Below are 57,671 nucleotides of genomic sequence, written 5' to 3'. Positions count from 1 at the left end.
GCACCGCCGGGCAACTCGGGTTCGGCACGCTCGTCGGATTCGTCCGCGCGACCGTTGCGGTAGCCGCGGTGGACGCCATCGGCATCGGCGCCGGACTGGCCATTCTCGGGGTGCCTTTGGCGCTCCCGCTGGCCTCGCTGGTGTTCATCGGCGCGTTCATCCCGATCATCGGCGCTTTTCTGGCCGGGTTCATCGCGGTGTTCATCGCGTTGGTGACCAAAGGGCTGGTCACCGCTTTGATCGTGCTCGGCATCATCATCGCGGTCATGCAGCTCGAGGGCCACGTGCTGCAACCGCTGCTGCTCGGGCGGGCGGTGAGCATCCATCCGCTGGCGGTGGTGCTGGCGATCACGGCGGGCGTGGTGATCGGCGGGATCGCGGGCGGTCTGCTCGCCGTGCCGTTCGTCGCGGTGATGAACACCGCCATTCGGTCGTTGCTCGACGGACCGGAGGAGTTGTACGAGGAACTACAGACCGGTGAGGACCATCGCGGGCTGTATCAGGCCGAGGCCGATCACCCCGATCCCGGCCGGTTCGACGTGGCCGCGACGCTGATGGAGGCGATCCGGAAGCGGGCGGAGGAGATGAAGGCGGCGCAGCAGAAGGCGGAATCCGATGACGGCGCGCAAGCCGGCGATGGCACGTCGAGGGCCTGAACTGCGCTCGGCCGACGTGGCGACCACACCGCTGTGGCGGGCCGCGCAGGCGCTGCGGTTGGTGACCCTGCTGTACGCGGTCGGCCAGCAGATCGCCTCGGTGCCGTACTACACGAATCAGCGGTTGAGCTGGGTGCTCGTCGCGCTGATGGCGGTGTGGTCGGGCGCTTCGGCGATCATGCTGTCGCAGTGGCACTTTCCCGAGGTGGCCCGGCTGCGTGTCTGGGTGGTGATCGGCGACCACGTGGTCGTGATCGGGTTGATGGCCGCCACCCGCCTGGTCGCCGATTACGGCTGGTACCACGGACATCAGACGCTGCCGACCACACTGTGGGCGACGAACGCCGTGATCGGCGCGGCGATCCTGCGGGGACCGTTCGCCGGTGTGCTGTCCGGAGCCTCGATCGCCGCGGTGTCGCTGACGGTCCGTGACCAGTGGGGTGAGGACGTGTGGACGGACGCGACGGTGCCGGTGCTCGTCTCGGTGGGCCTCGCGCTCGGCTTGGCCGCCAACACCGCCCGCCGGGCCCAGGACCAGCTGGAGCAAGCGGTGCGCCTGACCGCGGCCGCCGAGGAGCGCGAACGGCTCTCCCGCGAGGTGCACGACGGAGTGTTGCAAGTGCTCAGCTACATCAAGCGCCGCGGCAGCGAGATCGGCGGCCCCACCGAGGAATTGGCCCTGCGCGCCGGTGAGCAGGAGGTGGCGCTGCGCGTGCTGATCACCGAGCAGGCCGATCACCGGGACGCGGGGGGCGCGGAGGTAGACCTGCGGCCCCTGCTGACCGCGCAATCCACCCCGACGGTGTCGGTGTCCACGCCCGGCGATCCGGTGCGGGTCGGGCGCTGGATGGCGAACGAGATCGCGTCGGCCGTGGCCACGGCGCTGTCCAACGTGGAACTGCACGCCGGGCCGGATGCTCGGGCATATGTCCTGCTGGAGGACACCGGCGACGAACTGGTGATCAGTGTGCGCGACGATGGCGTCGGCATCCCGCCGGGCCGGCTGGCCGAGGCGGAAGCCGAAGGGCGCATGGGTGTTTCCCGATCGATCGTCGGGCGGATCGGGGCACTCGGCGGCAGCGCGGACCTGCTCACCGAGATCGACGGCGGGGCCGGGTTCGGTACCGAATGGGAATTCCGGGTGCCCAGATGAGCGAGCGAACGATGGGCGCAGGCATGAGCGAATACGGGAGGGACGGATGACGGACCAGGCGGCCGAGTTCATCTCGGTGATGGTGGTGGACGATCACCCGATGTGGCGCGACGGCGTCTCCCGCGATCTCACCGAGGCCGGGTTCCGGGTGACGGCCACGGCCGACGGTGTCGCCGCGGCGGGCAGGCGCGCGGCGGCGGTGCGCCCGGACGTGGTGCTGATGGACATGCAGCTGCCCGACGGCAACGGGGCGCAGGCCACCGCCGAGGTGCTGCGGGTCTCGCCGCAGAGCCGGGTGCTGGTGCTCTCGGCCTCGGCCGAGCGCGACGACGTCCTCGACGCGATCAAGGCGGGCGCCTCGGGCTACCTGGTCAAAAGCGCGTCGGTGGCCGAGCTCGTCGACGCCGTGCGCGCCACCGCGGCTGGTCAGGCGGTGTTCACTCCCGGGCTGGCCGGGCTGGTGCTCGGTGAATACCGGCGGATGGCGACCGCGCCCGCGCGACCCGACGAGCCACACCGGCCCGCGCTCACCGAGCGGGAGACCGAGGTGCTGCGAATGGTGGCGAAAGGGTTGTCCGCCAAGCAGATAGCGACGCGGCTGGGACTGAGCCATCGCACCGTCGAGAACCATGTGCAGGCGACGCTGCGCAAATTGCAGCTGGCGAACCGGGTCGAGCTGACCCGCTACGCCATCGAGCAGGGGCTCGAGTAGGTCCGGCGGCTTCCGATTCAGGGTTCGCCCTGATGCGGCGGTGGCCGCGCGCTCGGTAACCTCGATCGCATGGGTGGGCCCGAATCGGTATCGAGTGCGGTCGGCTCCGGCGGCGCGGTGGGCGACCGGGAACTGCGCGTGTCGGACGCCGAGCGGGAACATGTCGGTCAACTGTTGCAGCGCGCGGTGGGCCTCGGCATGCTTTCGCTCGGCGAGTTCACCGAGCGGATGGACACCGCGCTGGCCGCCAGGACGAGGGGAGAGCTGAACGCCGTCCTCATCGATCTGCCCGGTGTGCGCCTGGTCGGGCAGCCCGCCGCACCGCCGTCGACGTTCGTGAACACCGCACCCGCGTTCGCCAGGCAGGCCCCCGGCCCGAACCCCGCGGGGAACGTGATCCGTTCGCGGTTGTCCGGCGTGAGCCGCCGTGGCCCGTGGCAGGTGCCACCCACGTTGCATCTGAACAACTGGCTGTCCGGGGTCACCTTGGACTTCACCGCGGCGATCATGTCGACCCAAGTGGTCGAGCTGCGTGTCGACGACTTCTTCGGCTCGATCACCCTGATCGTGCCCGCGGAGGCCACCGTCGACCTCAACGGGCTGGAGCTGATCGGTTCCAGCGTGAACAACAAGGTCCGCACCGGCCCGCCGATCGGCCCGCTGCATCTGGTGGTGCACGGCAAAGTGCGATTCGGATCGGTCACCGCGAAGCATCCGTTCATCGCGCAGTGGCGGAAGTTGATCGGTCGCTGAGCGGCCGGTCAGCGGGTCGCGGGCGCCATGGCCAGTGTCGGGTAGTCGGTGTAGCCCTCCGCGCCGCCCACGTACATGAGGTGCGCGTCGCGTACCGCGTTCAGTGGTGCTCTTGTGCGGAACCGCTCGACCAGATCGGGGTTTGCCAGGAAGGAACGGCCCAGTGCGATCAGGTCGGCGCCGCCGGCGAGCAGGCGCTGCGCTGCTTGCCTGCCGCCGTCCTCGGGCAGCGCAACGCCCCAGCCCAGATTCGGGTTGGCGATCAAGATGCCCGCCCACAGCGACCGAATGCGCTGGAACAGCGGCTGATCGGGGTCGGCGAAGACGTAATGCAGGTAGGCGAGGTCCTTGTCCGCCAGCGCCGAAACGAGTGCGGGATAGATGTCCTCGGTGTCACCCTCATCGATGCCGTTGACCGAGACTCCGGGGGAGAGTCGCACACCGACGCGCTCGGCGCCGATCGCGTCGGCGACCGCTTCGACCACTTCGACGGTGAAACGGATGCGGTTGGCCACGGATCCACCGTAGGAGTCGGTGCGCTGATTGGTGTTCTGCGCCAGGAATTGGTGCAACAGATAGCCGTTCGCGCTGTGGATTTCCACCCCTGCGAATCCGGCCGCGACGGCGTTTCGGGCAGCGGACACGAAATCGGCGATGGTGGACCGGATATCGGCGGTGGTCATCTCCAGCGGGACGACGGCATCTTGCGCGCCGCTTGGCGTGTGAATGGGTTCGGGCAACGGAACCGGCGAGGGTGCGATCGGGGTCAGCCCGCTGTTGTCCGGATGGCCGATTCGGCCGCCGTGCTGGAGTTGCAGGAACATGCGCCCGCCCGCGGCCGCGACAGCGCCGGTCACCGCGCGCCAGCCCGCGACGTGTTCCTCGGTGTAGATGCCAGGGATGTCGGCGTAGGTCTGCCCGACCCGGTTCGGCGTGGTCGCCTCGGCGATGATCAGGCCCGCGCTCGCGCGCTGTGCGTAGTAGGTCGCCATGAGCGGTGACGGGGTGCCGTCGGCCGCGGCGCGGTTGCGGGTCATCGGTGCCATCACGAGGCGGTGCGGCAGTGCGAGGGAGCCGATGGCCGCCGGCTGGAAGAGGGCGGAAACCGCTGTGTTCGTCATGGTAGTACGGTAAAACTTGACATCAGTGTGAGATTCAAGCCGGAACGGGAAAGGCCAGGTGGCGGATGCGAATCGGGGAACTCGCCGAGCGCACCGGCGTGAGTGAGCGGTCGCTGCGCTACTACGAGGAGCAAGGCATGCTGGCCTCCGAGCGCACGCCCGGCGGTCACCGCGACTATCCGGAGCGGGCGGTGGACCGGGTCATTCACATCCAGGAGCTGCTTGCGGCGGGACTCACCAGCAAGAAGATCTCGCGGATCCTGCCCTGCATGCGCGACGCGGACGGCGGTCCCAACGAGTACGCCACCCCCGCGCTGGTCGACGAGTTGCGGACCGAGCGGGAACGGATCACCCGCACCATCAATGATCTCGTGCGCTCGCGCGACGTGCTGGACGAAGTGATCGAACGAGCCGGCGAACGACTGGCGACCTAGGTGTTGACCCCGATCCGGCGGGCGAAGGCGCGCAGCGGCACCTTCCGGTCGTGGTCGAGTAGTTCGGACACGATATGGCGCGGCAAAGTCTGGTATTTGAGCCAGTCCGCGCCGCCCACCCGTTCCGCGGTGAGCAAAGCGTTCAGCGCGCGCTGGTGCTGCCCGGTACGGGTCAGCGCGACCGCCGTGTCGGCGAGGTGCCGGGCCCGCGAGGCTTGCGGGAGACTGCCGTTGGCAGGCATGTCCTCGGCCGCGGCCAGCGCCTCCGGGTAGCGCTCGGAGGAGACGTTGACATCGACCGTCTGCATGACGACCTGCGAAGGGCCGAAATAGGTCTCGTAGTCCTGCCGATCCGCGCCGATCCGCAACGCGACCTCGCTCGCCGCCTGGACCAGGGACAACGCGTCGTGCACGTCCTGCGCCCGGCCCGCGGCGGTCGCACCTTGCAAGACCAGCGAGCCGTAGGCGGACAGGTGCGTCGGCGTGACATCGCCGGAGGGCTCCAGGGCCGCGGCCGCGTTCAGCGCGACGCCGCGCGATTCGTCGTAGCGGCCCTGGATCAGCAACTGCCAGGCCACCGAACCGCGGATGGTGGCCAGCAGCAGGGGATCGTTGCCCAGGTCGGCGGCGGCCAGCGCCTGCCGGATCGCCAGGAACGCCGGATCGGTCTGGCCGAGATGCACCAGCGTGCAGCCGGTTACCCAGTACATCCTGGCCAGCAACTCGTTGGCGGGTGCGACCGAACCGTTGCGCGCGGCGTGCACGGTGGCGCGGAGCTGGGTCAATCCGGGCGGGAGGATCGAGGTCAGCAGTTCGTAGCGGCCCGACCAGTAGGCGCCCCAAGCGTAGTCGACCGCACGGCGGCCGTCGTCGAGGCTGACCGCCGTCTCCTCCTTGGTTCCGCCGAGCAGGTCGTCGACCGGTGTGAGGGCGCGGCGGATCGCCACGATGCCCGCGTCCGGATTGGCGGACGGCACACCTTGGCGCTTGCCGATCAAATCGGCGATGTCCACGTCCAGGGCCCGCGCGATCTTCTGCAAGCTGGCGATGGAGGCGGTCTGTCGGCCGCCCTGCTCGAGCTTGCGCACCAGATCCACGCTGACCCCCGCCTGGTCGGCGAGCTGACGCTGGGTGAGTGCCTTGCCGCGGAACTGGCGGATCCGAACTCCGATCGACGATTCGTCCATACCCAAGTCCTTTGTTAAATCTGGGTTTCAGAGTACGACGCTATGTTATCTGGAACCCACGAAGTGGGACATTGCGTACGACTCGTTCGCTGTTGGTTGGAATACCGTTGCCTTTCTGCAACTTTGACTGCAAAGGGCGGCGGCGATGAAAACCATGCCGAATACCACCGTGCAGGCCGGGCGCGCTGATCGCGCGCAGCGGCCTGGTGCACAGACCACCCGACCGGCGCGCCACATCACTTCCCGACCGGTACGCCACGTCAGCGCTCTTCCCGCGAATCCCGGAACAGGGACGCGCGACCAGCGCGGGTTGCTATGCCCGAACTCCGCCGTTATGACCGAATTCGGCTTCTGTGATGCGGAGTAGGGCGATGTTCGAGAGCTGTCACAATCCACATGAAGTCGCGCGTCTGCTGCGGCATACCTACGGGCTGCCGGTCCAGCTTCTGGCCGGACGCCCGATCATCACCACCGGTTCCATCATGGGGGCGATCGTCATGCCGCCGGAACTGGGCCGGAAAGTGCTGGCCCAGTTGGACCGCAGCCACACCGCACCCGTGATCGCCGACCCGGGCGAACGCACCTGGACCTTCCTCGTCACGCCCCCGAGCCCTGCTCGGCCGGTTGAAGTCCCGGTGCGCCGCTGCCTCGCCGGTCATGGTGTCACCGTGGTCCCCGGCGGTCGCATGATCCTGCTGCCCAGCTCCGATACTGCCCTCGGCTGGCATTGGGCGGGGGAACCCGCGCCGGGCGTCCTGCGCATGCCCCCGCGGGGCGCGGTGATCGATGCCGTGCATGAGGTCGTCGGTTCGCGCGCCCACTGACCACTCGGCGTGACCGGTCCGCACCCGACAGCCAGGGCGCTGGCCGGTCGGGTAGAACTCGGCTGTCTACCAGGGGTAACTACTCATGCCCGCGCGCCTCGCGGAAACCAGCATGAAGTCATGACTACCTCCATCGATCCGGCGCTGCTCGCGCGGCTCTCCGGCGAGTTCACCACGTTGGGGATGCAGCTGGGCGTGCTCGGACGGGACCTGCAGCTACTGCGCGAGCAGGTCGCCGGGGATGCGGTCGGCCTTCACCGGGATTCCGGCCGATCCGACACCTCGGGTGGGCCCGTTTCCGGCGAGGCTCGCGGGTCTACGGCCGACACGTCGAGTGCGTCCGTGACCGGCGACGCACGCGGGCGGACAGCCGGTATGCCGAGTGGGCCCGCGGCCGGGGGAACGCACGGGTGGACAGCTGCCTCGCCGGGTGGGCCTGTCGCCGGAGGTGCTCGCGGGGGGACGGCCGATGCGCCCGGTGGGTCCGCGGCGGAGGGAACGCACGGGTGGACGGCTGCCTCGCCGGGTGGGCCTGTGGCCGGAGGTGCTCGCGGGGGGACGGCCGATGCGCCCGGTGGGTCCGCGGCCGGGGGGACGGCCGAACAGGGGGGTGCTCCGGTTCGAGAAAGTTCCGTACCGGGCGGGTCGTCCGACCCGATCTCCGGCGTGCCTGGTCGGACGGCATCCGGTGCGGGCCCCGTATTCGATGCGGCCCATACGTCCGCCGGTGGCGGATTCGCGGGATGGGAGGGCGCTCCGTCCGGGGCCGTGCCACCCGGGGTGCCGCCTTGGCCGGCCCATTCGCCGACGGCTGGTATGCCGGTTCCCCCGCCGCAGCCCCAGTATGTTCCGCGTTTCGCCCCGCCGCCCGGCGGCGGGTGGGGTGGTGCTCCGTGGCCGCCGATCGCGCAGGGGCCGATGCCGGGGGCGGTGCCACCTCGTCCGCCGGTCCCGCCGCGCGCGGAGCGATCGGTGCCGCACACCCCTTGGTGGCAGCGGGACGGGGTGATCAGCCGGATCCTGGCGCTGGCCGGTGTCGCGGTGACACTGATCGGCGTCGCGATGCTGCTGGTATTGGCCGCGCAGGCGGGGTTCTTCGGACCGGTGCCGAGAGTGGTTGCCGGAGCGGTGTTCTCGGCCGCACTCGTGGGCACCGGCGTGCGGGTTTTCCAGCGGGCCGGCGGGCGGGTCGGTGGTATCGCGCTAGCGGCCACCGGTGTCGCGGGTGCTTACCTCGATGTCGTCGCGGTGACCGCCATCTACCACTGGCTGCATCCGGTGCTCGGGCTCGCCGTCGCCTTCGGTGTCGCCGCCGCGGGAGTGGGGCTGGCGATGCAATGGCGCTCACAGCCGTTCGCGGTGTTGGTGGTGCTCGCCGCGGCGGCGTTGTCTCCGGTGTTGACCACGCGGCTGGTCCTGCTCGCGTTCTTGATCGTGTTGCAGCTGGCCTGCGTGCCGGTGCAAGTCACACGTAACTGGCCGTATCTGCACGTGGCACGGACTATGCCGGCCGTACTGGCGACGTTCGTGTTCGTCACGGGGGCGATCCTCGGCACGCCCACGACCGCGGAACGCATCTGGGTGCTCGCTGCCGCGGGGGCGATCGCGCTGGTCGGGGTCGCCGGAACGATCGTCGTCGTCCGGCACCGGCCCGCCGATCTCACCGCCTCGCTGACGATGGCGGCGGCGCTCGTGCCGATCCTGGTGGCTCCGGGAATGTTCGAAGAACGGCTCGTCACGGTGTCGGTGGCATCGATCGCCGCCGCGGTGCTTCTGCTCGTCGCGGCGGTGACCATGGTGCCGAAACTGAACGAACAATTGCGAATTCCCGCACATACCGCGCTCGTGGCCGCCGTCGCGGGCTCGATCGCCTTGCTGGAGGTGTGCGTCGGTACGACCGAGACGCGGACGCTGCCCACGGCTCTGCTCTTGGTGGCGTCGGCGTTCCTCGGTGTGGCGGGTCAGCGGAGGTCGCGTCCGGCGGCGTGGCTCGGCACGGCGTTCGCGGTACTCGGCGGCTTCGCGTTGCTGAATATCGCGAGCCCGGAAATTCTTGCCTCGCAACATCGCTCGGAGGCCGATCTCGGGGTGGCGACCGTGCTCGGCGCGGTTCTCGCCCTGAGCGTGGTCGCGGTGGCGCTGTGGTGCGCGCGGCGGGTGCACGGCCCGGCCGCGGGCAACGAGTGGCAATGGATCGCCGCGAGCGTCGCCGGCCTCTACGCGGTCACCGCGACGACGGTCTCCATCGGCGTCGCGACCGGCACCCCGAACGGGTTCCTCGTCGGCCACAGCGCCGCGACCATTCTCTGGATGGCCGCCGCGACCGCCGCCCTCCTGTTCGGATTGCGCAAGCTCGCCGCCGCGCCCGCCGTAGCCAAACTCGCCTTGGGCTCCGGACTGCTGGTCACCGCGGCCGCACTGGCCAAGCTGTTCCTCTTCGACCTGGCCACCCTGGACGGTTTGGTCCGCGTCGCCGCTTTCCTCATCGTCGGCATCCTGCTGCTCTTGGCCGGAACCCGCTACGCCCGCGCCTTCGCCGACGCGGGAGCGGGCAGCGACCCTGAGGACACGACCGTCCGCTGAGCCAACCGCCGGTGTGCGGCTCCCGGCCGACGAGATCGCGGAAGTCGCGGAACCGACGTAGGACGTGCAGGCCCCGGGGGGCGCGGCGGTGGAAGCCGGCGTCGGCGGGGCCGTACGGCGCTCGGGTCAGCGCTGCCAGTTGGTCGGGGGTGTGTTGGGGGCGGATTGCTGGGTCCACTGCGCATGGGGGCTACCCGCGACAGGCTGCGGGTACTGAGCCGGGCCCATGGTCTCGGCGTTCGCGCGGGCGAGCAGCTCGGGGATTTGCGGTTTGGCGACCGGAAACGATGCGCCGCACCAGGTGCATTCCAGGTAGTGCTTGGTGCTGATCGGGAAGAGTGGAATGAAGAAGAACTCGAACTTGGTCACCACTTTGCGCAGCGCGTGTGCGGCGGGATTGCCGCAGTGGCCGCAGATCAAGGTGATGATGGCGAGCGTGTGGACGCGCGTTTGCCAGCCGAAGATCAGCATGTGAAGCCCCTAGAGAAGAAGAATTTGATGTCGGTCACAGCAATAGATCGCGCTGGCGACAGCTCTAGTTAACCGTTGGCCACTTCTTCATTCGGCGCAGATGAGCTCAGTACTGCGGTTTTATCCAGGAAGTGATGCTCGACGACATTGCTTTCGGATTGCTGGACGCATCGTAGGTCTCGCTGAGGTCGTGTCTACTGATGCCTCGAGTCATTCGATGAGGGGGCTGGAACGATGCCCTGTCTGCCACGGTCCGGACACCTCGGACAGGTCCCGCGACCGCAGCCCGGTCCCGCGTCACGCAACCGGGCGATTGTCGGCGAGCCGAGCCATCCGGGAGGCCCACTCGGACGCGGCGGTCGCTGACTCGGCGACCCCTACCCGCTCACTCGCGGTCGCGGCGGCGCAGTAGTTCGTTCACGCTCACCGTGCGGCCGTCGCCGCCGTGATGCCTGCCTTCCTCGGGTCTGCCGATAGGGCGGCGGGAAGAGCGCAGTTGCGCCATCCAGCTCTCGATACTGCTGCGGTTGGTGGTGTCCGGTCCGTTGTACGGCTCCGCGGGCGCTTCGGGCTCGGGCTCGGGTGCGCGGTGAGCGGGGCCTTCCGGAGCGCCCGGAGCGTCGGGCGGCAGGTGCCGCGCCGCACGGGGAGCGCCGGACTGCTGTGCGAGGTCGACGGTCGGGTCTTGCGAAATGCCGGACAGCGGAAAGGGTTCCGGTGCGGGGGTCGGGCGCGCAGCGGGTGGCGTGACCGAGGACACGACGGGGCGCGGGCTGTGCTCGGGGAAGACCACCGACGGCACACCGGCGTGCGGCACGTTCTGGTCCTGCGGCAGACCCGTGGGCGGAATCGGTCGCGGCGCTGCGAAGCCTTGCGGGTTCGCGGGCGGCGACGGGGGCCGCTGCTCCGCTTGGTCCGGTATCGAGCGCGCGGCGTTCGGCGGCTGTGCGATGCGCCGCGGGCGAATCGGCTCACCCTGCGGAGGTGTGGCATTTCGTGGCGGTTCCGGCCGTTGCCGGGCGGGATCGAGCGGTGGCGGGGCAGGCGTCGCCTGCGGCGCGGGCGACGGCGGAACCCGGTCCAGCCGCCTGGTGGGCGCTTCGGCCTCGATCTCGGCGACCGTGCGCGGCTTACGCCTGCGCGGCATCTTGTTGGCGTCGGTGACGGCGGGAATCTGCATGGTCACCGGGTCGGTGATCGGCGTGGTCTTGACCAGGTCGACGACATCGCCGCCGCCCACTCGCTCGTCGTCGAGGATCGGCTCGCCGAGCCCGACCTTCTCCTGCACCTTCTTCATCCAGGCCGGTGCCCACCAGCAGTCGTCGCCGAGGAGCTTCATGGTCGCCGGGACGAGCAGCATGCGCAGCACGGTGGCGTCGATGAACAGCGCGGCGATCATGCCGTAGGCGATGTACTGCATCATCACCAGGTCGGAGAACGCGAACGCGCCGGTGACGACGAGCAGGATCAGCGCGGCGGCGGTGATGATCCGGCCGGTCTGCGCGGTGCCGATCCGGACGGCCTCGGTGGTGCTCGCGCCCTGGGCACGCGCCTCTACCATGCGCGACATCAGGAAGACTTCGTAGTCGGTGGACAGACCGTAGATGATCGCGATGATCAGCACCAGCACCGGCGACATGATCGGCTGCGGAGTGAAGTTCAACAGGCCCGCGCCGTGGCCATCGATGAAGATCCAGGTGAGGATGCCGAGCGTGGACCCGAGACCGAGGGCGCTCATCAGCGCGGCCTTGATCGGCAGCACCAGGGAGCCGAAGGTCAGGAACATCAGCAGTGTGGTCACGAACAGGACCAGCGCGATCATCAGGGGCATCCGGCCGAGCAGCGCGTCGATGCTGTCCTTCTGGATCGTCGGCTGACCACCGACGAGCATGGTGACACCCTCGGGTAACTCCATCGAGCGTAGGTACTCGATGGTCGGATCGGCGTCCTCCGAATTGGTCAGCGGGACGGAAGTCGTGAAAATGGTCTTGTCTTTGGGCGCCGTGCTGGGCGGATAAGCGAATGCGCCCGCCAGCCCGGGCGCTTCGCTCGCCTCTTTCACCACCTTGCCCACCGAGGGAGCGAGGCTCGGATCGTCGACCATGAAAACCAGTTCGATCGGATCCGATTTGCGCAACGGGAAAACCGTGTCGAACTCTTTCTGCGCCAAGCGGGTCGGATTGTCCGGCGGCAGATACCGCTCGTTGATGCCGCCGAAAGTCAGGTTCTTGACCGGAATGATCAGCAGCAGCAAAACGATGCACAGTGGAATCGCGATCTTGAGCGGGTGCTTCATCACCCAGCGGGTGGACTGCCCCCAGAAGCCGCCCTCCACTTCGTCGGCGGTCTTCGTCTTGCGGAACCGCTTGAGGCCCAGCATGTCGACGCGCTTACCGAGCACCGCCAGCATGGCGGGCAATACGGTGATCGAGGTCAGCGCCGCCAGGGTGACCGTCGCGATGGCGCCGTAGGCGACCGATTTCAGGAAGCCCTGCGGGAACAGCAGCATGCCGCCGAGGCTGGCGACGATCATCGTCGCGGAGAACACCACGGTGCGGCCCGCAGTCATCACCGATCTGCGGACGGCCGCCTTGGTGCCGTAACCCTCGGCGAGTTCCTCGCGGAATCGGCTCACGATGAACAAGCCGTAGTCGATGGCCAGACCGAGGCCGATCATCGAGACGACCGGCGAGACGAACGAATTCACCTCGGTGAACTCGGTGATGAAGCGGACGATCCCCCAGGCGCCGACCACGGTGAGGCCACCGACGACCAGCGGCAGTGCGGCGGCGACGATTCCGCCGAAGATGAAGAAGAGCAGGAGCGCCACGGCCGGAATGGCAAGGATTTCCATGCGCTTCTGGTCATCGGCCATGGTGTCGTTCAGGGTTCCCGCGACGGCCTGCAACCCTGTCACCTGGACGTCGACGTCAGGGATGAAGAAGACGTTCTTCACCTTGCGGTAGTTGCGCACCATCTCGGTGTCGTTGTCGCCCCTGATGGCGATGGAGGCGAAGGCGTACTTCTTGTCCTTCGACCCGAAAACGCTGGTCTGAACCGGGATGTTCGCGTCGTTGCGCCAGTAGATCCCGTTGATCTTGGTGATCTCGTCCGGGTGCTCGCGGGGCAAGGCGGCGAGATTCGCGACGATCGCGCCGCTGAATTCCGGGTCATCGATGGTCTTGCCCTCCGGCGCCGTGTACAACACGATGACGTCGGAGTTGTGATCGCGTTCGAACGCCCCGTCTTTGATCCGCGCCGCGCGCGCCGACTCCGAGGTCGGGTCATCCCACCCGCTGGAGCTGAGGTGGTCCTCCAACCCGAGGCCGTAGCCACCGAGAGCCAGAAGACCGGCCACTATTACGCCGATGACGGCGAAACGCAGCCGGTATACCAGATCGCCCCAGCGTGTGAACACTAAGCGACTCCTTGGGCGGGGCGAGAGGTGAGCAGTGCCGACAGCGGCCGGAACGGCTGCAGCCAGGCACCCTCGTCGGGCAGCGAGTCGAGACTCACCCGGGGCAGCGGTTCACGGAACACGCCCGGAATGTCCTCGAGGTCGATGAATTCGAGAGTATCGGATGTGACGGCCCAACTCGCGTGCTCGCGGAAGCCGAGCACCTGGACCGGCACTCCGTTGGCGGCGAGTTCCTCCAGCGGTTCGCGGAACGCCTGGCCGTCGGCCGAGGCGACCATGATGCCTGCCAGACCGGCGCCGCGACTGCGTAGGGCGATGTGCGCCAGCATGTCGGCGTCGACATCGGAGTCCTCATCGATCTTGGGCTTGGCGAAAACCGCGTAGCCGACGTTGCGCAGTGCCTCCACCCAGGGCCGTACGACGTCGGCGGTGCCCGGCGCGATGTTGGTGAAGACGGTGGCCTCGGGTTCCACGCGATGCACCGCGCCCACCGACAATTCGGCGGTCCTGGCCAGCAGCCAGCGGCCGAGCGCGTCGAACCGCGGACGGTAGGCGGCGGTGGGACGACCGCCCAGAATGGCGCCGAGACCCATGTCGAGATTCGGGGCGTCCCACACCAACAGGACGCGGCGCACGTCCGGCGCCGAGCCGCCCAAACCTTCCGCTCCGCCCCCGTGCACCTCCCCGGCAACATCGACCACTTCGTGGGCCATTTCACTGACGCTCATCGGTCGATCTTCCCCCATATGAGCTCGGTGATGGCGCTACCGGCGCGATGCGCCTTGCCTTCGAATTTCGTGACGGGACGCTCGAAACCGATCGGCGCGGTGGCGCGATGCTCCTCGCTGTTCCCGCCCGTGGCTTCGTTCAGGCCCCTGAGCAGGGGCTCTGCCATACCGACCGCGTGAATGTGCTCGGCGTAGTCCGCATGGTCGGTGGCGACGTGCAGCACACCGCCCGGCTTCAGGCGGCTGGCGATCAACGCGACCGTCGCGGGCTGCAGCAGCCGCCGCTTGTGGTGGCGCGCCTTCGGCCACGGGTCGGGGAAGAACACCCGTACGCCCGTCAGCGACTCCGCGGCAATCATGTTCTCCAGCACGTCGACCGCGTCTCCGCGCAGCAGGCGGATGTTGTCGATCCCTTCGCGCTCGATGCGCTGAACCAGCTGCGCGAGACCGGGCTGGTAGACCTCGATGCCGATCAGGTTCAGGTGCGGTTCGGCCTGTGCCATGGCCGCCGTCGCGGTGCCCGTGCCGCAGCCGATCTCGATGACCAGCGGTGCGTCGCGGCCGAACCAGGCGGTCGCGTCCAGTGGCTCGTCGGCGACCTCGCGGCCGATCGAGGGCCACATCCGGTCCCAGGATTGCTGCTGGGTCGCGGTCAGCGCGCCCCTGCGCGACCGGAAGCTGGTGACTCGTGGGTACAGGCGGGAGCCGGTTTTGTGTCCGGGCCCGCCCTCGGCCGGAGCCGAAGCTGTGGACGGCGGGCCCGGAACTGACTCGGCAGTATGGTTCGCGGCGTCGTTCACGGCGTCCATTGTCCAGCATCCTGCGATCGGTGCGGTAAGCGGTTGTGCGCGGACCGCTGAGCAGGAGGTCAGGCCGCGCGTGCGGGCGCGATTCTGGCCGCGGTCGGCTGCTGCTGGCGCAGCGGCCTGCCCAGCGCGACCTTGGCCGCGGTCACCGCCATTTCCAGCAGGCCACGCACGCCCGAGGGCGAGGCCGCGACCGACCAGACGGTGGTATCGCCCACGTCGCTCACCGGTTGCCCGGCCAACCGGTCGGCCAGCCAGTCCAGGCTGATCGGCGTGGACAGCGGCAGCAGCGAGAAGTGCTCGCTGAGCCGGTCGCGGACGTAGGTCACCGCGGCGCCGCCGCGGCGGTAGCGCGCCACCTGACCGTCGATACCGTCGATGTGGATGATCTGATCGTGGATGGGTTGCACCACCAGCAGTGGGCAGGCGGGCGTGGTGTTGCCGAGCCGCAGATCGTCGAACATCGCCCGCAGTTGCGGGGTGTCGAGTACCTCGGCGAGCGGGCGGCCCCCGAGGAAGTCGTCCACCTTCTTGTTGGCGAGTCCGAGGATCGCGCCGAACGGTGTCGCGTTCTCCGCGCGGACGACGAACCGGTGACCCTCCGGGCTCAGTTCGTCGTCGATCAGCGAACTCAACGCCGGATACAGCCTGCGCAGGGCGGCGATGACGATGGCGGGCAGACCCGCGTAAGAGGTGCCGTTGAGCCGGTCGAAGACCTGGCGCGGGTCGCCGACCGGGGCGCCGAGCACCGCGCCGACGATGTCGAGTTCCGGAGCGTAGGTCGGCGCCATCTCGACCGTCCAGGAGCTGGCCATGCCGCCGCCGGAGTAGCCCCATACCGCGACGCGAGTGCGCGGGCCGAGGCCGAGCGGGCCGAAGCGCAGGGCGGCGCGGATACCGTCGAGCGCCCGGTAGCCGGGCTCCCGAGGGGCGCCGAAGTTCCCGTGCGGGCCCTCGTGGTCGGCGATGCTCACCGCCCAGCCGCGCCGCAGCGCGTTCGCGACCAGGAGCCATTCGAACTGGGTGACCGACCCGAGCGCCCGTGCGCCGTAGCGCAGGGCGTAGGAGGGCGAGCACTTCTCGGTGACGGCGTCCATCGCGGTCTGGAAGGCCAGCAGCGGGCGATCCTCGTCCGGTTCCGCGTCGAGCGGCAGCAGAACCGTGGTGATCGCCGCTTCCGGTGCCCCGTGCAGATCACAGCTGCGGTACAGTAGCTGCCAGGCCGAGACCTGTTGCGGGACAATTCCGAACAGTGCCACGTCGATCTTCCTGCTGCGCAGGATGGTGCCGGGCGCCTTGGCCGCGAACCCCTTCGGCGGTCGATGGAACGGGTCCGCGCTGGGCAGCAAGGGCTTGCGGTCCGCAGGGCCGGCGGGCTCCGGGTCGACAGCGCCGATGACATTCGCGGTCATCGCAACCTCCTCATCGTCGAGGTCGGTTGCCGCATACGAAAGTTCAAGCTGCGCACCGGTTATGGTGCCGACCACTTCAGCAGGGTAAGTGACCGGCGGGCGTCTGGGAACCCCGGAGTACACGGCGTTCCCGGCACTAGACTCCCCGGCATGAGCAGACCGACAATATTCATCAGCGGCGCGGCGGCCGGTATCGGGCGGGCCACGGCCTTGCTTTTCGCTGCGCAGGGATACCAGGTCGGGGCTTACGACATCGATGAAGTCGGGCTGAGCAGGCTTTCCGGTGATATCACAGCCACGGGTGGCACGGTGCACACCGGCGTCCTGGATGTGACGAACGCCACGCAATGGGCGGAGCGGCTCGCGGAGTTCCACGCGGCGACCGGACGACTGGACCTCCTGGTCAACAACGCGGGCATCCTGCGCGCCGGGTCGTTCGAGGCGATCGAACTCGCCGCCCATCGGGCGATCGTCGAGGTCAACCTGGTCGGCGTGCTGACGGGAACGCACAGCGCGTTCCGCTATCTTCGCGACACCCCGGGCGCCCAGGTGGTCAACCTCTGCTCGGCGTCGGCGATCTACGGCCAGGCCGAACTCGCGAGCTACGGTGCCAGCAAGGCGGCGGTCAAGAGTTTCACCGAGGCGCTGGACCTCGAATGGGAGCGCCACGACATCCGGGTGCTCGCGATCTGGCCGATGTTCGTGGCCACGGCCATGGTGGACGGTATGACCACCGGGACGACCAAGTCGCTGGGTGTGCGGCTGACCGCCGACGACGTCGCCGCGGGGATCTGGGCGGCCACCCGCAAGCGCGCCCGGCTGCCGAAGGTGCACTACGAGATCGGCGCGCAGGCGAAAGTGCTGGCGACAGTGGCGAAATACGCGCCGAACTGGGCGGTGCGGACGGCGAACAAGTACTTCAGTGGCAGCTGAGCGGTCGAGCCTGTCCGACGACCGGACTTCTGACAGAATTGCGCACCGTAAAGGGGGTGTGCAGCATGTCGACAGCCACTGATTCCGATGGGCCGCTGCGGGAGCGCGGTGTTCCCACGTCCGCGAACGATCAACTCGACAAGCTGCTCGCCGAACTGCGCTTCGGCACCGGGCGCGATCCGCAGATCGGATACGCCGCGGCAGCCGCTGTCAGCGCTTGGCGCAAACCGCCGCGGATCCAGGTCGCCGGGCGCGCGCACGCCGGGCGAACCACGGTGCTGCACGCGCTCGCGCTCATGTCGGCGGTGGAGACCGATCCGGTGGACCGGCCGGGCGCGCCCGATCCGGAACTCGACGCCGACATCGTCGTCTACGTCTTGTCGGCCGCGCCGTCGCCCGCGGATCGCAGGGTGCTGGCCGCGCTGCCACCGCAGCGCACGATCGCGGTGCTGAACAAAGCCGACGCGATCGGCTCCCGCTGGGGCGATGCGGTGTCCGCGGCCCAGCAGTACGGCAGAGAATTGCGGATCCCGGTGGTTGCGGTGGTCGCGTCCTTGGCGACGCGCACCCGGGCGGGCGCGTTGACCGAGGCCGATGTCGACCTGCTGCGCAAGCTCGCCACCGAAGCCGATCCCGCCCTGACCCTCGCGCCGGACCTGTTCGTCGCGCCGGGGCCGGACGCCGCCGACCGCGAGCAGTTGCTGCGGCGGTGGGACCTGTACGGCGTGGCATGCGCGTGCACCGCCCTGCGTCACGATCCGGATCTTTCGCCGCAGGAGCTGTTGCAGATCCTGCACGCGGCCAGTGGCATCGACCCGCTGCACCAGCTGTTGCATCGCCGCTACGAGCAGGTGTCCGCGTTGCGCGGCGGCGAAATGCTCGACGAGCTGGCCCGCCTCGCCGCTCGTGCGGTCCCTGAGGAAGGCGGCCGCGCGCGCGACTTGCTGGAGACCTATCTCTACAGCGACGACGCCCTCTGGCTCGGGCTCTGCGCCGGCCTCGCCGGGCCCGACGTGGCGCACCTCGCCGCCGGGTATGCCGCGCCCGCGCCCGCCGACGCCGACGATGCGCTGGCCCGCGCGAGCCGCTGGCGCGCCGTCGTCACCAGCGATATGCCCCCGGCCGCCCGTCGCGCCGCATTGCGCGTGCACAACGGCTACGTCCGACTATGGGAACGGATGAGCAGTGCCGGTCTCTGAGCCCCCGGAGCCGGTGCGTACGTCGTCGGAGGCGAATACTGCGTCTCCCGCCGGGGCAGATCGAGAACCGATCGCCGCGCCGATCGTCCGCGCTGGTGCGACGGGCCGGGGCGAGGTCGTCCTGCCTGCCGACGGCGACGCCGAGCACCCCGTCCGCGCGCTCACGCCCGAGCTGGCGGCCGTGGTGGAGCGATGGAATCCGCAGGGTATGGCGCTGCTGCGCGCGATAGACGGGTCCGGTGCCGCGGGTGCGGTCATGGTGATCGGTCCGGCCGACGTCAACACGGCGTTGTTGCGGACCGAACTCGCCCGGTTCGAACCTCGCGTCACGCTGTCCGAGCCGCGCGCCGACGCGAGCGCGGGGGTGGAGACCACTTCGCCCGCCGGAGCCGCCCCGCCCGCGGTGGCGTTGATCCTGTTCGACGCGGGCACCATCATCGGCGCGGAAATGCTGGCGGTGATCGCCCGGCTGCGCGCGGACGGCACCCGTCCGCTGCTCGCCATGTACGGCATTCACGCTTACCAGGACTGGCGCGCGGTGCGGGAGCGGAACCTCGCATTGCTCGCCGCGCAGGGCGCCGCCGACCTGGATATCGTGCCGGTCTCCGCCCGGCTCGCGGCCGCCGCGCGCACCGCGGGTGACGCCGGACTGCTCGATCGCTCCGGTCTGGGCGCGTTGCACGCGCAGCTCACCGCGGCGGCCGCCGCGGGCGGTGACCGGCGGGGCGCGGTCACCGCACGGGTCTTGGCCGATACGCGTCAGCGGGTGGCCGAGCAGGTGGCGACGCTGCGCTCCGGCGCCGAACCGGCGCGGCTGCGCGAAGAACGTGCGGTCCTGCTGGCCGGTCGTGACGGCGGCCGCGCCACCGCGATGTCCACCCTGCGTGGGCAGCTGCACTTGGCCCGGGTGGATCTGATGACCGAGATCGGCGCGAGCATCCGGGCGCTGCACACCGCGGTGCGCGCGGAACTGGATCGACTGCGTCCTGTGGATCTCGCCGATTACCCCGCGCAGCTGCAGCAAGCCGTCACCGAGCTGACCGGCGCTGTCGACCATGTCACCGACCTGCGCTTGGCCGAACTGAGCGCCCGGATCGAGAGCACGGCCGGCGCGCCGACGCGCAGGCGTGACCCGGCCCCTCGGGTGGGCCCGGATCCCGAGCCCCGCCATAAAGGTGTCGAAGATCACCTTATGATCGCGCTCGGCGCGTCGGCGGGTGTCGGTCTGGGTCGCTTGCTGGTTGCTCCGTTCTCACTGGTACCGGCGTTGGACGTGGCAAGTGTGCCGGTCACGTTGCTGCTCGGCGGCGGCGCGGCGGCATGGGTGGTCCGTGCCCGTCGGCAGCTGGCCGATCGAGCGCATATCCGGCAATGGATCGGTGACGCTTTGGTCAACGTAAAAGCACAGCTCGAGCAACGTGTGGCGACCGCGCTCGTGGAAGCGGAAGCCGTTTTGGCAGATCACGTGGTCCGAGCAAGCACCGCGCGAATGATCGAGACCGATCGCCGGGTGGCCCGGTTGGAGACCGAATTGCGCCGGATGGCGGCCGAGCAGCCGGGACAGCTCGCCGCATGCGAGCGTGATGTCCGGATCCTCGATCGCTGGATCTCACCTGTTGAAACGAATGACCGATTGGGTACACAGTGAGGAACCCGATACCGTACCGGCCGTCACATCGCGTTAACCTCTATTCAGGAACTTGGGCGTCCGCTAAGTCCTGATCTGCCGCCCTCCTGGGTGCGCGTTCGACCGGTCGGAGCGGGCGCCTTCCCGCCAACGGTGGCGCTCGGTGCATTCGCGCTGGTCATGGGCCTAGGGCCAGGCGGCGAAGCAGCGAGTAGTCGCCCATCTCAGGAGAGTTTTCATGACGTCAGCGACCATTCCTGGTCTTCGTGGATCCGACGGCAAGGCGCCGACCGAGCACAGCGAACTACTCGCCTGGGTACAAGAAGTCGCCGAACTCACCCAACCCGATCGTGTGGTCTGGGCGGACGGCTCCGACGAAGAATGGGAGCGGCTGACCGAGCAGCTCGTGGCAGCGGGGACGTTCAAGCGGCTGGACGAGAAGAAGAAGCCGAACTCCTTCCTGGCGCTCTCCGACCCCTCCGACGTGGCCCGGGTGGAATCCCGCACGTTCATCTGTTCGAAGTCCGAAGCCGACGCGGGCCCGACCAACAACTGGGTCGACCCTGCCGAGATGCGCGCCACGATGACCGAGCTGTACCGCGGCTCGATGAAGGGCCGCACCATGTACGTGGTGCCGTTCTGCATGGGTCCGCTTGGCGCGGACGACCCGAAGCTCGGCGTCGAGATCACCGACTCCGAGTATGTCGTGGTGTCGATGCGCGTGATGACCCGCATGGGCGCCGCCGCCCTGGAGAAGCTGGGCGCCGACCGTCCGTTCGTGAAGGCGCTGCACTCCGTGGGCGCGCCGCTGGCCGAAGGCCAGGCCGACGTGCCGTGGCCGTGCAACGACACCAAGTACATCACCCACTTCCCGGAGGACCGGGAGATCTGGAGTTACGGCTCCGGCTACGGCGGTAACGCGCTGCTCGGCAAGAAGTGCTACTCGCTGCGGATCGCCTCGGCGATGGCTCACGACGAGGGCTGGCTGGCCGAGCACATGCTGATCCTCAAGCTGATCTCCCCGGAGAACAAGGCGTACTACATCGCCGCCGCGTTCCCGAGCGCCTGCGGCAAGACCAACCTGGCGATGATCCAGCCGACCGTGCCGGGCTGGCGTGCGGAGACCCTGGGCGACGACATCGCCTGGATGCGCTTCGGCAAGGACGGCCGCCTCTACGCGGTGAACCCCGAGTTCGGCTTCTTCGGCGTCGCGCCGGGCACCAACCGCAGCTCGAACCCGAACGCCATGGCCACCATGGAGGCGGGCAACACGGTTTACACCAACGTCGCGCTGACCGACAACGGCGACGTGTGGTGGGAGGGCCTGGAAGGCGAGCCCGATCACCTGACCGACTGGAAGGGCAACGACTGGTACCTGCGGGAGACCGAGACGCTGGCCGCCCACCCGAACTCCCGCTACTGCACGCCGATGGCGCAGTGCCCGATCCTGGCGCCCGAGTGGGACGACCCCCAGGGCGTGCCGATCTCCGCGATCCTGTTCGGTGGCCGCCGCAAGACCACCGTCCCGCTGGTCACCGAGTCCTTCGACTGGCAGCACGGCGTGTTCATGGGCGCGACGCTGTCCTCCGAGCAGACCGCGGCCGCCGAGGGCAAGGTGGGCACCGTCCGCCGCGACCCGATGGCCATGCTGCCGTTCCTGGGCTACCACGTCGGCGACTACCTCGGCCACTGGATCAATCTCGGCAAGAACGCCGATGCCGCCAAGCTGCCGAAGATCTTCTACGTCAACTGGTTCCGTCGCGGCGACGACGGCCGCTTCCTGTGGCCCGGCTTCGGCGAGAACTCCCGCGTGCTGGAGTGGATCGTCGGCCGTATCGAAGGTTCCGCCGAGGCGGAGGCGACCGCGATCGGTAACGTGCCGACCGCCACCCAGCTCGACCTGGACGGGCTGGACGTCGATGCCAACGACGTCGACGAGGCGCTCGCGGTGAACGCCGAGGAATGGCGCAAGGAGATCCCGCTGATCGAAGAGTGGTTCGAGTTCGTCGGCGACAGGCTGCCTTCCGGCGTGCGCGACGAGTTCGAGGCGCTCAAGGAGCGTCTGGGCTGACACTCCACCCAAAGTAGCACCTCGCCCGCACCATCTGACCGATGGTGCGGGCGATTTGTTCTGTGCGCCAGACGTTTTGCGCGCACTGCGGGGCAATCGCACGCAGCCACGGCGTTATTCGGCAAACGGTGACATCCGGATCATGGCCAGGAAGCCCGCGCGGTTGAGCCAATGGATCCGGCCCTTCGGCATCGCCTTCGCTTCCGCTCGGAAGGCCGCGAGCACATGCCGCTCGAACTCCAGCCGCGGATGACGTCGTAGCAATTCGGTGACCCAATCCTGGTTCAGTTCGGCCAGCCGTGTTCCGAGCACGTCCACCGACGCCCCTGCGGAGACGAAGCCGCCGGGATCGCTGAGATCGTCGGCGACACCGGGCGTGAGGTGAGCGCTGATGGCCGCGCCGATCGCGTCGGCTCGTTGTGGCGAGACGCCGGCCCCGAGGGCGAGGGCGACAGCCCGTTCCCCGCCGACCACCGCGAAACACCTTCCGGGCGTGGGATGTTCGAGCTGTAGATCGTGTAGCAGGCAGGAGACGTAGACGAGTTCGTCGTCATAGGCGGCGCCGTCGAGGTCGGCCAGGACCCGCCCGAAGTAGTAGGTCCGCAGCGAATGGTTCAACACATGCGGAGAAAGCACTTCGCGCGCCTCGGTCTCCGCCGCGACGGCGAGGGTGGAATCGGGCAGCCGCAGCCCGGCGAACTCCAGTTTCCCGCGTCCCCGCCGCCCCAGCGCGAGCCGGACCCGGTTGGGCACCATAGCGGGCAGCGTCCGGGCGGTCGCGACGGCCAGTCCGCGGCGTTGCTCCTTCGACAGCGCGCCGCCGGTGCGGGTGGCCCATGCCCAATCGAGGCCCGTCGGTCCGGCCACTTCGTCCTCCTTCTCCTCGGAACTGGTGTGCACTTGCAGTCAAGTGTGCGACGGGAGCCGCGACGAGTGGCGCAAATGCCAGGGTTACTCGGATTCGTGCCAAACTGGGGAAGATGAAGCAAGTGGTGGCCCTCGCGCTGGATGGGGTCATGGCCTTCGACCTGGCCTGTGCCGTTCAAGCGTTTCGGCACGGCCCGGGGAAGACCGGCGCGTCTTCCGGGTTCGAGATGCGGACCTGCGGAGTGCGGCCGGGGCCGGTGTGGACGCCCAATGGCTTCGAGTTGCGGGTGGAGCACGGGCTGGAAGCGCTGGAGGAAGCGGATGTAGTCGTCGTGCCGGGGATCGGGATTCCGACGCTTCCTACCCCGCGGGAAGCGCTGATCGCCGTGCGGCGCGCGGCGGCGCGCGGCGCCACCATGGTGAGTATCTGCGTCGGCGCGTTCATCTTGGCCGAGGCCGGACTGTTGGACGGACGACCGGCGACCACGCACTGGGCCTACTGCGGCGAGTTCGCCGAGCTGTATCCGGCGGTGAAACTGGATCCGACGGCGCTGTATGTCGATGACGGTGACGTGCTGACCTCGGCCGGGCTGTCGGCGGGCTTCGACCTGTGCCTGCATATCGTCCGCCGGGAGCTGGGCGCGCATGCGGCGGCGGAGCTGGCCAGGTGGAACGTCACCGCGCCGCATCGGGAGGGCGGGCAGGCGCAGTACGTTCCGGATCGGCCGGGCGCGGCGGCCGCCGGCGGCGGTCTCGCCGCCACTCTGGCCTGGGCCGTCGCCGAACCGGCTGCGGCGGTGGACGTTTCGGCGTTGGCCGCGCACGCGTTGATGAGCGAGCGCACATTCATCCGTCGCTTCAAGGCGGAAGTGGGGACCACGCCGCGGCGATGGCTGGACGCCCAGCGCACCGCGCGTGCCCGCGAACTTCTGGAAACTACATGTTTGCCAGTGGAAGTCGTTGCGGCCAGAGCGGGTTTCGGCAGCGTCACCGCGCTGCGTGTGCACCTGCGAGCGGCGACCGGCGCCACACCCGCCGCGTACCGTCGGTCGGTGGGCGGGTGAGCGTGCCGGGGGATCGGTGCTTCCCGGCGAAACATACTGCGGAGCAGGTTATTCGACGGCCCTGCGTGCGGTGCCGTCAGATGGCCGCAGCGGGGGCGTGCGGGTGCCGAACGGAAATCCGCGAATTTTCCACGGCTCGATGGGTTTAACCGCACGCAGAACCGGGTAATGATCTTGTTGAGAGATTTCGTGTACTCGTGACTTATGCTTGGCGTGTTCTACCTTTCCCTTCACACAGTCGGATTACCAACGGTTAACTGATCGACTGAACTACTTCCCTACCGACATCGGACCCGCGATGCCCGCGGCGTACGGCGAGATCGACGCGAGAGGTGGTTGGAACATGGCCGATCTGGAGACGGCGAGATCCCTCGCCCCCATGGTCGCCGAATTCGAGTCGGCGACCGCGAGCACCCCGTTACGCCGGGCCGCGGGGCGGCTACTGGCGGTGCTGCCGCCCGGGTGGCGCGTCGAAATCGTCGACACGCCACCAGGGCGTTACGGCCACCGTGCGCCGCTGCTGCGGGTGGTCATGCCACCCGACTGATCACCCGGTCCAGCCGAGCGGCATGAGCAGCGACTTCTGCTCGCAGAACGCATCGAGACCCTCCGGGCCGTTCTCGCGTCCGAGTCCGGAGGCCTTGTAGCCGCCGAACGGTGAAGTCGGGTCGAAGGCATACCAATTGATCGCGTAGGTGCCGGTGCGCACCCGCGCCGCGATCTCGGCTCCGTGTTCGATGTCGGTCGTCCACACCGAGCCCGCGAGGCCGTAGACCGAGTCGTTGGCGAGGGCAACGGCCTCGTCCTCGGTCTCGTACGGAATGACCGACAGCACGGGCCCGAAGATCTCTTCCTGGGCGATGGTCGACTTGTTGTCCACGTCGGCGAAGATCGTCGGCTCGACGAACCATCCCCGGTCCAGACCCTCCGGGCGGCCGCCGCCGAGCACGAGTCGCGCGCCCTCGGCCTTGCCCTCGGCGATGTAGCCCTCCACTCGGTCGCGCTGACGCTCGGAGATCAGCGGGCCGAGCAGCACGCTCGGGTCGTTCGGGTCGCCGACCTTCATCGTCTTCACGTGTTCGACCAGCGCGTCGAGTATCTCGTCGTACCGGCTGCGCGGGGCGAGGATGCGGGTCTGCGCGACACAGCCCTGACCACTGTTCATCAGGCCGGAGAACGCGAGCACCGGGATGTTGGCCGCGAGGTCCATATCGGGCAACAGGATCGCCGCCGACTTGCCGCCGAGTTCGAGCGACACGCTCTTGAGCTGACCGGTGGCGATGGCCCCGATCTTCCGGCCGACCGCGGTGCTTCCGGTGAAGGTCACCTTGTCCACGCCGGGGTGCGAGACGAGGTACTCGGCCGCGTCGGGCTCGGCGGGCAGCACCGACAGCACGCCTTCGGGCAACCCGGCCTCGGTGAAGATGTCGGCGACCATATTGGCCGTGATCGGCGTCAGCGGAGCGGGCTTCAGGACTACGGTGCAACCGGCCAGCAGGGCCGGGGCGAGCTTGTTGACCGCGAGAAACAGCGGGACGTTCCACGCGGTGACCGCCGCGACGACGCCGCGCGGCTCGCGGGTGACCCGTGTAGTGCCGAACCCGCCGACGCGGGTCTCCCGCCAGGGGAAGGACTCGGCCAGGGCCGCGTAGGCGTCCAGTGCGGCGACCGCGGGGATCTGGTTCAGTGTCATCGCCATCATCTGCGGCACGCCGACCTCGGCGGTCAGCGCGGCGAGCAGGTCCGCGGAGCGCTGCTCGATCAGCCGGGCCGCGCGGGTGAGCACCTCGGCGCGCTCCTTCGGCGGTGTGGCCGGCCACGGGCCGTGGTCGAAAGCGTGCCTGGCCGCGGCGACCGCGGCGTCGACGTCGGCCCGGCTCACCGCCGGGACGCTGCCCACCGGCTCGACCGTGGCCGGCGAGATGACCTGGATGCGCTCGGCGGTGGCTGGCGCGGTCCAGCGGCCGCCGATGAACAAGCTGTCGTAATGCATGAGAACACGTTACAGTTTTGCCTCTCCCTTGTCTGTAACCTGTTCCAGTTTTGCGCGGCGGCAGCGCTCTGGCCAGTGTGAATCCCGACCTCTCGGTTCGCTTTTCGCCGAACGCACTATTGCGTTCTGTTGCTGGACGGGGGATGCTGTAGCGACATATCAGCTCGCTCCATTACCCAACCGTTACCGCGAACTGGGGAGTCCGAGTCATGGCGGTGCAAGTGATCGGCCGGTCGCTGATGACCAGCGATCAAACCGAGCATCAGGCTAAGTGCGTCGGCCACGGCGGGTGGGTGGTCTCCTTCCTACCCGGCCGCACTCTGACGATCGAGCAGGCGACCGCGGCTATGCAGGCCGCGGAGGCGGTCGCCGCCGTCGGGATGCTGGCCGACCTGGTCGGCCTCACCACGCTGGAGACCGTCGGATTGGCCATGCGGGAATCGCCGTGGAGCGAGCCCGTGCACGCGCCGTGCGGCAAGCGGCATTGGCGTCGCGGGTGGCTGGAGGCTTAGCTCGGCTACCTTTTGGTTGCCACCACGACCAGATTGCTCACAAGTAACTCCCGCACCATCGGCACCCGGACCAACCACCACGCCCAGCGGGGATGGTAACGCGGGAAGACGGTATGCACCTCCGCCGGAGTGTCTGCCGCCCAGCGCAATCCGTCCGCGGCCCGCACCGCGAACAGTGAGGTGCCGAACCTGTTCTTGGGTTCGCGACCGTGCTTGCGCCGGTACCGGCGCGCGGCGTACTCACCACCCAGGTAATGCCAGGGCCCGGTCTCGTGCCCGCCGAACGGGCCGTGCCACACCGTGTAGGAGAGCACGATCAACCCGCCCGGCCTGGTCACCCGCACCATCTCATCGGCCATCACCCACGGCTTCGAGACGTGTTCGGCGACGTTCGACGAGAAACAGATGTCGACGGCGCCGTCCCGGAACGGCAGCGCCATCCCGGATCCGCGGACCGCGCCCGCCACCGAGAGTCCTGCGGCGTGCATCTCCGTCGGGTCGGGTTCCACCGGGATGTAGCGCGCCCCCGCGCGGGCGAATTCGTCCGCGAAGTAGCCCGGCCCCCCACCCACGTCGAGGATCGTCGCACTGTCCAGCGATCTGCCGGTGAGGTCGGTGTAGAAGTCGGCGATCATTGCCGTGGTGTCGGCGGCCAGACCCCCGTAGAACAGGGCCGGATCGGTCTGCTCGAACCGGAAACTACCGAGCAGTCGCAGCGACCGGCGCAGGGTCGCCCGGCGGGCGAACCGGGGCGAGCTGCTGCGCGTCGGCGTCGTTTCGGCTTTGAGCACGGCGCCGAGTCTCGCACAACCCCGATGCTCGGCATCTCGGGCGGGTGCTCGGGTTAGGGTGTAGCGCGATATCCGACGTTCCCACCACCTACCGACCGAGAGAAGCTCCACCGTGCGCGAAGTCCTCCTGCTCTGCTGGCGTGACACCGGGCACCCGCAGGGCGGCGGCAGCGAGCGGTACCTCGAGCAGGTCGGCGCGCAGCTCGCGGCCCGCGGGGTCGAGGTCACCCTGCGCACGGCCCGCTACCCCGGCGCGCCGCGGCGGGAACGCGTCGACGGCATCGATATCAGCCGGGCGGGCGGACGCTACACGGTGTATCCGCGAGCGCTCGCCGCGCTCCTGCTCGGCCGGATCGGTCTCGGCCCCTTGCGTGGCCTGCGGCCGGACGCGGTGATCGACACTCAGAACGGCATCCCGTTCTTCGCCACCGCCGTCACCGCGGCGCCGTCGGTGGTGCTGGTGCATCACGGCCACCGTGAGCAGTGGCCGGTGGCTGGTCGGCTGGTCGGCCGCATCGGTTGGTGGATCGAGTCGCGGCTGTCTCCGCGCGTGCACCGGCGCAACCAATATCTGACCGTTTCGCTCCCGTCGGCGGAAGAATTGGCCACGCTCGGGGTGGACCGTTCGCGAATCGCGGTGGTCCGCAACGGAGCCGAACCTGTTCCAGCCGACGCGCCGACCGGTGCCGCGGAAACCCGTTCTCCCGCACCCACTGTCGTGGTGCTCTCCCGGCTGGTGCCGCACAAGCAGATCGAGGACGCGCTCGCAGCCGTGGCCCGGCTGCGCGACCGCGTTCCCGGTCTGCGCCTGGACGTGATCGGTGACGGTTGGTGGGCGGACAACTTGCGGGACAACGCTCGCGAACTCGGCATCGCCGACGCCGTCACCTTCCACGGGCACGTGGACGAGCGCCGCAAGCACGAACTTCTCGCTCGCGCCTGGGTGCACGTGCTGCCTTCTCGCAAAGAAGGGTGGGGGCTCGCGGTGATCGAGGCCGCCCAGCACGGCGTGCCGACGGTCGGCTACCGGAGTTCGCGCGGACTCACCGACTCCATCGTCGACGGCGCCACCGGAATCCTGGTCGACGACGTCGCCCAGTTGGCCGACGCCGTCGGCGATCTGCTGGACGATCCCGGTGCGCGCACGGTCATGGGTGAGAAGGCCCGCGCCCGCGCTCGCGAGTTCTCCTGGGAGCAGACCGGGAACGGAGTCTACGAAGTGCTGGCCGCGGCTGCCCGAGGCGAGCACACGAGCGGGTTGCTCGCGCCCCGGACGGCCGACTGAACGACACTTCGTCCGAAGTCGGCGATCGGTCGCCCGGACCTGTACGCAGTCGAGCAGCGTCCTCAGTTCCGCGTTCTGCTCCGGAATCGCGCGCGGGCGCCGAGGGCGGCGAGTGGGCCTGCGACGAGCATCGCGCCCCAGAGCACGTGGGCCGCGGCGGCGACGCAACGATGTGCGGTCGTCGATCGACCGCGCTCGACGACACCGGGCACGCGATACAGCGCGAGGTCGGCGTCCTCGTAGACCTGCTCGACGCGGGCCAGGGTCACGGCCGATTCGCCATGCGGTCCGGGGGTGGTTCGTTCGACGAGGACCCAACCCACTCCGAGGCGGGCCAGTTCCGCGGCCGAGCCGCCGCGGAGCAGCAGCGTTTCCACTTCTCTTGCGCGGGTCCCTTCGCCGGACACCGTACGCCCCCGCACCGGTAGCTCGCCGGTTTGCAGCACGTCGTTGGGCAGCATGCGCGGCGCCGGGTCCAGCACGGGTGCGGTGCCGCTGTAGCGGAACTTGCGGAACATCCCGCCCGGCAGCACCGCGACGTCGCCGGGACCGTCGATCCGGTCGGCGACCTGCTGCCAACCGGCGGGATAGCGCACCGGGCGGACCGCTCCGCCCGCGCCCCAGGCGAGGTCGTACAACGGCAACGCCAGAAGCGCGACGAAGACCACCGCGACCGTGGACGTCACGGCAGGCAGCGCCCCCGCGGGCCGGTCCGCCGACTCCCTCCGGGGTGCGTTCGAAAGACACCGGGCCGCGACGGCGCATCCCGCCGCCGCGCACAGGGCGTAGGCGGGCATGGCCAGGGCCACGTATTTCTGGGTGTCCCGCAGTAGGCCCGCACCGGGCACGTGGGCGACCAGCCACTCCAGCGCGCTCATGCCCCACGCCGTCGCACCGAGGGCGGGAAACAGGACCGCGACCGCCGCGAGCAGCAGCAATGCGCGGCGGACGTGCCGGTTGTCGGGGTCGGCGCCGCCGGTGGCGACGGCGCGCAAGCCCAGCGCGACGATCACCAGCAGCACCAGGGTGCCGATGGCGGCCAGCGGTGTGGTGCGCGAATCCGGTACCGCCTCGGCGTTCCAGATCCCGCCGAGGCCGGCCGAGCTGCCGAGCGTGCCGAGGCCTGGTTCGCCCCGTGCGGCGAAGGCCGCGATGCCCGCGGGATCGGACGGCTCGGCGCCCGCACCCGACAGCGCGGTCGCGACCAGCCACGGCGCGGATGCGGCGAGCCAGAGGACGAGCGCCGCGGGAAGTTGGCGTCGGTGGACCAGCGCGAAGGCGGTCGCGCCGGCCAACAGAGCACCGGTCGGGGTGAGCCCGGCGGCCGCGAGTGATCCGGCCAGCGCCGCCCAGGCGGATATCGTTCCGACGCTTGCGTGCCGTGCCGCCGTGACAACGGGCAGCCACCAGCCGCTACCCACCGTATCGGCGGAAGCGGGGCTGCCGGAGTATTCGGCTGACGCGGCTTCGCCGGGGTGACCGGCTGAGCCGGGTGTGCTCTGGGGTGCGATCGAGCCGGGCTGTGCCGGTGCGTTCGACAGAATCCTGTTGCGGCGTTTCGCGGTAGACGCGGATCGGAGGTGGTACCCGGCCAGCGCTGTCCAGGGCAGCGCGGCGTATCCGGCAAGCAGGCTCCAGTGCCCTTGTAACAGGCGCTCGGCCACGTACGGGTTCCACAACGCGACCGTCGCGGCGACCAATTGCGGGCCGAGCGACGCGCGCAGCAGTTCGCGCGCGAGTGCCGCTGCCCCATATGCCGCGGCCCACAGCGCGACCACGAGAATCGCTTTGACCAGGAGCCCGCCGTCGATGAATGCCGACAGCACGGCCAGCAGCGCATCCTGCGGCACCGCCCGGGGCGCCGCGTCGCCGAGACCGAGCGCCGAGTCGGTCGGATAACTGCGCGGCGTGCTCACCGCGTCGCGCAACAGCAGGTATCCGGGTGCCAACAGGGGCGCGGTCACCACCAGCGACCCGACCGCGCTGTATCCCGCAGCCACCGCTCGGTCTCGACCGCTCCCACTCACGCCTGAGCACTGTACGTCCCGATGTCTTCCGTCGCCGAGTCAACGGGGATCGCGGGTCGGTGTCCGGGCTCGGTGGATCGGTGCTGGTGCCGGCGTCGTCCAGCAGCACCTTCCCGGAGTTCGTGCGCAGTTCCGGCTTCGGCAGGACGCGCGCGATCGGACCGCGGGTCCTGTTCGTCGAAGCGAGTTGCGCAGCGATCAGTGCCGCACTGTCGACCTCCTGTCGTTGATTCGCATACCGGTGACGCCGAACGTCGTACTGCCAGGTTGTACGCCATACCAGGTGTTGTCGTGACGCGGTCGGTTCTACAGGGCGGCTCGGTGGCACCCGGCCCGCGATTGTGCTTAGCCCCGGGCGGCGATCCTCGGTACCTCGGTTCGTGCCGTACTCCGTGGGCCTGGGCCAGTAACCGGCGACCGGCCGGTGCGCGGCGGAGCCCGGAGCCCTGGCGTGCGGTCCACGACTGGACGGCTCGCGTCGCGGACTGCCGAGCCCATGGCGCGCACATCTCGCACTGCGGCGGGGCGGGCCGGGCGACGGCCGGTGCGGGTGGGACGATGGGCGGCGTGTCTGCTGTCCGTCGATTTCCTGTGGTGGCGGATCTGACGTGGGTGACGGCGGGTGCGATGACCGCGAACGTCGCCGGGTATCTGCTGCAACTGCTGGCCGGGCGATGGCTGGGGGTCACCGGCTACAGCGAGTTCGCGAGTCTGCTCGCGGTGCAACTGCTCTGCGCGGTTCCGGCGCTGGCCTTGCAGAACGTGGTGGCGCGGGAACTCGTGCGCGGCGCGGGGACGGCGGCGCTGCGCGGGCTCCAGTGGCGGTGCGCGGTGATCGTGGCATTGGTGGCGGCGGCGCTGGTGCCGCTGGTCGCCCTCACGCTGAACGTGGGGGTGGCCGCCACCGCGGCGGCACTGGGTGCGGCGCCCGCGCTGGTGCTGTTGTCCGGCGAACAGGGAGTGCTGCAGGGTGGCAAGCGGTTTCGGGCGTTGGGAACGGTGCTCGGTGCCGCCGGGATCGTCCGGGTCGCGCCCGCGCTGGTAATTCTCGCGCTGGGCGGCGGCGCGACGCTCGCCCTGTGGGCCGCGGCCTGCGGGGTCGCGGTGGCGGCGCTGCTGGCCAGAATCGTCGCCGGCGCGCCGTCCACACGCGCTCGCGCCCTGGCGGCGGGCGAGGTCGCCGCAGCCCCCGGCGTGCTGCCGGTGCTGCGGGCCGCACAGGTGCAGGCGGCGCTGATGGCGCTGTCGTCGGCGGATCTCATCGTGGTGCGGATCGTGCTCGACGACGTGGACGCCAGCCGCTACGCGCTCGGCACCATCGCCACCAAGATCGCCTTCTGGCTGCCGCAGGCCGTCGGCGTCGTGCTCTACCCGCGGATGGCCCAGCCGACGCACTCCGCGAGCGCGATCCGGGCAGCGCTGGCGGTGCTCAGCGGAATCGGCCTCGTCGCGGTGCTCGGCGCCGCGCTCGCCGCGCCGCTCGCTCCGCTGCTGGCGGGCGAGGACTACGCCCCGATCCAGGGCTTGCTGTGGGTCTTCGCGCTGCACGGCGCGCTGCTGGCCGTGCTGCAAGGCGCGGTGCTCTCGGCCATCGCCGTCGACCGCACTTCGCTCGCGCTGGTCGCCTGGCTGGGGCTGGCCGTAGAGGTCACCCTGATGCTGTCGCTGGCCCGTTCGGTTCCGGCGCTGATCATCACGGCCGTGTCGGTGGCCGCCGCCACCACCTTCGTGGTCGCCGTCATCGTCCTGCGCGCGGCCGACCACACGACACGCCCCGAGCCGCTGCGCCCGGTCGGCTGACCAGGACCGCCTAGCTCGTCGCATGATCGCCGCGGTGCACACCCCGGTCTACCGACGCGGCTCGCGCGTTCTTTCGCGATGTCCTGCGCCGGCCGAACCGACACCCACGACGGCCGGCTGTCGTTCGGGACCGGCCCGAGCGAACTCGGCGTGCATCCCACCGAAGGCACGCCGTGCCACGAGATACCGTCTCCGGTCGCCCATCCGCTCGGCGATACCGAACCCCGAGAAACCCCGAAAACGAATTCGGCTCCCCAGCCGGTAGGCGGGGGAGCCGAATTCAGTGGCACTCAGCCGGTCATGGCTGCTTGTTGATCCGAATCTGCTCGGTCGGCGCGTCGTCGGCGCCACGGTTGGCGCGCGGTGCGGGGGCGGCCGGAGCCGCGCCGCTCGGACGCTGCCCCGGGGCGCCGCCCGCCCGCGCGGGCGTCGGAGCCGAGCCGCCGCGGATGCCGAGGACCGCACCGGCGATCAGCGCGATCACGCCGAGGACGCCGAGGATGATCGGCATGACCCGCCCGTACAGCGACAGCTTGTCGATGTTCTCCTTGGCTACCGAGAGCTGCGACTCGATCGTGTTCTCGTCGAACACGAGGTGCGACTTCAGCGCGGTGACCTCCGGCTTGTCCGCGGTGCGCGAGTAGTAGAGGTGCAGCGCCTCGCCACCCTTGACGACCGTGCCGGTCTTCGGCTCCACCCACAGGTCACGGGTGTTGGTGTAGTAACGGGTCATGGTCACCGGGGCATCGCCGCCCTCGACGCCCCACTTGGCGGCGGGCAGGCTCAACCGGTTCGTCGGCGCCTGCACGACGTCCCACAGGCTGGTGGCGGGCACCGACATCTGGAAGTGGTAGACCTTCGTGTTGTTGATCTCGGTCTCTTCGAGGAAGTTGGCGTCGAAGGTCTTGCGGACGTTGAGATCGAAGTACGGGTAGGCCTTCTTCTCGGTACCGAGCGGGAATCGGTACTGCAGACCGGTGTGCTGCACCGGCTCGGCGATGCTCTGGCCCTCGAGGTTCGCGGTCACGGCCACCGAGCCGTTGGGCTCGGTGCCGACCGGCTCGCCGGTCACCCGGTCGATGGTCACTCGGTCGACGGTCGCGGTGAGCAGGCCGGTGTCGCCCTGCTTGTCGATGCGCCGCAGCGTCTGGCCGGCCTGTACCGTCATCTGCTCGGCGTCGGCCGGGTCCTCGACGGTGAGGAAGCGCTGCGAGACCAGCGGGACATTCGTGTCGACCTTCGCCGTGCCCTCCGGAGCGGTCAGCGACTTGGAGTCGAGCACCAGGCTGTCCTCACCCTGCTGGTTCGTCGCGATCGTAGTGATCTCCAGGTCGAGGGGAGTTTTGGCCAGCTTGTCGACGGTGTATGTCGGGATCATGATTGCGGCGACGATCAGCAACGCGCCGAGACCCACGAGCAGGCAGGCCACCGTCCTTCTGGTACCGGCACTCAGTGCCATGCAAACTCTCCTCGTCGTAGAACACAGGTCGCTCCGGCGAGCACTGCGGGCAGGCCGCGGCACTCGTGAGCCCCGACACTAACAGTCCGATGTCGTACCATGCGGCGTCGAGGCCGAAACGGCCGAGAAATCGCCCGAGTCTAACGCGAAATCTGAAACGCCGGGTTATCAACTGTGGATTCGTCAAGGCAGACTGGAGCCCGATGACCGCGACCCTGCCCACAGCGGCGCCCGGGACCGAACCGGTGCGCCCGCGCGCGTTCGTGCCTGCCTTGGAAGGTATGCGCGGAATGGCCGCGCTCGGCGTGCTGCTGACGCACGTCGCCTTCCAGACCGGCGCCGCGGGCACACCGGTCGTCGGCCGGGTGTGGGGTCGGTTCGACATGGCGGTGGCGGTGTTCTTCGCGCTGTCCGGGTTCCTGCTCTGGCGGCCGCACGCCGCGGCCGCGCGGGGGCTGGACACCGCTCCGCCCGTCGGCTATTACCTACGACATCGTGCCGCTCGCATCCTGCCCGCGTATTGGGTCGTGGTCTGCGCGGTCCTGGTGCTGCTGCCCAGCGCCGCCGGGACGGCGGGCCTGCGGGTGTGGGCATCGAATCTGGCGCTGCTACAGGTCTTCGTACCGCTGACGCTCACCGACGGTCTCACGCAGATGTGGAGTCTCTCGGTGGAGGTCGCCTTCTATCTCGTGCTGCCCGTCCTGGCGTTCGCGCTGGTGCGCCTGCGCGGCCCCGCGGCCCGGCGGCGGGTGCCGGTGCTGCTGGCGCTCGCTCTGCTCAGCCTCGGTTGGAACCTCATTCCGGTGCCCACTCCCGACGCGATCCACGCGGACAACTGGCTGCCGGGTTATCTGCCCTGGTTCGCCGCTGGCATGATCCTCGCGGAGCTCGCCGAACATAGCGTCCGGCTATCGCGCTGGTGGAAAGTCGGGGCGAATCAGCCACTGATGTGGGCCGTCGCGGTGGCCGCCTTCCTGCTCGCGGCGACCGATCTGGCCGGACCCGCCGGGCTCACCAGGGCCGAACCCTGGCAGTACGTGGTGAAGATGGGACTCGGCGCGATCATCGGGTTCGCGCTGCTCGCACCGCTGGTGCTGCGCGATCCGGCGGCGCGCGCGCACCGCTGGCTGGAGTCGCCGGTGGCCGCGACGCTCGGCCGCTGGTCCTACGGCATCTTCATCTGGCACCTCGCGGTGCTGTCGATCGTGTTCCCGGTCTTCGGCATCCTGCCCTTCCAGGGGGACTTCGGTTACGTCCTGGCTCTTACCATCGCCGTCACCCTTCCGGTCGCCGCGGCCAGTTACGCGCTGGTCGAGGAGCCGGTAAGGCGCTGGGCCCGCCGCCGGGACCGGGTGCGGCGCAACCCCGAGCCCGAGCCCGCGCCCTGATCGACGGCCCGCGGGAGGTCAGCCATCGAGTTGCCGGTGCATGTCCAGCAGGTGGTGGCGCAGCTCGTGCAGGGTGTGCATCGCGAGCCAGCGCAGGGAACGAACCGCGGGTTCGGGGTAGGGGAAGCCCAGGGTGCGCTCCCAGTCGTCGTCACCGAGTCGCTCCAGAACGTTCGCGAACAGCTGGGCGGCGTCGCGGATCTGGCGAGCCACGTCCGCGGGGTTCTGCTCGGCATAGCCGTCGTGCTCGACGCGCTCGTCCCGGCCCATCGCCGTAGCCGTCGGATTGTCCGAACGGCGTGCGGCCAGCACGCGCTCGCGCTGGGCCAGCAGGACATCCCGCACGTGGCAGGCGTACTCCAACGGTGACCACACCTCCGGCTTGCCGCGCTGCCGTAACTTGCCGCTGTCGGCGCCGAGCAGGTCTGCGTATTCCACTGCGTGCTCCCGCGCCAGCGACGGCACGTCGGCCGCCGAAGCCAAGTCGTAGATGAATCCGCATTCGGCACAGGTGTTCACGCGTGGTCACGTTAGCAACGAGTGTGCTTGCGGCGCACGGCGATGCGCGCCTCGTCGAGCGAAACTCCGCGCGCGGACGAGGTCGTCGGTTGCGATCGGTGCGGGGATCGTCGGTGCCGGGCTGTCGAGTGACGCGGTCGGTGTCGGGCTGTGGACCGGTGTGGATGGTTAGCGCTCGGTTGTTGAGTGTGGATGGTCAGTGTCCGGCTGGGGAGTGGTGTGGATGGTCAGCGCTTGGCTGTGGATCGGTGTGGATGGTTAGCGCTCGGTTGTTGGGCGGCGCGGATGGTCAGTCCGGCTGGGGAGTGGTGTGGATGGTCAGCGCCGGTCGTGGACCGGTGTGGATGGTTAGCGCCCGGTCGTTGAGTGTGGATGGTCAGTGTCCGGCTGGGCAGTGGTGTGAATGATCAGCGCTCGGCTGTGGATCGGTGTGGATGGTTAGCGCTCGGCTGTGGATCGGTGTGGATGGTCAGCGCTCGGTTGTTGAGCGGCGCGGACGGTCAGTGTCCGGCTGGGGAGTGGTGTGGATGGTCAGCGCCGGTCGTGGATCGGTGTGAATGATCAGCGCCCGGTTGTCGAGCGGCGCGGACCGTCAGTGCCCGACCGGCGGGGGAAGCGGCTCGTCGGATCGGCGCGCATCGGGCTGATCGCTGTGTTTCGGCCGGGGCAATGCCGCGATGCCCACCGCGATGATCGCGAGCAGTGCGGGCAGCTGTACCAGTACGGAGCCGCCCATATAACCGTCGGGCGAGCGCCACGGGCCCGTGGACAGCGCGGCAGCGGAGAGCATGGTGCCCATCCCCGCCACGACGACGAGCGCGCGCGGGGTGACGTACTGCGTGAAACGGGTTGCGGCCAAGGCGATCACCGTGGCGGCAGTGCCCACCGGGCCTGCGATCACGGTGGCCGCACCGGTGAGCCCCACCGCACCCATCCAGCGTCGGCCCCAGGTGCCGCGAGCATCGGCGCTCGAATCCGGCTCATCGGCGGACTCATCCGAGTCCGCTCCGCCCGCGTCGGCCTCGGTCGCGCCAGGCCGCGCGCGCCGGGGGATAGCCAGGACCGCGAGCGGAAGGAGCAGCAGCAGGCCACCGAAGATGCCGAGGCGGTACCACCGGTCGACCGGGAAAGCGATCGTCACCGGTCCGGTGACATCGGCGGGCAGCAGCCAGGCCTGCTGCCAGCCGTCGACCACCACCGGTTCGAGTACGTGACCGTCCACGCTGGTCGCGCGCCATCCGACATTGGTGCTCAGCGGCAGCACGAGCAGCCGCATGCCCGGGTCCGCCTCGGGGGCCGTGGCAGCTTCCGTCCCGGTTCGGTTCAAGCGCAGCCGATCCACGAAGAACAGGTCGGTCGGCCCGACCGCCACATCGGCCCGGCCCTGCGGCAGCGCGAACTCGTTCGGCGTCCCGCCCTCCGGCTCGGCCGTGTCGTCGGTGCACACCCGGGCGGGGACGGGTGCGCCGGAGCGCAATTCGCCGACGGTAGCGGTGACCGAGGTGCGCAGCGTCCGGCCGCCCACATCGATCGTCGGCCCCAGCGCGCACGGGACGGTGATCTCGCGGTCCAGCGCGGCGGCCTCGGGGTAGTCCGGTCCCAGCACCGTCACCTCCGCCAGACCGGGCGGCTGGGTCTGCACGAAACCGAGCGCCGTTCGGTCGAGCACCGGCCGCCAGGTCCGCATGCTGAGTTCGATGCGGTCGGTCACGGTGGGATGCAGGGATATCCGGGTGGGCGTGCCGGTGCGGTCGTTCTCCAGCTCACGCACCTGCGGGCCGTCACCGAGATCCACCGTCACCGAGGTGGGCGCCGCGGGCAGGCCGCCGAGCGAAGGGGTCAGCTCGAGGCCGGTCACCAGCGTGGGTCCGGGCAGCTCGAGGGTGAGCGTCGGCCTGCCGCCGGTCGGCCGTCGGACCGAGTCCTCGGGCGCGGTCCAACTCGTGCGCGGATCGCCGTCGGTCGCGGCGAACGCGGCCCCGCGTAAGTCGCCGACGTCGGCCTTGCCCCTGGCCACCGGCCGGGCGTGGTCGGTGAGCAGCGCCTCCAGGGCCGGGCCCTGCCTGGTGCGGACGGTGAGTTCGGGGAAAACCGACATCGGTTCGGGGACGGTCAGTGTGCGCTGGAACGTGCCGGGTTCCTCCGGCGCCAAAGCGAGACCTTTGCTGCAACGCACCCGGTCGGGCGCATCGAAACAGGCGCTGCGGCCGGGGAATTCCTGACCGAGATCCCAGCCGCGCAGTTGTGCGCCCGCTGGAGCGGATGGCACCACGGTCCGGTGCCGGATGTCGACGCGGACGGGCGCGTTGCGTACCGAATAGTCGTCCAGCGCGAGTTCGCTGATGCCGAATTGCCCACCGCCCGAGCCGCCTTCGGTACGAATGGCAGTGATGGTCAGCCACTCTGTGCGGCCGGCGGGGAGCGAAACGGAGACCGGCACGCCGGGTTCGGACACCCGGACCGAGACGGTGCCGTTCGCGGTGCGCACCTCGATCCATTTGACCGGGTCGCCGATGGCGGCCGAACTGGTGGTCAGTTTCAGCTGTCCGGCCTGGATCGGCCGATCGAGATCGAGTCGCAGCCACTGTCCGAGCGCACGTTCGATGCCGTTGCTGATCCACGCGGTGGCCGGATCGCCGTCGACGACGGCCGCGGTCGAGCTTCCCGGCGCGGCCCCGCCGAGCTGGGTGGCGTCCGCGGCCGAGCTGGACGCGGTGATCGTGGCGCCGGACCACGCGCCGCGCACCAGTTCCGCGCCGGGCACCGGATAGTCGGGCACCAGGTTGTGCGTGCGGCGTGCGTCGTCAGGGGCGCGCAACGCCGAGTTGTGGTTGTCCACCCGGCCGAAATCGGCTTCGCGATCCATCGGCGTGTCGGTGACGGTCACGGGCCCGATCGGCAACCCGGCCCTGGCCGCGTCGGCGGCGAGCAAGCCGGGCGTCCGGGCGGCGGCAGGATCGCGGCGCATCCGCTCGAACACTTCGGGTCCGCCCTGGATCACCGGAACATCGCCGAGCGGGACGGTGTACGCGCCGGGGAACGCGTCGGGCGCGCCGATACCGCCGCGCACCTCGGCGGGCGTGCCCAGCCCCGGTGCGTCGACCCGGTAGATCTCGACCGCCGGATAAGGCGGGCGCAGGTCACCGTCGGCCACCAGGTCGTCGGCGATCACCACCGATTCGATCGGGTTGCCGAACTCGGCCACCTTGCGCAGACCGGGCGACTCGTCGAGCGCCTGATGGGCCAGCATCGGCCGGGTCGAGCGGGAGGTCTCCGGGTCGAGATCGTTGCGCAGGACGACGACGCCGATGCCCTGCGCGCGCAACGTCGCGGCCAGGCCCGCCGAGGGTCTGCCGTCGGCGATGAGCCGCTGCACCGAATCCATCGCGCGAATGGTGCCGGGCGGGTTCAGCGGCACCGCGTCGCGGATCGCCCATGGCGTTCCGGCCAGCGCTTGCAGCGGTTCGTCGCGCGTGAGTCCCCAGACCTGGCTGCCGAAAGGAGCGCCCGGCACCACGAGGGCGCGCGTATCGGAAGCGTTGTTCGCCAGCCAGTCCGCGGTCTGCTGCCAGTACGCGGGAACCCGGTCGTAGGCGCCGCGCGGCGCGAGCTTGCCGGTCCAGGCCAGCGAGGTGGACAGGGCCAGCGCGGTGAGGATCAGCGCAGCCACCGCGACCGCGCGGTCCCGCTCCGGGTGCGCGAACGCGCCGCGCCAAACCCGTGCGGGAACGGAGGCGGGCAACGGAACCCGGGCGAGCAGCTGCGCCAGTCCGAGCACGAGCGGGATGCGGATCAGCGGCTCCAGCTTGTGCACATTGCGCAGCGGAGCGCCACCGGAGTCCAGGAAGACGCGCACCGGCTCCGCGAACGGCCCGCCCAGTTCACCGGCGAATCCGGCGCAGATGCCGATCAGCCCGACGCACAGAATGAGGACGAGCCTGCCCCGGTACGGCATGGACCGCATGGCCAGGCCCGCCATGCCCGCCGCCGCGACCAGCCCGGTCGCGAGCACTGCCGCGGGCTGGGTCACCAGCACCGCGCCCGCGATACGTTCCGGCGAGACGAACGGGGTCCAGCTGTCGGTACCGCGCAGCACCTCGCCGAGCGAGGCCCACTGCGTCGTCACGCCCGAGGACTCGATGTAGTCCAGGAACGGCGGACTCACCTTGCCCAGCAGCAGCAGCGGCACCGCCCACCAGAACGTGGCCAGCACCAGCAGCGGAATCCACGCCGCGGTGAAGCGCCACCAACGGCGGTTCGGTGAGGCAGCCGCCCACCACAGCAGCGCGGGCAGGAAGGCGGCCACCGTCGCGACCGCGTTGACCGAGCCCATCAGGGCGAGCGCGAGCGCGCTGCCCGCGGGCGACTCCGCTCCGCCCCGCCGCCGGGCGCGTCCGGCGACGCCGAGCGCGGCGGGTGCGAGCAGCACCCACGGAGCCAACATCATCGGCAGCGTCTCCGAGGAGATCGACCCGACGGTGGTCAGCACCCGCGGCGACAGCGCGAACGCGAGCGCGGCGACGACACGCGACCCGCGCGTCCCGATGCCCAGCGTCTCGCACAGGCGGACGATCCCCCAGAATCCGGCGAGCAGCAGTAGCGCCCACCAGATCCGCTGCGTGACCCAGGCGGGCACGCTCAGCAGATGGCCGAGCGAGAAGAACGCGCCGTGCGGGAAGAAGTATCCGTAGGCCTGGTTCTGCACCTGACCCATCGGCGCCTGGCTACTCCACAGATGGCCGGCGCGCGCGAGGAAGCCGAGCGGATTCTGCGCCAGGTCGTATTTCGTGTCGGCGACCGTGAGTCCCGGCGCCTGCACGAAGGTCAGCAGGAATGCCGCGACGACGGTCGCGGCGAACCAACGTCTGCCCAGCGGCGCGGTGCTGTGCTGCCCCGGCGCCGCGGAAGATCCGAACGAATTCGCGGTTGAAGCGGAGGTCAGCGGGTCAGCGGCTGCCGTACTCAACGTTGTTCAGCAGCGAGGAGTCCTTGTCGCCGCTGCGGTCGATGTCCGGGCGCGAGTTCTGCTGCACCGCGAGGGTGATGAGGAAGACACTCAGCACACCCAGCACGGCGCCCGCGACGGCACTCGCAACACCCGGGACAGCAAACTTCATCGCGGCACTCCAATACGTCGATGCAGGCACGTTCCCGGCCAACCTAGCAGGACGTCCGGTATTTGTATGCGTTCAGGCCGGGGAATCTCCGATCCGCCCGCATCGGCGAGCCCTGTGACCGCGCGACGAACGCCCGCACGCGCGTGCCTCAATGGGTGGGAAGAGCGCAGTGCAGCGCGCCGAGCAGGGTGCGCAGTTTCGCGGTGGTCTCGTCGAGTTCCGCTTGCGGCTCGGAAGCCGCGACGATGCCGCCGCCCGCGTACGCCCGCACCGCGCGACCGTCGGCCGAGAGTTCCGCGCAGCGGATGGCGACCACCCACGCGCCGTCGCCGTCCGCGGCACACCAGCCGACGGCGCCTCCGTAGAACCCGCGGTCGTCCTCGATGTGCGCGATGGTGTCCAGTGCCAGATCGGTGGGAGTGCCGCAGACCGCGGGCGTGGGGTGCAACAGCAACGCCAGGTCGAGCGCGGTGATCGTGGTGTCGCTCAGGCGCCCGGTGATCGGCGTCGCCAGATGCCACACCTCGTGGGTGCTGACCAGTTCCGGGCTCTCCGGGATCGACAGCTCGGCGCAGACCGGGCCGAGCCGCTGCCGGATCCAGTCGATCACGAAGGCGTGCTCATCGCGATTCTTGGTGCTGGCCAGCAGTTCTCGGGCCTGCGCGGCATCGGCGCCTGGATCGGTCAGCCGTGGCGCGGTGCCCGCCAGCGGGCGCAAGGTCACCAGGTCGCCTTGCCGGGCGATCAGCACTTCGGGCGTCGCGCCCACCAGCGTCGCACCGGGACGTCCGGCGGGAGTGAGGTCGACCGCGAAGACGTTCGCGTGCGGATGCCTGGTCAGCAGGTGACCCGCGACGACTTCCGGGTCGAGTCCGGATTGTGCTTCGGCCAGCACCGATCGGGCAGCGACCACCTTGCGCAGCGGTTGCGCGGGATCATTGAGTTGCTCGACCAGTTCGGTCACCCGCGCCACATGCTCCGCCCGGCTCGGTATCTCGGTCACCACGCGCACCTCGGGTAGATCAGGCAGTGCGGCGGGTCGCCAGGGACCGGCGGTGTGCACGGCGTGCTCCGGCACGCTCAGCGCGGCAGGCTTGCGTGGATCGAAGGGCAGCGCACCGACCACCAGCCGCGCGCGGCCGTCCCGCAGCGCTGCCCGCGCTCGTTGCGCGTCGTCGAAGAAGGCCCGGCTCCCATGACCCCGAACAACCCCGTCGGCCCGAGCAAGCAGGAACCCATCCATGACCCCAACCTAGCTCCGTCGCCGCGCCCCATCGCCGTGGAGCGATCCAGATCTCACGCGGGGTACCGGTCGGGAGTCTTGCCGGGCGGGACGAGCAGGACGGGCCGGTGGCAATGCCGGAGGACGGCGTCGGCGACGCTGCTGTGCAGCAGCGCGCGGATGCCGGTGGCGCCCCGGGTGCCCGCGACGATGATGTCGACGTCCAGTTCGTCGGCGCAGTCGACGATGGCGTTCCAGATGGTGGTGGTGCATTCGGCGGTGCGCGCCTCGGCGTTCATTCCCGCCATTTCGGCCAGCCGCACACCCTCGGCATTGGTGGCGCGCGCGTCGACGTAGGCGATGTCCTCGATCTCGTCGTCCGGCACCCATTCCGGTTGCATGACACCCGACAGCCCGGACAGGCGAGCGGCTTGACGCACCATGGGCTCCCAGGCGGTCAGCACCACGGCTCGGTTCGCGCTGAGGAACCGCCCGGCGTATTCGACGGCCCGCTTGGCGTTCTCGGAACCGTCGTAGGCGATGAGCATCAGATCGCAGGGCACGAAGACCTCCTGGGCGAGACGCACGGCGACACCTCGAGATTACCCCGCGCAGGCCCGGTGAACCGGGTCGTTCAGGGGGTATGACCTGCGTAAACGCCAGCCTGGCGGATCCGCCGCGCGCAGTCGTGGTCCGCTGTGTCCGCTCTCGCCGCACCGCTGGACACCGACGGCGAGCGCACGGCGCCTGCGTCACGACACCCGACCGCGATCCGCGCGATGTCTTCGGGCGACTCGCCCGCGAGCGGCGGCGGGTGGCCTGCGGCGAGCGAAATCACGGTGCGGACAAGGCGGTGACCCATCGGTCCGGTATTGCCGAGTGCGGGACAACGATTCGATACCGGTGCGTGAGTTACCCGCCCGGTAGCGACGGCGCGACTTCGGTCGCGCACCTCACCACGAGTACGGTTGACCTCTATGCGGAAGACGCCTCTGCTCGTTCTCGCTGTTCTCGCCGCCGTCGCGACTGCCTGCTCGAACGGCGGCTCCACCGAGTCGGCGTCGTCGAGCACCACCACCCCGGACGCGACCACCGCGGCGATCCCCGTCACCAGTGCGGCGCCGCCGGACTGCAACGCCGGGTATCTCGCGCAGTTCACCACGCGCGGCAAACTCGCGCAGTTGCTGACGGTCGGCGTCACCGGCGCCGACGACGCCACGAACGTGGTGCGCAACGAGCAGATCGGCGGCATCTTCGTGGGCGGATGGACCGAACAGGCGCTGCTCGCCTCCGGCCAGGTCGCCCAGGTCCAGCAGGCCGCCAAGGTGCCCCTGATGGTGACCATCGATGAGGAGGGCGGCCGGGTCTCGCGGGTGCGCGACCTGATCGGCGCGGCGCCGTCGGCGCGGGAAACGGCGCAGACCATGAGTCCCGAGCAGTTCTACGACGCGACGGTGACCAGAGGCCGTGCGCTGAAGGATCTCGGCGTGACGGTGGACTTCGCCCCCGACGTCGACGTCAGCTCCCAGCCGGACGACTCGGTCATCGGCGACCGCTCCTTCTCCGACGATCCGGAGGTGGTCACCCGCTACGCGGACGCCTACATCCGCGCGATGCGCGAGGTCGGCGTCGGTACGGTGATGAAGCATTTCCCAGGTCACGGATCCGGGTCCGGCGACTCGCACACCGGCGCGGTGCGCACCCCGCCGCTGGACCAGATGCAGCAGGTGGACCTGGTGCCGTTCCGCAACCTGATCGGCTCGGGGGCGGCCGTGATGGTCGGTCACCTGGACGTACCCGGCTTGACCAGCCCGAACGTCCCCGCCAGCATCAGCCCGGAGGCGATGCGGCTGCTGCGCGAGGGCAGCGGCTACGGCGCCGCGCCGTTCCAGGGGCCGATCTTCACCGACGACCTCGGTGGCATGGCGGCGATCACCAGCCGGATGTCGATCGCAGAGGCCGTCGAAGCCGCGCTGGTCGCCGGTGCGGACAGCGCCCTGTGGATCACCACCGACGCGGTGCCGCAGGTGCTCGACCGGCTGGAGCAGGCGGTGTCGAGCGGACGACTGCCGATGGCGCAGGTGGATGCGTCGGTGTTGCGCCTGGCCGCGTACAAGGGTGCGTTGCCGCGCTGCTGAGGCGCGCCGCACGGCCGAGTCGGGCGACTGGTGAGCAAATCGGACCGCCGGAACTTACCTTGGAGTAATATATGAAGTTCACCTGTGGTAGGAGTGTGGATGGCGGGCGGTACGAAGCGGCTTCCGCGGGCAGTACGCGAGCAGCAGATGCTCGACGCCGCCGTGGAGGTCTTCTCGCGTAAAGGCTTCCATGACACGTCGATGGACGCGATCGCCGCCGAGGCGAAGATCTCCAAGCCGATGCTGTATCTGTACTACGGCTCCAAGGACGAACTGTTCCGCGCCTGCATCCAGCGGGAGGGGATGCGGTTCATCGAATCCGTCGCGCCCGCGGGCAACCCGCTGCTCACGCCGCACGAGCAGGTGCGCACCGCGCTGGAGGGCTTCCTCGGCTTCGTCGACCGCAACCGGCGCTCCTGGCAAGTGCTCTACCGGCAGGCCATCGGCCAGCAGGCCTTCGCCTCGGAGATCGAGAACGCGCGCGAACGCGTCATCGAGCTGACCGCCAAACTGCTCGAATCCAGCGCCAAGCACGCCGAGCCGGGGACGAACTTCGACGTCGTCGCGGTCGCCGTGATCGGCGCGGGCGAGGCTATCGCCGACCGGCTGGCCAGTGGCCGGATCGAGGTCGCCGAGGCCGTCGACCTGCTCGACGATCTGGCCTGGCGCGGTCTGGCCGGCCGGAAGAAAACCGAGTAGCCCGCCTTTTGCCCGTTTCGGTTGCTTCCGCGCCGCCCTCCTGCCACAGTGCGTGAGTTCGCAAATCAGCGGGCCGGCTCATTCGATCGAGCCGGGGAGGAACGGGGCGGAAGTGTTCGGGTTGCTCAGGCCGTGTGCGCACGGCGCTCAGAAGTATGGAATCGATGCGGCCGAGTGGCAGGCGCATCTGTGCGGTTTGTGTCTCGGGTTGCGGGACGGGCACGGTCAGCTCGCTCGCGCCACCACGAACAAGGACGCGCTGGTGCTGAGCATGCTCACCGAGGCGCAGTCCGGTTCGGCGGCACGCACCACCGCGGCGCCGTGTCCGCTGCGTGGGATGCGCCGCGCGTCGGTGGCCGCCGCCGACTCGCCCGGCGTCCAGCTCGCCACCACCGCGTCGCTGCTGCTGGCCGCGGCCAAGATTCGCGATCACGTGGACGACGGCGAGGTTCCCGCGCCGACCCGCGGGCCGCTGGCGAAAGCCGCGACGCGATGGAACCGGGAGGCGCGCGCGGCTGCGGCGCGGATCGGTCTGGACGTCGAGCCGCTCGTCGCGGCGCTCGACGCGCAGGTGCGCTTGGAGCAGGAAGCGAAACAGCCTGTTGCCGTGGGGCCTTCGGGCGCGGCGCCGGAAGCGCTTGCGAATTCGCCCCAGTGGCGCTCGGCGATGGCGCCGTCGGCCGATCCACTGGATCGCTTGACCGCGCCTACGCAGCTGTGCGCGTCGGCGTTCTTCGCGCACACCGCGGTGCTGGCCGATCGCTCGGACAATATCGACGCGTTGCGTGCGGCGGGGTGGCAGTTCGGGCGGATCGCGCATCTGGCCGACGCCGTCGCCGACTACGACGACGACGCCACCAATGGCCGCTTCAACCCCCTCGCGGCCACCGGCACCACCGTGCCCGAGGCATACGACCTGCTGAGGCAATCGAATTCGCGGCTGCGCGCGGCCGTCGCGGCGGCCGAACTCAGCCGGGTGCCCACGGTCCGCTGGATGCTGCTCGACCCGCTGACCGCCGTGCTGCGGCGGCTCGGCGGCGGACTCGGCACCCTCGCCGCCCACACCTGCTCGGCGTCGCCCGACGCCGAGGTCCGCGCGCACGCTCGCGGAACCCGCCACCGCCCGCCGACTCGTCGTCCGGGCATCGGCGAATCCCTCACGCTCATCCTGGGCGGCTACTGCACCGGCTACGCGTGCTGTGCCGACCACACGCAACCGTGCACCGGCGAACGCAAGGACGCCTGGATCAAGAACTGCGATTGCAGCGATTGCGGCGAATGTGACTGCGGCTGCTGCAATTGCGGGGATTGCAACTGCTGCGACTGCGGTTGCGACTGCTGATCGGCGCGGGACAGGCAAGCCTGCGGCAGACGCGGTCGTTGTCGCTGGAAAGCGCGAAGCCGCATCCCGATTCGCGGGAATCGGGATGCGGCTGGGGTGTGCTCAGCGCAGGGTCGCCGTCAGATGCGGGTACCCCTTCTTCGGGTGACGCAGCGCCAGATCCCAACCGCCTTCGGCCTGGTCGGCATACAGGTTGACGGTGGAGGGCAGCAGAATCGGCTTACCGAATTTGACCGAGTACGCGGTCTGCTCCGGAATGCGCCCCTCGACCGCGCCGAGTACGGTCGCCGCCGACCACATGCCGTGAGCGATCGACCGTGGGAAGCCGAACGCCTTGGCGCCCAATGCCGAGGTGTGGATCGGATTATGGTCACCGGACGCGGCCGCGTACCGGGTGATCGTCTTCTGATCCACCCGCAGGGTGCGCAGCGGTGGCGGCGGGACCTCGTCCGGCTTCGGCTCCGGCTTCGGGCCGCCCGACAACGAGGTGCGCTGCTGGTGCAGGAACGTGGTGACCTGGTGCCACACCAGCTCGCGACCCACCTTCACATCGCTGATCGCGTCCACGAGCAGGCCCTTCGGGTGCTCGCGCAGGTTCTCGATGTGTGTGCGGATGTCCAGCGGCTCGCTCACCGAGATGTCGCGGGTCCGCTCGATGACGTTCTGCGCGTGCACCGCGCCCACCGCGACGAACGGGAAGTCCCGCGCCACCACCAGCTGCATGGCCAGCGGGAAGGTGAGAATGAACGGGTAGGTCAGCGGCAGCGCGTCGCCGAACCGCAAACCGGTCGCGCGGCAGTAGGCGGCCAGGTGATCGGGATCCACCCGTAGCCCGTCGAGCTGAACCGCCCGGTCCGGCAGCGCCGGCTTCCGCGATGACAGCAGCGGCACCGCGCCGAGCGCGGCCTTGACGAACAGGCGGCTGTTCTTGGGCGGTTCGGTGAGGGCGATCACCTGGGTCTTCTCCTTGCCTGCCGGAGCCTGGGTCATCATGCTCCGATCAGGCTCTGCCCGCAGACCCGGACGACGTTGCCGGTCACCGCGTTCGACGCCGGGCTCGCGAAATAGGCGATGGTCTCGGCGACGTCGACGGTCTGGCCGCCCTGTAGCAGCGAGCTCATCAGCCGCCCGGCCTCCCGGGTGGCCAGCGGGATGGCGGCGGTCATCGCGGTCTCGATGAAACCGGGCGCCACGGCGTTGATGGTGATGTTCTTCTCCGCCAGCTTCGGCGCCTCGGCGTTCACCATGCCGATGACGCCCGCCTTGGATGCGCCGTAGTTGGTCTGGCCGCGGTTGCCCGCGATGCCCGCGATCGAGGACACGTCGATCACGCGGCCGCCCTCCTTCAGCGCGCCCCTGGCCACCAGGCCCTCGGTGATCCGGTGCGGCGCGGCGAGATTCACGTTGATGACCGAGTTCCAGCGGCCCTCGTCCATGTTCGCCAGCAGCTTGTCCCGGGTGATGCCCGCGTTGTGCACGATGATGTCGATGCCGCCGAACCGCTCGGTGGCGAACTCGGCCAGCTTCTCCGCCGCGTCGGGCGCGGTCACGTCGAGCACGAGCGCGGTGCCGCCCACCTTGTTCGCGGTCTGCGACAGCGCCTCGCCCGCGGCCGGGATATCGGCCACGATCACCTGGGCCCCATCGCGGGCGAACACCTCGGCGATGGTCGCGCCGATGCCGCGCGCCGCGCCGGTCACCACGGCGACCTTGCCGTCCAGCGGCCGGTCCCAATCGGCGGGTGCGCTCGCGTCGTCCTTGCCGACCCGGATGACCTGGCCGTCGACGAACGCCGACTTCGCCGAGAGCAGGAAGCGCAGAGTCGACTCCAGGCCCGTCGCCGTGGCCGAGGCCTCGGGGTGCAGGTAGACCAGCTGAGCGGTCGAGCCACGCAGCAATTCCTTGGCCACCGAGCGGGTGAAGCCCTCCAGTGCCCGCTGCGCGATCTGCTGGTCCACGCCGCCCGCCAGTTCGGGCGTGGTGCCGATGACCACGATGCGCCCGGACGAGGTGAGGCTGCGCAGGGCGGGCTGGAAGAACTCGAACAGCTGTGAGAGGTCCTCGATGGTGCCGATGCCGGTGGCGTCGAACACCAGGGCGCCGTACTTGGTGCCCTGGCTCAGCGCGTCGGCGAAGTCGTAGTCCGACAACAGCGCGCGCACCGGCTCGGCGACACGGCCCTTACCGCCGATCAGTACCGGGCCGGACAGCGGCGGCTCGCCCGCGGCGTAGCGGCGCAGTGTCTCCGGCTTCGGAAGGCCGAGCTTGCTGGCCAGGAACGCGCCAGGTGCGGAGTGTACGAACGATCCATAGAGGTTGGGAGCACCCTTGCTCTTGCTGGCTGCCACTATTCCTACCTTTTCTGAGTTCTGTCTCTCGGGTTCGGGGTCGCCCCGGCGCGGTCTGCTGGCGCATTTTTGCGGGGGTACGTATCGACATTAAACTTACTCCAGAGTAAGTTTAATGTAAACAACCGCGACGGGGCGCCGAGCAGTGCGGAATGACCGCGCTCGACCGGGCCGCCGGGACATCCATCCACGAGACCTTGGAGACTCGAGTGACTAGCAAAGCCCGTTCGGCGAAGAGCACCGCCAAGACCGGTAAGACCACCCGTCCGGTCGCGATCGTGGGTGGCAACCGGATTCCGTTCGCTCGCTCGGACAAGGCGTACGCCCACGCCTCCAACCAAGACATGTTCACCGCCGCGCTGGACGGTCTGGTCAGCCGTTTCGGCCTCCAGGGCGAGCGGCTCGGCATGGTCGTCGGCGGCGCCGTGCTGAAGCGGGTCGGCGAACACGGCCTGATCCGGGAGAGCGTGCTCGGCAGCAAGCTCAGCCCGTACACCCCGGCGCACGATCTACAGCTGGCCTGCGGCACCGGACTGCAGGCGATCGTCACCGTCGGTGACGCGATCGCCGCGGGCCGGATCGAAGCCGGCGTCGGCGGCGGCACAGACACCACCTCCGACGCTCCGATCGGGGTGAGCGAGGGCATGCGCGAGTGGATGCTCGACGCGAACCGCGCCAAGACCGGCAAGGACCGCCTCAAGCTGGTCGGCCAGCTGCGCCCGAGCATGCTCGGCATCGAGATCCCGCGCAACGCCGAGCCGCGCACCGGGTTGTCCATGGGTGAGCACGCCGCCATCACCGCCAAGGAGTTCGGTGTCCCGCGCGAGGCGCAGGACGAGCTGGCCTACCTGTCGCACAAGAACATGGCGGCCGCCTACGATCGCGGTTTCTTCGACGATCTGATCACGCCGTTCCTCGGCCTCACCCGGGACGACAACCTGCGCCCGAACTCCTCGATCGAGAAGCTGGCGACGCTGAAGCCGGTCTTCGGGGTCAAGGCGGGCGACGCGACCATGACCGCGGGCAACTCCACCCCGTTGACCGACGGCGCGTCCGCGGTGCTGCTGTCCAGCGAGGAGTGGGCCGCCGAGCACAAGCTGCCCGTGCTGGCCCATCTGGTCGACAGCGAGGTCGCCGCGGTCGACTACATCCACGGCCCCGACGGCCTGCTGATGGCGCCGACCTACGCGGTACCGCGTCTGCTCGCCCGCAACGGCCTGACCTTGCAGGACTTCGACTACTACGAGATCCACGAGGCGTTCGCCTCGGTGGTGCTGGCCACCCTGGCCGCGTGGGAGTCCGATGCCTACTGCAAGGAGCGTCTCGGCCTCGACGGCGCGCTCGGGTCGATCGATCGCGGCAAGTTGAACGTCAACGGCTCGTCGCTGGCCGCGGGGCATCCCTTCGCCGCAACCGGCGGCCGCATCGTCGCCTCCACCGCGAAACTGCTTGCCGAAAAGGGCTCCGGCCGTGCGCTGATCTCCATCTGCGCCGCGGGCGGCCAGGGCGTCGTCGCCATCCTGGAGCGCTGACACCGAGGTAGTCGCACGTCACCAAGGTGGTCCGATCGGAATCCCGGTCGGACCACCTTCGCGTTCGTCCTACTCGCCCGGCAGCTCGAGATGCCCGCCGAAAGCTTTGCGCATCGCCGAGAGCACTTTGTCCGCGTACAGCGCTTCGCCCCGCGAGGAGAATCGGGCGAACAAAGCGGACGACAGGACGGGCACGGGTACGCCGGTGTCGATGGCGGCATCGATCGTCCAGCGGCCCTCGCCGGAATCGGACACCCGGCCGCTGTAGGAATCCAGATTCGGGTCCGCGTGCAGTGCGGCGGCGGTGAGGTCGAGCAACCAGGACGCGACCACCGACCCGCGCCGCCACACCTCGGTGATCTCGGGCACGTCGAGGTCGTACTGGTAGTACTCGGGGTGCTCCAGTGGCGTCTCCTCCGCGGAGAACGCGCCGGTGTGCTCTGCCCCGTAGTTCGCCCGCCGCAAGACGTTCAATCCTTCGGCGTAGGCGGCCATCGCCCCGTACTCGATGCCGTTGTGCACCATCTTCACGAAGTGGCCCGCCCCCACCGGCCCGCAGTGCAGATAACCCAGCTCGGCGGTGGACGGCTCGCCGGTGCGCCCCGGTGTCCGCTCCGCCGCCCCGAGGCCCGGTGCGATGGATTTCAGCAGCGGGTCCAGGTGCTTCACCGGCTCGGACTCGCCGCCGATCATCAGGCAGAAGCCGCGGGTGCGGCCGAATACGCCGCCCGAGGTGCCGATGTCCACGTAGTGGATGCCTTCGGGCCGCAGTTTCGCGGCGCGCTCGAGGTCCTCGTGGTAACGGCTGTTGCCGCCGTCGATGACGATGTCGCCGGGCTCGAGCAGTTCGGCGACCTGCTCGATCACCGCTCCGGTCGCGCCGGCCGGGATCATCACCCAGACCACCCGCGGCTTCTCCAGCATGCCCACGAACTCGGTGAGATCGGTGCTGCCACGGAAGCCGTCGCCGAGTTCCGCGCGCAGTTCGTCGATGTGGGCGCAGTGACGTTCGTATCCGACCGCGGTGTGCCCGTCCTCGACGACGCGGCGCACGATGTTCGCGCCCATCCGGCCGAGGCCGATCATTCCCAGCTGCATGCCATCCATCTCCCTTGCGTATGCGAAGTGTTGCGGCGGGATCGTCCTGTTCGATTCTCCCGCGTGGAATCGGTCACGGTTGGGCTCGCGGGTGTAACGCCGCACGCGAGGGTCCGATAAACAGGTCGGCTCCGCGCAGTTGCCAGACCCCCGACCCGGCAACTGCGCGGTGCCTCTTTGTGTGGTGTACCCGGTTCTCCGCGCGGGATGTGCGCTATGTCCGTGCTGTGCCGATTGCTGTCGGCGGAGACCACTATCGTGATGGGGACTCGCATCGGTGCGAGTCCACAATTCAATCGAACGGGGAGGACGGTTCGTGACGAGCCAGCCGAGCACCGGAGGACGCGGCCCACATCCTGGTGGCGAAGTCGGATGGCGCCAGCTCCTCGGGGCGGAACGACCCCAGGAATCGGACCGGTCGGTCGCCTGGAGCGGCGACGCGCAGCCCACGCAGCCCCTGCAAACTACCCCGCGGCGGCCCGTGCCCCCGGCACCCCGCCGTGCGTCCGCGCGTCGTCCGATCTCCACCCCGCCGCCGAAGCGCCTGGACGGCGCGGTCGTGCGCCGGGTGGGTATCGCGGTCGGCGCCGTGCTGGCGGTCGCGGGGCTCGGCTACGTGGTCGACCTGGTGCTTTCCTCGGGTGAGGTGCCACGCGGCACCGTCGTCGCGGGTGTCGACGTGGGTGGCATGGACACCTCCGCCGCCGACGCCCGCCTGCGCGCCGAGCTCGACCCGAGAGCGAGCCGGGAGCTGCCGCTGCGCATCGGCGACGTGCAGACCCGCATCGTGCCGAGCGCCGCCGGACTGTCCGTGGACTGGGACGCCACCTGGTCGCGGGTCGGCTCGCAGCCGCTCAACCCGTTCACCCGGCTCGCCTCCGTCTTCACCACGCGCGAGGTGTCGATCGTCAGCGCGATCGATGAACCGGCCCTGGATCGCCAGCTGACCGAACTGCGGGTGCACGACCGAGCCTCGGTCGATGGCACCATCACCTTCGACAAAGCCAGACCCGTTGCGGTGCCGCCCGTTCCGGGCCGGGTACTCGACGTGGCCGCCGCACGAACGGAATTGGCCGACCGGTGGGTCGCCGGAACTGCGCTGGATTTGCCCGTCGTCCCCGCCCCGTTGCACGTGCGTCCGGAGGCCGTGGACAAAGCCCTGCGTGAGGTCGCCGAGCCCGCCGTACGTGCGCCGATCGCGTTCGCGGGCAAGGGCGGCGCGGCCAGGCTCGATCCCGAGCAGATCGCGTCCGTGCTGGCCTTCGGGCCGGACGGGCAGGGCGGACTCGCCGTCTCGGTGAATCAGGACGCCGCGATCGGCCTGCTCGCGCCGCAGCTGGCGACCACGGAAGTCGAGCCGAAGGACGCGACGTTCGCGGTGTCGGGTGGCAAGCCGTCGGTCGTTCCCGCCGTGGTCGGGGACAAGATCAACTGGCCGAAGACCTTCGAACAATTCACCGCGCTGCTGATCGCACCGGGCGAGCGGACCGCGCAGGTGGTCTACGAGCGGATCGAACCGAAACTGACCACCGAGGCGGCGCAGGGGCTCGGCGTGATCGAGACCGTCGGATCGTTCACCACCGGCGGGTTCAGCGGTCCCTCCGGCGTCAATATCCGCACCGTGGCCAGAAAGGTCGACGGCGCGATCGTGAAGCCGGGAGACACGTTCTCGCTCAACGACTTCACCGGCCCGCGCGGCACCGCCGAGGGATACGTCGAATCAGGCATCATCGACCACGGCCGTCCCAGCACCGCGGTCGGCGGCGGCATCAGCCAGTTCGCCACCACGCTCTACAACGCGGCGTATTTCGCCGGTCTCGAGGACGCGGGCCACACCGAGCACAGCTACTACATCTCCCGCTACCCCGCCGCCCGCGAAGCCACCGTCTTCGACGGCGCGATCGACCTGAAATTCCGCAACAACACCCAGACCGGCATCTACATCGAGACGATCGCGACCGGCGCCGAGATCACCGTCCGCCTGTGGGGGACCAAGACGGTCGACGTCGAATCCATCACGGGTGAGAAGACCAAACCGACCGAACCCACCACCGTCACCTTGCCCAAGGGCAAGGACTGCATCGCCTCCGAAGGCGCCCCCGGCTTCACCATCTCCGACACCCGCGTCATCACCGACCGCAAAACGGGCCGCGAAGTCTCCCGCAAGACCCGCACGGTGAAGTACGACCCGATCCCGGTGGTGAAGTGCGAGTGAGTGAACAGCCTCCATCGCACTGACTCCACGCTTTACAACGGCGTTCGCATCAGCAGGACGTTGTACTGGGTGTGCTGGGTGACCAGGAAGTAGAGATCTCGGCCGGTTTGGTAGGGGTAGATCATCGGCGCGTAGGCGGTGGGAAGGGAACGGGCGTCGATGAGGACGCGGGGTTCGCTCCACGGCCCTTCGGGAGCGGGCGCGGTGCGCAGGACGACGCTGTTGGCCGGGTCGGTGGTCAGCATGACGTACTGGCCGAGGTAGTCGTTCCACATCACCGACAACTCGGCGACGCCGCCGACGATCGGGGCCGCGGTCTTGGCATCGGTGGGTTTCCACTCTTTGCCGTCCCAGTATTCGTAGGCGTCGATATTCGCGATATCGGATTCTTTCGCGCGGGAGACGAACCCGGGATTGTTGCGGCCCGCGGGTGTGCCGTAGCGGTAGACGTAGCCGCCCGCCTTCAGGAAGGCGTTCTGCTGGAAGTTCTCGTGCCCGTCGACATTGGCGCGGCGCGTGTGGGTGAGCTGCGTCCAGGTGGTGCCGCCGTCGCCGGAGGAGGCCAGGGTGGAGAAGTTGGTGTGCCACTTCCCGTGATCGCCCCATTCGCGCACCGACATCATGCTCATGTACTGCACCCCGCCCACGGAGATGCCCGCCGTGGGAATGAGGCTGATCTCGATGCCCGGAATCTTGGGGCTCGGCAACGGGTTCGGGACCACATCCTCGAAGACGATGCCCTCGGCCGGGTCGTGCGATGAGCTGCGGAACAGCACGTTGCTGGTCCAAGCCCAGATGCTGCCCGCGAGGAGGTTGGGTACCCCGATCCCCGCGCTGTCGCCGAAGGCGGTGATCATCCGGCCGTTGCCGTCGTCCCACATGATGCCGAGATCGGTGCCGAGCACGTTGACGCTCTGCGTGCGATTCGGGCTGTCCATGCCGGTCACCTGGAACACCGCTTCGGTCGGTCCGGGCAGTTCGGGCAGGCCGTGGATACCGTTGAGCGCCGGGATCGGTATGACGTTGTTCGGGTCGGCTCCAGCGGGCGCGGCCGCGGCCAGCGCGAGGGTCGCGGCAAGCGCGCCGGTTCGGGCGAGGGCGGACAGCGATCGGGTCATGCTGGGTCATTCTGCCTGCTCGCCGCCGCGCTGTCGCCTACATCGACGTGTGCGCCCCGCGCGTCCGGCCGATCGGCACCAGCCGGTAGAGCCACCACGGACGCTCGGGAAGCTCGGGGCTGTAAGCCCGCATGCTCATCGAGCGGATCCGGCCCGTGGCGAGGTCACGGACCTGCAAGCTGCGGCGCGGGATGTCCGCCGCGCGCACTTCGGTGGTCCACATGCGGTCCCAATCCGGGGAGCGGCGGCAGCGTTCGGCGATCTGATCCACGCGCTCGCGCGGGGCGAGCGGGGACAGAATGCGGAAGGCGTCGACGAGCAGGTGCGCCTCCACGGCCCAATCCACCATCACCCGCCGCGCCGCCGCGTCGAGGAACATCCACTCGAGCACGTTCGCCCGGGCGACCGCCCCTGGGAAGGCGCGTTCGTAGGCGGAATTGGCCTCCACCAGATCCTGCGTCGGCATCCGCTGGTAGCAGGCCGGGTCGGGAAGGCTGTGCAGGTCGGCTCGGTCGTCCGCAGTGGGCGCGTCGGGGCCGGGGCCGTATGCGGCCGTGAAAAAACTGGGCAGGGTCAGCACGACGATGTGCCTGCGGTACCAGATCGGCACCTCGAGCGCGTCGAACAACTGCTGTAGCAGCGCGTGATTCGGCGCCGCCGCGCCTGTTTCGATCTGGTCCAGCACCGCTTCGGTAAGGCCGGCGCGCTGGGCGAGATGGGCGGGCGGCAGCCCCGCGGCGAGGCGTCGCTCGCGCAGATAAGCGCCGATGCCAGTTGCGTTGCGCGTCACCTCGGGCACCCCTGCCGACATTTCTCGTGCCGGACTGTGTGAAGCGGGAGGTTCCTGCGGCCCCCCGGGAGCACGCAATCTACCGGAGAGGATCGGCGTCGAGCGGTGATCGAACGTCACGAAACGACAAATCTAGACGACAACGGCCCGGAGCGGATCTCCGGGCCGTTGTGCCGTATCTCTGAGCGTCAGAACGCGGCTTCGTCCAGCTCCATGATGTCGTTGTCCAGGTTGGACAGCACCGCGCGGGTGGCGGTCAGCTCCGGCAGGACGTTGCGGGCGAAGAACTGCGCGACCGCGATCTTGCCGTTGTAGAACGCCTCGTCGGCGCCGGTCGCGCCGTTGTCGAGGGCCGCGATGGCGACCTCGGCCTGGCGCAGCAGCTGCCAGCCGATCAGCAGGTCACCGACGGAGAGCAGGAAGCGCACCGAACCCAGGCCGACCTTGTACAGCTCGCTCGGCTGCTCCTGGGCGCCCATCAGGTGGCCGGTGAGCGTGGCGGCCATGGCCTGCACGTCCTCCAGCGCGGTGGCCAGCAGCTTGCGCTCGCCCTTCAGCCGGCCGTTGCCCGCCTCGGCGTCGATGAACTTCTGCACCTGACCGGCCACGTGGGCCAGCGCGACGCCGCGATCACGGGCGATCTTGCGGAAGAAGAAGTCCTGCGCCTGGATGGCGGTGGTGCCTTCGTAGAGCGAGTCGATCTTCGCGTCGCGGATGTACTGCTCGATCGGGTAGTCCTGCAGGAAGCCGGACCCGCCGAGGGTCTGCAGCGACTCGGTCAGGTATTGGTAGGCCCGCTCCGAGCCGACACCCTTGACGATCGGCAGCAGCAGGTCGTTGACCCGCGCGGCCAGATCGGCGTCGGCGCCGGAAACCAGCTGCGCCACATCCTCGTTCTGGTGGGCGGCGGTGTACAGGTACACCGCGCGCAGACCCTCGGCGTACGCCTTCTGGGTGGCCAGCGAACGACGGACGTCCGGGTGATGGGTGATGGGGACGCGAGGCGCGGCCTTGTCGGTCATCTTGGTCAGGTCGGCGCCCTGGACCCGCTCCTTGGCGTAGTCCCGCGCGTTCAGGTAACCGGTCGACAGGGTCGCGATGGCCTTCGTGCCGACCATCATCCGAGCGTGCTCGATGACGTCGAACATCTGCGCGATGCCGTTGTGCACCTCGCCGACCAGCCAGCCCTTGGCCGGGATGCCGTGGCCGCCGAAGGTGACCTCACAAGTGGCCGAGACCTTCAGGCCCATCTTGTGCTCGACGTTGGTGACGAAGACGCCGTTGCGCTCGCCCAGCTCGCCGGTCTCGTGGTCGAAGTGGAACTTCGGTACGAAGAACAGCGACAGGCCCTTGGTGCCCGGTCCGGCGCCCTCGGGGCGGGCCAGCACCAGGTGCATGATGTTCGGGAACAGGTCGTCGGAGTCGGCCGAGGTGATGAACCGCTTGACGCCCTCGATGTGCCAGCTGCCGTCTTCCTGCTCGACCGCCTTGGTGCGGCCCGCGCCGACGTCGGAACCGGCGTCGGGCTCGGTCAGCACCATGGTGGCGCCCCAGCCCTGCTCGGCGGCGATCTTCGCCCAGCCCTTCTGCTCTTCGGTGGCGTTGTTGTAGAAGATGTTCGCGAAGCCGGGGCCCGCGGCGTACATGAAGGCGGCAGGCTGTGCGCCCAGGATCAGCTCGGCGATGGCCCAGTAGGCCGCGCGCGGGATCGGCAGGCCGCCCAGCTCCTCCTCGATGCCCAGCCTGTCCCAGCCACCGTCCTGCAGGGTGCGGTAGCTCTTCTTGAAGGACTCGGGCAGTGACACCGTGTGGGTGGCGGGATCGAAGACCGGCGGGTTGCGGTCGGCGTCGGCGAACGACTCGCCGAGCGGCCCCTCGGCCAGGCGACGCACCTCGTTCAGCATCTCCTTCACGGTGTCCGTGTCGAGATCGCCGTAGGCGCCGCTGTCCAGGATCGACCCGAGGCCGAGGACCTCGAAGAGGTTGAACTCCAGGTCGCGGACGTTGCTCTTGTAGTGACCCATTGTCAGTACTCACTCTCCGTTGAGTTGGTGCGGTCGGTATGGTTGCCGTTCCCGCCCGTTGTTCGCTCCACCGGGGTAGTCGTGCCGGTTTTCCGCATGCTACTCGCGGGTAACTTATGTGTCATATTACCGGCCGGTAATGAATGCGCAAAGAGCTGAGCAGGCAATGTGACGAGTTTTACAGTGTCTGATGGCCGCGCCTTCGGCGCGGCGTGTTCGCGGCCCCTTTGTGGCT

General features: G+C 69.4%; 45 protein-coding genes (1 of these 45 running past the window's edge). 22 read left to right on the top strand and 23 right to left on the bottom strand.

Translation table 11 applies throughout. The features are described from left to right. The 4 genes from ACFU5M_RS11995 to ACFU5M_RS11980 all read left to right on the top strand — a co-directional run. Positions 1-656, top strand: partial view of an AI-2E family transporter gene (locus ACFU5M_RS11995; protein WP_379047929.1) — the 3' portion only. The gene continues 640 nt to the left of window position 1, outside the view; only the last 656 of its 1,296 coding nucleotides appear in the window; the start codon falls outside the window, past its left edge; it ends in the stop codon at positions 654-656. Continuing rightward, positions 637-1,809, top strand: a complete 1,173-nt coding sequence (macS, locus tag ACFU5M_RS11990; RefSeq protein WP_379048029.1) for a MacS family sensor histidine kinase — start codon at positions 637-639, stop codon at positions 1,807-1,809. The genes ACFU5M_RS11995 and macS overlap by 20 nt, the downstream gene beginning before the upstream one ends. A gap of 46 nt (positions 1,810-1,855) precedes the next feature. After that, complete coding sequence (locus ACFU5M_RS11985) at positions 1,856-2,521, top strand: response regulator (RefSeq protein ID WP_379047926.1); 666 nt, start codon at positions 1,856-1,858, stop codon at positions 2,519-2,521. Between the two features lie 117 nt (positions 2,522-2,638). Beyond that, entirely contained in the window at positions 2,639-3,274 is a 636-nt protein-coding gene (locus ACFU5M_RS11980) for a DUF1707 domain-containing protein (RefSeq protein ID WP_379048026.1), read from the top strand. Between the two features lie 8 nt (positions 3,275-3,282). On the opposite strand, the gene ACFU5M_RS11975 is transcribed toward ACFU5M_RS11980, so the two are convergent. Beyond that, complete coding sequence (locus tag ACFU5M_RS11975) at positions 3,283-4,395, bottom strand: alkene reductase (protein ID WP_379047923.1); 1,113 nt, start codon at positions 4,393-4,395, stop codon at positions 3,283-3,285. A gap of 65 nt (positions 4,396-4,460) precedes the next feature. Between ACFU5M_RS11975 and ACFU5M_RS11970 the strand changes: the two genes are divergently transcribed. Beyond that, positions 4,461-4,829, top strand: a complete 369-nt coding sequence (locus tag ACFU5M_RS11970; protein ID WP_379047920.1) for a MerR family transcriptional regulator — start codon at positions 4,461-4,463, stop codon at positions 4,827-4,829. Here ACFU5M_RS11970 and ACFU5M_RS11965 read toward each other — a convergent pair. Further along, the gene (locus tag ACFU5M_RS11965; RefSeq protein WP_379047917.1) at positions 4,826-6,016 is read right to left on the bottom strand and encodes a helix-turn-helix domain-containing protein; all 1,191 of its coding nucleotides are present in this window, start codon (positions 6,014-6,016) and stop codon (positions 4,826-4,828) included. The two genes, ACFU5M_RS11970 and ACFU5M_RS11965, sit on opposite strands and share 4 nt — an antisense overlap. A 371-nt stretch (positions 6,017-6,387) precedes the next feature. Here ACFU5M_RS11965 and ACFU5M_RS11960 point away from each other — a divergent pair, with 371 nt between their 5' ends. Next, on the top strand, positions 6,388-6,840 hold the full coding sequence (locus tag ACFU5M_RS11960) for a hypothetical protein (RefSeq protein WP_379047914.1): 453 nt from the start codon (positions 6,388-6,390) through the stop codon (positions 6,838-6,840). 972 nt (positions 6,841-7,812) lie between these two features. Continuing rightward, positions 7,813-9,423: a DUF2339 domain-containing protein gene (locus ACFU5M_RS11955; protein WP_379047911.1), complete on the top strand. Its 1,611-nt coding sequence runs from the start codon at positions 7,813-7,815 to the stop codon at positions 9,421-9,423. A gap of 126 nt (positions 9,424-9,549) precedes the next feature. Here the strand turns inward: ACFU5M_RS11955 and ACFU5M_RS11950 are convergent, their stop codons facing one another. The 5 genes from ACFU5M_RS11950 to ACFU5M_RS11930 all read right to left on the bottom strand — a co-directional run bounded on the left by ACFU5M_RS11950 (position 9,550) and on the right by ACFU5M_RS11930 (position 16,258). Beyond that, entirely contained in the window at positions 9,550-9,894 is a 345-nt protein-coding gene (locus ACFU5M_RS11950; protein ID WP_379047908.1) for a zinc-ribbon domain-containing protein, read from the bottom strand. Between the two features lie 385 nt (positions 9,895-10,279). Continuing rightward, the gene (locus ACFU5M_RS11945; protein ID WP_379047905.1) at positions 10,280-13,312 is read right to left on the bottom strand and encodes an MMPL family transporter; all 3,033 of its coding nucleotides are present in this window, start codon (positions 13,310-13,312) and stop codon (positions 10,280-10,282) included. Beyond that, positions 13,312-14,040, bottom strand: a complete 729-nt coding sequence (locus tag ACFU5M_RS11940; protein ID WP_379047902.1) for an NYN domain-containing protein — start codon at positions 14,038-14,040, stop codon at positions 13,312-13,314. The genes ACFU5M_RS11945 and ACFU5M_RS11940 overlap by 1 nt, the downstream gene beginning before the upstream one ends. Continuing rightward, entirely contained in the window at positions 14,037-14,849 is an 813-nt protein-coding gene (gene trmB, locus ACFU5M_RS11935) for a tRNA (guanosine(46)-N7)-methyltransferase TrmB (RefSeq protein WP_379047899.1), read from the bottom strand. Before trmB ends, ACFU5M_RS11940 begins: the two co-directional genes overlap by 4 nt. A 59-nt stretch (positions 14,850-14,908) precedes the next feature. After that, on the bottom strand, positions 14,909-16,258 hold the full coding sequence (locus tag ACFU5M_RS11930; protein ID WP_379047896.1) for a lipase family protein: 1,350 nt from the start codon (positions 16,256-16,258) through the stop codon (positions 14,909-14,911). A gap of 150 nt (positions 16,259-16,408) precedes the next feature. On the opposite strand from ACFU5M_RS11930, the gene ACFU5M_RS11925 reads away from it, so the two are divergent. From ACFU5M_RS11925 to ACFU5M_RS11910, 4 genes are all read left to right on the top strand, one after another. Next, entirely contained in the window at positions 16,409-17,191 is a 783-nt protein-coding gene (locus ACFU5M_RS11925) for an SDR family oxidoreductase (RefSeq protein WP_379047893.1), read from the top strand. A 65-nt stretch (positions 17,192-17,256) separates the two neighbouring features. Beyond that, on the top strand, positions 17,257-18,390 hold the full coding sequence (locus ACFU5M_RS11920) for a hypothetical protein (RefSeq protein ID WP_379047890.1): 1,134 nt from the start codon (positions 17,257-17,259) through the stop codon (positions 18,388-18,390). After that, positions 18,377-20,038 carry a hypothetical protein gene (locus ACFU5M_RS11915; protein ID WP_379047887.1) on the top strand — a complete coding sequence of 554 codons (1,662 nt, stop codon included), beginning with the start codon at positions 18,377-18,379 and terminating at the stop codon, positions 20,036-20,038. Before ACFU5M_RS11920 ends, ACFU5M_RS11915 begins: the two co-directional genes overlap by 14 nt. Positions 20,039-20,255: 217 nt before the next feature. After that, positions 20,256-22,088: a phosphoenolpyruvate carboxykinase (GTP) gene (locus tag ACFU5M_RS11910; RefSeq protein ID WP_379047884.1), complete on the top strand. Its 1,833-nt coding sequence runs from the start codon at positions 20,256-20,258 to the stop codon at positions 22,086-22,088. 114 nt (positions 22,089-22,202) lie between these two features. Here ACFU5M_RS11910 and ACFU5M_RS11905 read toward each other — a convergent pair whose 3' ends face one another. Then, entirely contained in the window at positions 22,203-22,988 is a 786-nt protein-coding gene (locus tag ACFU5M_RS11905; RefSeq protein WP_379047881.1) for a phosphohydrolase, read from the bottom strand. An 80-nt stretch (positions 22,989-23,068) separates the two neighbouring features. Here ACFU5M_RS11905 and ACFU5M_RS11900 point away from each other — a divergent pair, with 80 nt between their 5' ends. Then, entirely contained in the window at positions 23,069-24,019 is a 951-nt protein-coding gene (locus tag ACFU5M_RS11900; protein ID WP_379047878.1) for a GlxA family transcriptional regulator, read from the top strand. A 343-nt stretch (positions 24,020-24,362) separates the two neighbouring features. Continuing rightward, positions 24,363-24,566, top strand: coding sequence for a hypothetical protein (locus ACFU5M_RS11895; RefSeq protein ID WP_379047874.1), 204 nt, complete (start codon positions 24,363-24,365; stop codon positions 24,564-24,566). On the opposite strand, the gene ACFU5M_RS11890 is transcribed toward ACFU5M_RS11895, so the two are convergent. Then, entirely contained in the window at positions 24,567-26,012 is a 1,446-nt protein-coding gene (locus ACFU5M_RS11890) for an aldehyde dehydrogenase (RefSeq protein WP_379047872.1), read from the bottom strand. 209 nt (positions 26,013-26,221) lie between these two features. On the opposite strand from ACFU5M_RS11890, the gene ACFU5M_RS11885 reads away from it, so the two are divergent. After that, entirely contained in the window at positions 26,222-26,524 is a 303-nt protein-coding gene (locus ACFU5M_RS11885; RefSeq protein WP_040871049.1) for a hypothetical protein, read from the top strand. 5 nt (positions 26,525-26,529) lie between these two features. Here the strand turns inward: ACFU5M_RS11885 and ACFU5M_RS11880 are convergent, their stop codons facing one another. Beyond that, complete coding sequence (locus ACFU5M_RS11880; RefSeq protein WP_379047867.1) at positions 26,530-27,315, bottom strand: class I SAM-dependent methyltransferase; 786 nt, start codon at positions 27,313-27,315, stop codon at positions 26,530-26,532. 112 nt (positions 27,316-27,427) lie between these two features. On the opposite strand from ACFU5M_RS11880, the gene ACFU5M_RS11875 reads away from it, so the two are divergent. Next, positions 27,428-28,600 (top strand): glycosyltransferase family 4 protein, encoded by a 1,173-nt coding sequence (locus tag ACFU5M_RS11875; RefSeq protein WP_379047864.1) that lies wholly within the window; start codon positions 27,428-27,430, stop codon positions 28,598-28,600. 62 nt (positions 28,601-28,662) lie between these two features. Here ACFU5M_RS11875 and ACFU5M_RS11870 read toward each other — a convergent pair whose 3' ends face one another. Continuing rightward, positions 28,663-30,627 (bottom strand): hypothetical protein, encoded by a 1,965-nt coding sequence (locus ACFU5M_RS11870; protein WP_379047861.1) that lies wholly within the window; start codon positions 30,625-30,627, stop codon positions 28,663-28,665. Between the two features lie 627 nt (positions 30,628-31,254). On the opposite strand from ACFU5M_RS11870, the gene ACFU5M_RS11865 reads away from it, so the two are divergent. Further along, a complete protein-coding gene (locus ACFU5M_RS11865; protein WP_379048023.1) occupies positions 31,255-32,427 on the top strand; it encodes a polysaccharide biosynthesis protein in 1,173 nt (390 codons plus the stop codon). Between the two features lie 298 nt (positions 32,428-32,725). On the opposite strand, the gene ACFU5M_RS11860 is transcribed toward ACFU5M_RS11865, so the two are convergent. Then, a complete protein-coding gene (locus ACFU5M_RS11860; protein WP_379047858.1) occupies positions 32,726-33,886 on the bottom strand; it encodes a DUF3068 domain-containing protein in 1,161 nt (386 codons plus the stop codon). A gap of 203 nt (positions 33,887-34,089) precedes the next feature. Between ACFU5M_RS11860 and ACFU5M_RS11855 the strand changes: the two genes are divergently transcribed. Next, positions 34,090-35,274, top strand: coding sequence for an acyltransferase family protein (locus ACFU5M_RS11855; protein ID WP_379047855.1), 1,185 nt, complete (start codon positions 34,090-34,092; stop codon positions 35,272-35,274). A gap of 18 nt (positions 35,275-35,292) precedes the next feature. Here the strand turns inward: ACFU5M_RS11855 and ACFU5M_RS11850 are convergent, their stop codons facing one another. From ACFU5M_RS11850 to ACFU5M_RS11830, 5 genes are all read right to left on the bottom strand, one after another. Continuing rightward, positions 35,293-35,793 (bottom strand): DinB family protein, encoded by a 501-nt coding sequence (locus ACFU5M_RS11850; RefSeq protein ID WP_379047852.1) that lies wholly within the window; start codon positions 35,791-35,793, stop codon positions 35,293-35,295. A gap of 592 nt (positions 35,794-36,385) precedes the next feature. Continuing rightward, a complete protein-coding gene (locus ACFU5M_RS11845; RefSeq protein WP_379047849.1) occupies positions 36,386-40,759 on the bottom strand; it encodes an alpha-(1->3)-arabinofuranosyltransferase in 4,374 nt (1,457 codons plus the stop codon). Next, complete coding sequence (locus tag ACFU5M_RS11840; protein ID WP_357130952.1) at positions 40,740-40,910, bottom strand: DUF2613 domain-containing protein; 171 nt, start codon at positions 40,908-40,910, stop codon at positions 40,740-40,742. Before ACFU5M_RS11840 ends, ACFU5M_RS11845 begins: the two co-directional genes overlap by 20 nt. A gap of 148 nt (positions 40,911-41,058) precedes the next feature. Further along, positions 41,059-42,153, bottom strand: coding sequence for an isochorismate synthase MenF (locus tag ACFU5M_RS11835; RefSeq protein WP_379047843.1), 1,095 nt, complete (start codon positions 42,151-42,153; stop codon positions 41,059-41,061). Between the two features lie 53 nt (positions 42,154-42,206). Continuing rightward, positions 42,207-42,695, bottom strand: a complete 489-nt coding sequence (locus ACFU5M_RS11830) for a universal stress protein (RefSeq protein WP_379048020.1) — start codon at positions 42,693-42,695, stop codon at positions 42,207-42,209. 414 nt (positions 42,696-43,109) lie between these two features. Between ACFU5M_RS11830 and ACFU5M_RS11825 the strand changes: the two genes are divergently transcribed. The 3 genes from ACFU5M_RS11825 to ACFU5M_RS11815 all read left to right on the top strand — a co-directional run bounded on the left by ACFU5M_RS11825 (position 43,110) and on the right by ACFU5M_RS11815 (position 46,311). Then, positions 43,110-44,270, top strand: a complete 1,161-nt coding sequence (locus ACFU5M_RS11825) for a glycoside hydrolase family 3 N-terminal domain-containing protein (RefSeq protein WP_379047840.1) — start codon at positions 43,110-43,112, stop codon at positions 44,268-44,270. Positions 44,271-44,369: 99 nt separating this feature from the next. Next, complete coding sequence (locus ACFU5M_RS11820; protein ID WP_039802917.1) at positions 44,370-44,969, top strand: TetR/AcrR family transcriptional regulator; 600 nt, start codon at positions 44,370-44,372, stop codon at positions 44,967-44,969. A 112-nt stretch (positions 44,970-45,081) separates the two neighbouring features. After that, a complete protein-coding gene (locus ACFU5M_RS11815) occupies positions 45,082-46,311 on the top strand; it encodes a DUF5685 family protein (protein ID WP_379047837.1) in 1,230 nt (409 codons plus the stop codon). A 102-nt stretch (positions 46,312-46,413) separates the two neighbouring features. On the opposite strand, the gene ACFU5M_RS11810 is transcribed toward ACFU5M_RS11815, so the two are convergent. Then, complete coding sequence (locus ACFU5M_RS11810; protein ID WP_379047834.1) at positions 46,414-47,301, bottom strand: MaoC family dehydratase; 888 nt, start codon at positions 47,299-47,301, stop codon at positions 46,414-46,416. After that, positions 47,301-48,659, bottom strand: a complete 1,359-nt coding sequence (locus ACFU5M_RS11805; RefSeq protein ID WP_379047831.1) for a 3-oxoacyl-ACP reductase — start codon at positions 48,657-48,659, stop codon at positions 47,301-47,303. Before ACFU5M_RS11805 ends, ACFU5M_RS11810 begins: the two co-directional genes overlap by 1 nt. 209 nt (positions 48,660-48,868) lie before the next feature. Between ACFU5M_RS11805 and ACFU5M_RS11800 the strand changes: the two genes are divergently transcribed. Next, a complete protein-coding gene (locus ACFU5M_RS11800) occupies positions 48,869-50,191 on the top strand; it encodes an acetyl-CoA C-acetyltransferase (protein ID WP_379047828.1) in 1,323 nt (440 codons plus the stop codon). 69 nt (positions 50,192-50,260) lie between these two features. Here ACFU5M_RS11800 and gnd read toward each other — a convergent pair whose 3' ends face one another. After that, positions 50,261-51,289 (bottom strand): phosphogluconate dehydrogenase (NAD(+)-dependent, decarboxylating), encoded by a 1,029-nt coding sequence (gene gnd / locus ACFU5M_RS11795; protein ID WP_379047825.1) that lies wholly within the window; start codon positions 51,287-51,289, stop codon positions 50,261-50,263. A 316-nt stretch (positions 51,290-51,605) separates the two neighbouring features. Between gnd and ACFU5M_RS11790 the strand changes: the two genes are divergently transcribed. Further along, positions 51,606-53,504: a VanW family protein gene (locus ACFU5M_RS11790; RefSeq protein WP_379047822.1), complete on the top strand. Its 1,899-nt coding sequence runs from the start codon at positions 51,606-51,608 to the stop codon at positions 53,502-53,504. A gap of 32 nt (positions 53,505-53,536) precedes the next feature. On the opposite strand, the gene ACFU5M_RS11785 is transcribed toward ACFU5M_RS11790, so the two are convergent. From ACFU5M_RS11785 to ACFU5M_RS11775, 3 genes are all read right to left on the bottom strand, one after another. Then, a complete protein-coding gene (locus ACFU5M_RS11785; protein WP_379047819.1) occupies positions 53,537-54,622 on the bottom strand; it encodes a DUF4185 domain-containing protein in 1,086 nt (361 codons plus the stop codon). Positions 54,623-54,659: 37 nt separating this feature from the next. Beyond that, entirely contained in the window at positions 54,660-55,412 is a 753-nt protein-coding gene (locus ACFU5M_RS11780) for a helix-turn-helix domain-containing protein (protein ID WP_379047816.1), read from the bottom strand. 188 nt (positions 55,413-55,600) lie between these two features. Continuing rightward, positions 55,601-57,436 carry an acyl-CoA dehydrogenase gene (locus ACFU5M_RS11775; RefSeq protein ID WP_379047813.1) on the bottom strand — a complete coding sequence of 612 codons (1,836 nt, stop codon included), beginning with the start codon at positions 57,434-57,436 and terminating at the stop codon, positions 55,601-55,603. Between the last annotated feature and the right edge of the window lie 235 nt (positions 57,437-57,671).

Source organism: Nocardia sp. NPDC057455, from assembly GCF_042802775.1.
Lineage (GTDB): Bacteria > Actinomycetota > Actinomycetes > Mycobacteriales > Mycobacteriaceae > Nocardia.
Note: the sequence above shows the minus strand (reverse complement) of the source record. Positions and strands in the feature narration are given on the sequence as shown.

Excerpts from the sequence above, each read along its gene's own strand:
- macS (WP_379048029.1), top strand. The coding sequence starts at position 637 with ATGGCACGTCGAGGGCCTGAACTGCGCTCGGCCGACGTGGCGACCACA.
- ACFU5M_RS11985 (WP_379047926.1), top strand. The coding sequence starts at position 1,856 with ATGACGGACCAGGCGGCCGAGTTCATCTCGGTGATGGTGGTGGACGAT.
- ACFU5M_RS11975 (WP_379047923.1), bottom strand. The coding sequence starts at position 4,395 with ATGACGAACACAGCGGTTTCCGCCCTCTTCCAGCCGGCGGCCATCGGC.
- ACFU5M_RS11970 (WP_379047920.1), top strand. The coding sequence starts at position 4,461 with ATGCGAATCGGGGAACTCGCCGAGCGCACCGGCGTGAGTGAGCGGTCG.
- ACFU5M_RS11965 (WP_379047917.1), bottom strand. The coding sequence starts at position 6,016 with ATGGACGAATCGTCGATCGGAGTTCGGATCCGCCAGTTCCGCGGCAAG.
- ACFU5M_RS11960 (WP_379047914.1), top strand. The coding sequence starts at position 6,388 with ATGTTCGAGAGCTGTCACAATCCACATGAAGTCGCGCGTCTGCTGCGG.
- ACFU5M_RS11950 (WP_379047908.1), bottom strand. The coding sequence starts at position 9,894 with ATGCTGATCTTCGGCTGGCAAACGCGCGTCCACACGCTCGCCATCATC.
- ACFU5M_RS11940 (WP_379047902.1), bottom strand. The coding sequence starts at position 14,040 with ATGAGCGTCAGTGAAATGGCCCACGAAGTGGTCGATGTTGCCGGGGAG.
- trmB (WP_379047899.1), bottom strand. The coding sequence starts at position 14,849 with ATGGACGCCGTGAACGACGCCGCGAACCATACTGCCGAGTCAGTTCCG.
- ACFU5M_RS11930 (WP_379047896.1), bottom strand. The coding sequence starts at position 16,258 with ATGACCGCGAATGTCATCGGCGCTGTCGACCCGGAGCCCGCCGGCCCT.
- ACFU5M_RS11925 (WP_379047893.1), top strand. The coding sequence starts at position 16,409 with ATGAGCAGACCGACAATATTCATCAGCGGCGCGGCGGCCGGTATCGGG.
- ACFU5M_RS11920 (WP_379047890.1), top strand. The coding sequence starts at position 17,257 with ATGTCGACAGCCACTGATTCCGATGGGCCGCTGCGGGAGCGCGGTGTT.
- ACFU5M_RS11910 (WP_379047884.1), top strand. The coding sequence starts at position 20,256 with ATGACGTCAGCGACCATTCCTGGTCTTCGTGGATCCGACGGCAAGGCG.
- ACFU5M_RS11900 (WP_379047878.1), top strand. The coding sequence starts at position 23,069 with ATGAAGCAAGTGGTGGCCCTCGCGCTGGATGGGGTCATGGCCTTCGAC.
- ACFU5M_RS11895 (WP_379047874.1), top strand. The coding sequence starts at position 24,363 with ATGGCCGATCTGGAGACGGCGAGATCCCTCGCCCCCATGGTCGCCGAA.
- ACFU5M_RS11890 (WP_379047872.1), bottom strand. The coding sequence starts at position 26,012 with ATGCATTACGACAGCTTGTTCATCGGCGGCCGCTGGACCGCGCCAGCC.
- ACFU5M_RS11885 (WP_040871049.1), top strand. The coding sequence starts at position 26,222 with ATGGCGGTGCAAGTGATCGGCCGGTCGCTGATGACCAGCGATCAAACC.
- ACFU5M_RS11865 (WP_379048023.1), top strand. The coding sequence starts at position 31,255 with ATGACCGCGAACGTCGCCGGGTATCTGCTGCAACTGCTGGCCGGGCGA.
- ACFU5M_RS11860 (WP_379047858.1), bottom strand. The coding sequence starts at position 33,886 with ATGGCACTGAGTGCCGGTACCAGAAGGACGGTGGCCTGCCTGCTCGTG.
- ACFU5M_RS11855 (WP_379047855.1), top strand. The coding sequence starts at position 34,090 with ATGACCGCGACCCTGCCCACAGCGGCGCCCGGGACCGAACCGGTGCGC.
- ACFU5M_RS11840 (WP_357130952.1), bottom strand. The coding sequence starts at position 40,910 with ATGAAGTTTGCTGTCCCGGGTGTTGCGAGTGCCGTCGCGGGCGCCGTG.
- ACFU5M_RS11835 (WP_379047843.1), bottom strand. The coding sequence starts at position 42,153 with ATGGATGGGTTCCTGCTTGCTCGGGCCGACGGGGTTGTTCGGGGTCAT.
- ACFU5M_RS11825 (WP_379047840.1), top strand. The coding sequence starts at position 43,110 with ATGCGGAAGACGCCTCTGCTCGTTCTCGCTGTTCTCGCCGCCGTCGCG.
- ACFU5M_RS11820 (WP_039802917.1), top strand. The coding sequence starts at position 44,370 with ATGGCGGGCGGTACGAAGCGGCTTCCGCGGGCAGTACGCGAGCAGCAG.
- ACFU5M_RS11810 (WP_379047834.1), bottom strand. The coding sequence starts at position 47,301 with ATGACCCAGGCTCCGGCAGGCAAGGAGAAGACCCAGGTGATCGCCCTC.
- gnd (WP_379047825.1), bottom strand. The coding sequence starts at position 51,289 with ATGCAGCTGGGAATGATCGGCCTCGGCCGGATGGGCGCGAACATCGTG.
- ACFU5M_RS11785 (WP_379047819.1), bottom strand. The coding sequence starts at position 54,622 with ATGACCCGATCGCTGTCCGCCCTCGCCCGAACCGGCGCGCTTGCCGCG.
- ACFU5M_RS11775 (WP_379047813.1), bottom strand. The coding sequence starts at position 57,436 with ATGGGTCACTACAAGAGCAACGTCCGCGACCTGGAGTTCAACCTCTTC.